Source organism: Pusillimonas sp. (genome assembly GCF_044464525.1).
In the GTDB taxonomy this organism is placed as follows: domain Bacteria; phylum Pseudomonadota; class Gammaproteobacteria; order Burkholderiales; family Burkholderiaceae_B; genus Pusillimonas.
Window position 1 is genome coordinate 1 of record NZ_JBIQLE010000017.1, and the last position, 56,614, is coordinate 56,614.

Sequence of the window (56,614 nt, forward strand, 5' to 3'; positions counted from 1 at the left end):
GACGACATCGTGACGATACTGGCCGTGCGTCATCAGCGCGAGTCGGACTACCATTGAGATGTGCTGAGTCAGGGCGGGTGCTCGGCCTGAACAACGATACGCACGCCCAGCGCCTTACATACTTTGGCGATCGTGTCGAAGCGTGGGCTGGCGTCGGCCCGTAGGGCCTTGTAAAGAGATTCGCGGCCAATGCCGGCGGCCTCCGCAATTTGCGTCATGCCCCGCGCACTTGGTTTTCCTCGTCGTATCTCAGGGTGCGGGCCAACTCTTTGGCCCGCTTGATGTCGCGGCTTTGTGTGGCCTTGCTGCCACCTCCCAGCATGACGATCAGCACATCACCCTGTTCGATGTAGTACATGCGCCAGCCAGGGCCGAAGAACTCGCGCATCTCACTGATACCTTTGTCTTGACTACACGCAGGTTTGCTTTCGGCTGCCACTGGGGGGCGATCACCAAGCAGATTTCCCCTCTTTCGGGCAAGCGACGATGCGCCCCGGCTCCCCGCCAGGCGGCCAGGGCGCGTGCGGAAGCAGCCCGTGCGCTGCCGGTGTTCGAACTGTCGTTCGACGTGAAACCCGGCGTGTCCATTGTCCGGCGCCATGTCAAGCTCAGCAAAGAAGCCGACGCAGCCATCACACACGAATTGATCGAATTGCTGGGCCGCGCCACCGTGCAACTGCACCAGAAGGTCGGCAACCAGCGCCGCGTGTTGCGCAGCGCGGTGACTCACTGGCTGGAGGACGCACGGGCGCGTCAGGCCAAGGCGCCCAAGCGCCTGTCCAAAGCTCTGGACGGCCCCTCTGTCAGCGATGATTTCATGTCTGAACGCGCCATGCCGCTGGCTACGTGGGGCCTATAACGCAAAACGCCACCCGGTTAGAGGTGGCGTAAATGCAATTCGTTGGTGGCCTGGGGCGGAATCGAACCACCGACACGCGGATTTTCAATCCGCTGCTCTACCGACTGAGCTACCAGGCCAACAAAGGCGAAATGATACACGAATTTTTGACCGGATGCTGGCGGTGCGGAAAATCAGACCTTGCTTCGCTGCCCACTTCGAACGTCTTATATGCACCCTAATTGATAATAGCCCGCCCACACCTGGCTTTGTAAAAACAGTTGGCTTTGACTCGGATAAGCGGATCAGCCGATGCGTGTTGGCATCCATTGCACGCGGTGCACGAGAGGACATCATTGTTTCGGCCCAGCGTTTTGCCGATTCGGCGCAGATCCAAAGCCGTCAAGGTCCGCCTCTTAAACCAAGGGTTTATCCCTACAGGCCCGTCCGGGTATAATCATGTTCAGTTGGGCTAGCTATGTGCCGCTCATTCCTGTCAGTTCCTGCTCTTGCTTATGTCCGTAGACGTCCTTACTTTCGGTTTGAATCACGTCTCCGCTCCGGTATCGGTGCGCGAGCGCGTGGCCATGCCTTTGGAAGTCATGCGGCCGGCGATTGAAGGGCTCAGGTCGGCATTCGGCTCTTCCGTGCGCGAGGCGGCTATTTTGTCCACCTGTAATCGCACCGAAATCTATTGTGCGGCCGAGCCGCACGTATCCGACAAAATCCCAGCCTGGCTCGCCGATTTCAACAAGGTCGAGTCGGGCAGTTTGCAGCCGCACCTATATCGCTACCATCAGAACGAAGCGGTACGGCATGCTTTCCGCGTGGCCAGCGGGCTTGATTCCATGGTGTTGGGCGAGCCGCAAATTCTCGGCCAAATGAAAGACGCCGTGCGCGCCGCATCCGAGGCGGGTGCTTTGGGCACCTTGTTGCACCAACTGTTTCAGCGTACCTTTTCGGTAGCAAAGGAAGTTCGCTCGCAAACAGCCATTGGCGCGCATTCGGTGTCAATGGCGGCGGCAGCGGTGCGTCTGGCCGAACGCGTGTTCGGCGACATGTCTCAAACCAATGTGCTGTTTGTCGGCGCAGGCGAAATGATCGAGCTTTGCGCCACGCATTTTGCAGCGCTGAAGCCGCGCAATATGGTGGTGGCCAACCGCACAGTCGAACGAGCGGATATTCTGGCGTCGCGCTTTTCAGCCAAGGCGATGAAGCTTACCGATCTTCCCGGCTGCCTGGCCGATTTCGACGTCATTGTTTCCTGTACGGCCAGCTCCTTGCCCATCCTCGGCCTGGGGATGGTGGAAAGGGCTACGCGTTCGCGACGACACAAGCCCATGGTCATGATCGACCTTGCCGTCCCGCGCGATATCGAAACCGAGGTCGGCCGCCTGGCTGACGTCTATCTCTATACGGTCGACGATCTGGGCCGCATGGTGCAAAGCGGCACCGACGCGCGTCGGGCGGCAGTGGTGCAGGCCGAGGCCATAATCGAAACGCGGGTGCAAAATTTCATGCACTGGCTGCAAAACCGCCAGATCGTGCCCGCCATCGTCGATATCCATCAGGCGGCCGATCAAGTTCGCCAAGCAGAACTCGACAAGGCCCGTCGTCTGCTGGCCAAGGGCGAATCACCCGAAGCGGTGCTCGAGCAACTGGCTCACGCCCTTACACAGAAATACATGCACGGCCCGCTGTCGGCGCTCAATCGCAGCGAAGATGCCGAACGCGAGCAGCTTCTCAATCTGCTGCCGCGCCTGTTGCCTCGCACTGAACGCCGTCGTTAGCGACGCTGCCTGGTTCCGTCTGCGCGCTTCTTCTTCAAAAAACTCTTCCGTTCCTTCTATATGAAAAGTTCCATGCGCAGCCGGTTGGAGCAGCTTGCTCACCGGCTGATCGAGATCGATGCCATGCTTGCCGAGCCCGAAATCGCAGGCAATATGGATAAATTCCGCAAGCTGTCGCGCGAGCGCGCCGAGCTGGACCCTGTCGTCCAGGCCTTCAACGATTTCGTGCGTACAGAAACCGACATGCAGGCCGCCCAAGAGATGATGGGCGACCCCGAAATGAAGGAGATGGCGGAAGAGGAATACGAGCTGGGCAAGAATCGCATTGAAGAGCTGGAGGCAGAGCTGCAGATATTGCTGCTGCCGCGCGACCCCGACGATGACCGCAATGTGTTTCTTGAAATCCGCGCAGGTACCGGAGGAGACGAAAGTGCGCTGTTCGCGGGTGATTTGCTGCGCATGTATAGCCGTTACGCCGAGAACCTGGGCTGGAAGGTCGAGTTGATGTCTGAAAGTCCGTCTGAAATCGGCGGCTATAAAGAGGTGATCGCCCGCATTGACGGAGACTCGGTGTATGGGCGGCTGAAGTTCGAATCGGGTGCGCATCGTGTGCAGCGGGTTCCTGAAACTGAAACGCAGGGCCGCATTCATACGTCGGCGTGCACGGTGGCTGTTCTGCCCCAAGCCGATGCTCAAAGCGACATCAATATCAATCCGGCCGATTTGCGCGTTGATACCTTTCGAGCCAGCGGCGCCGGCGGGCAGCACGTCAACAAGACCGATTCGGCGGTGCGCCTTACCCACTTGCCCACGGGCCTGGTGGTGGAGTGCCAAGACGACCGTTCCCAGCATCGCAATAGGGACAAGGCCATGCAGGTATTGGCCGCCCGGCTCAAGGACATGCAGCAGCAAGAGCAGCAAAGCAAAGAAGCCGCTCAGCGCAAGAGCCTGGTGGGTTCGGGCGACCGTTCAGAGCGCATCCGCACCTACAATTATCCCCAGGGGCGGGTAACTGATCACCGCATCAACCTTACCTTGTATAAGCTTCAAGGCATTATGGAAGGCGATCTCGAAGAGCTGACGGGGGCTCTGCGCACTGAACACCAGGCCGAGCAGCTCGCCGCGCTGGGCGAGGCGTAGTTTGTCGTCGGCTTGTGTGCGTAGCTTATTGCGCCAGAGCCCCTTGCCGCGTCTCGAAACGCAGATGCTGTTGCAATACGCACTGGATGTATCGCGCGTCTGGCTAATAGCCCACGATACCGATGCCCTCGAGGCGGCGCAGCTTGCCCGGTACGAGTCGCTGCTGGCCCGGCGCTTGGCCGGCGAGCCCATGGCGTATCTTATTGGCCATCGTGAGTTCATGGGTTACGACTTTAAAGTCGAGCCCGGCGTGTTGATCCCCAGGCCGGAAACCGAGTTGCTGGTGGAAGTCGCCGTCGCTGAACTTGCTCGACGAGGCGTTGAAAAGCCGCGAGTGCTTGATTTGGGTACAGGCAGTGGCGCCATTGCCGTGTCGGTGGCCCTGGCCCGACCAGACGCCGTGGTCGTTGCCACCGATCTTAGTGCCACAGCCTTGGATGTGGCGCGCCGCAACGCGAACGCGCTGGGGGCGCAAGTGACATTTTTGCAAGGAAGCTGGTTCGAGGCTTTGGCGGGGCAGCCGGCCTTTGATCTGATTGTGTCGAATCCGCCCTATATCCATAGCAGCGACCCCCATCTGAAGCACGGAGACCTGCGTTACGAGCCGGCCGCTGCGCTGACGGACGGCGGGGACGGCCTGGGCGCGCTGGCGCATATTGTCACGCACGCTCCACAATGGCTGACGCCTGGCGGAGGTTTATGGATGGAGCACGGCTACGACCAGGCCGCCGCTGTGCGCCGGTTGTTGCAGGCGGCCGGCTTCAAGTACGTGAATAGCCACATTGACCTTGCGGGAATAGAGCGAATTTCTGGCGGCAACCTATAATGAAGGTAATTATCAGGAGAGTTAGAACATCATGAGCGAAGTACAAGATTTCATTCGCGAGACGGTCACTGCCCATCCCGTTGTCCTCTTCATGAAAGGCACGGCGCAGTTTCCACAGTGCGGCTTCTCTGGTCGCGCGATCCAGATTCTGAAGTCCTCTGGCGTTACCAAGCTGGTTACGGTCAATGTGCTCGAAGACGAGGAAGTCCGCCAAGGCATCAAAGAGTACGCCAATTGGCCCACGATCCCTCAGCTTTACGTCAAGGGCGAATTCCTGGGCGGCTCCGACATCGTCGCCGAGATGCATGAAAGCGGCGAGCTGCTTGAAGCTCTGAAAGAGGCTGGCGCACTGGGCGATGAATAAGCGCCCAGGGGCGTTTTCATGAGCGCGCCAAAGCGTCGCCTTGTCGTAGGCATTACCGGCGCCACAGGCGCCATCTATGCCACGCGTCTGCTGCAGGCGGTGCGCGACGTGGGCGGTGTGGAAACGCATTTGGTGGTGTCGCCTCCAGGCGTGCTCAATATCAAGTACGAGCTTGGCTTGTCGCGTCAGCATGTCTATGACCTGGCCGATCATGTTTACAGTTTTCGCGATGTGGGCTCAGCGCTTGCAAGCGGCGGCTTCGCCACCACGGGCATGGTGGTTGTGCCATGCTCGATGCGCACCCTGTCTGCGGTGGCGCATGGCTTGTCCGACAACCTTATCACCCGCGCGGCTGACGTAACGTTAAAAGAGCGTCGCCGCTTGGTGATGCTGGTGCGTGAAACGCCTTTCAACCTGGCTCATTTGCGCAATATGACAGCCGTGACCGAAATGGGCGGCATTGTCTTTCCGCCACTACCGGCTTTTTATCATCATCCGGCTACTATCGAAGAGATGGTCGACCATACTATCGTGCGCGTGCTTGACCTGTTCGATATCCATATTGATGGGCCCCGCTGGGAGGGCATGATTGAGTCTTCGAGCTGATCGCTCTGTCATGTTTATCGTGCGGTGATTCGATGTGGCAGGGTTGAGTTGGTCTGGTTTAGGCGGGGCTGATTTGGGTGCTTAAGCGCCGCTGGAGGCTGGTGCAGCCAGTACCGGGCGGTCGGGCGGTTTGTGGCAGCGCCCTCCAACGCCCGGTACTGGCTGCACCAGCCTCCAGCGGCTTGCGCTTGGGAATTATTGACGAGTGAGTATATTGTGTGGCGCCGCAGCGGCTGCGCCACAAGCGCCTGTGCCGCCGCTTCTATTTAGCCTTCGTCTTCACCAGTTGTGCGCAGGTCGGTCATGAAGATGATGGGGCGCTTTCCGGCGGTCGGGCTTACGGCTTGGCTGGAATCGTGAGCGCTTCCATTCTCGACTTCGTCCGTATATTCGAAGCCTGCGACAGGCGCGTTGAAATCCTCTGAATCGAAGGCCATGTCGCCCTCTTCGTCGGCGATGCCTGTTGTTTTCAAACCGGTGAAGTCGAATAGTTGGTTGTCCATCAGATGCGAGGGCACTACGCGGCTTAGGGCGCCGAACACATTCCACGAGCGGCCGGGCATTTTTCTGTCCCACTCGGCGATCATGCGATTCATTTCCTGGCGCTTGAGGTTTTCTTGCGAGCCGCACAGATTGCACGGGATGATCGGGAACTCTTTGAGCTTGGCGTACGCGATCAGGTCTTTCTCGGGCACATAGGCCAGGGGGCGGATGACGATGTGCTTGCCATCGTCTGACATAAGCTTGGGTGGCATGGCCTTCATGCGGCCGCCGTAAAACAGATTCAGGAAGAAGGTGGCCAGGATGTCGTCGCGGTGATGGCCCAGCGCCACTTTGGTGGCGCCCAGTTCCGATGCCACGCGATACAGGATGGCCCGGCGCATGCGGGAACATAGCGAACACATCGTCTTGCCTTCTGGTATGACGCGTGTCACCACTGAATAAGTATCCTGGGTCTCGATGTGGAAAGGCACTCCGAGCGCTTTCAGGTATTCGGGAAGCACATGGTCAGGAAAACCCGGCTGCTTCTGGTCGAGGTTGACGGCGACGATGTCGAACTTGAATGGGGCGCGTGCCTGGTGCGTAAGCAAAATGTCCAGAAGCCCGTACGAATCCTTGCCGCCCGACAGGCACACCATGACCTTGTCGCCTTCCTCGATCATGTTGAAATCGGCGATGGCGCGACCGGTTTCGCGCATCAGGCGCTTGACCAGCTTATTGTCGTCAGTGCGTTGGCGGCGGTCACGAGCCGGCGGTCGAGTCATATTGGAATCGGTGTCGCCGGCTTCCGCAACGCGGCCGCTGGAGGAATCGGGGACAAGGGTATTGTGGGTATTGGCGTCTTGCATGGCGGAGCCAGACGGTGCGATGGAGGGGGGCATGGCTTGGGGCCTGTAAACACGAAAAGGGCAGTTGCCCGGGTGGGCAAACACCAGGCCGGCGCGGCGCCGGCGGCTTGATGAAAAATAAGCGGCGTTGGCTACCGGCGGCGATCCAGCTCGATGCCCACTGCGGCGCAGTCGGAAAAAGCGCTGGGCTTGCTGATGCGGATTTTAACCCGTTGCACTTCGGCGAACTCGCGGAAGAGCCTTTCGACCACGCGTTCGATCAGGGTTTCAAGCAGATTGACGTGGGCCTGGGTACATTCGTGCACGATGGCCTCGCGCAGCAGGCGGTAGTCCAGAACTGTCTGGATGTTTTGATCGTTTACCTGCTGGCCCACATCGACATCGAGTTCGGCGTCGATGTGCAGGGGCTGGGTGGCGCGAAGTTCGTGCTCGAGAATGCCGATGCGGGCGTCCAGCGCCAACTGGGAAAAGAATATGCGTCTAGTGGGCATGATGGGGCCTTGGAGCTATGCGTAAGAGAAGGGCGTTGTCGGATGATATATCATTGGCCTCACTATTCCAGCAGCCCTGTTGCTCAAGGCGGCGGGCGGCTGGCAAGCACAAGCTTTGCAGGTAGCAAGAACGACTCATGCACGACGAAAAAATGTACGACGCCCTAATTATCGGGGCAGGCGCGGCTGGGGCATCGTGTGCGCTGTGGCTTGCGCGCCTGGGTTTTGCGCCGCTGCTGCTCGAGGCGGGTGCGCAAGTGGGGGGGTTGTGTCTGGTCCATCCGTTTCCGGACGATTGGAACGCGTCGCTGCCTGGGCATACTGGCCCGGAGGTGGCCGAAAACTTTGCGGCCAGTCTGCAACGGGCGCAAGTACCTTTGCGGCTTTCAACGGCAGTGGAGTCAGTCGAAGCGGTTGAGGGCGGCGGCTTTGTCGCCTCAACGCACGAGGGCGCAGCGTTGCGAGGGCGGCATGTGGTGCTCGCCACCGGCACGCGCGCTCGCACCCTTGCTGATGCCGAGGCGGAATCCGCCACCGACCGGGGGCGGCCGTTTCCGGGCGTGCTGGTGGGGCCGGGCGACCATATCGTGGCCGAAAGTTTCCAGGGACGCCGGGTGGCGGTGCTGGGCGGCGGCGACAATGGTTTCGAGAACGCCTTGTACGCCATCGATCATGGCGCGGCGGAAGTCCATATCTACGCCCGCACGGTGCGCGCCCAGCATCAGTTCGTGCGCCGCATGCCCGCCGGCCATGTCGTCCTGGGCGATTACCTGGCCGACCCCCGCGCCCGTACAGTGAACGGGCGCCCTTACGATCTGATGCTGGTGTTTTATGGCTGGGAGCCTTGCGTGGGCTTTGCCGATGGCCTGGGGCTGGCTCGTTCCGAGCGCGGCTACATCCATACCGACATGACTACCGCCCAGACCAGCTGCGCGGGTGTTTATGCCGCGGGCGAGGTGGCGCAGCGATTTCATCCCTGCGTGGTAACCGCCATGGCCGACGGGGTAACGGCGGCGAAGGCGATTCAGGCTCGCATCGAAGCTGGGCGGTGGTGACAAACGCACGCAGAGCGCCGATATTGACTAGGTTGTGGGCTATTGGCAAGACTGGCAACGGAGAACTGACAATGAGAAACAGAGGACATGACGAGGCGATGGCCGAGCTGTACCGCACCCTTTCACCGAAGGGCAGCCCGGCTTTAAGCAGCTTGATTGCCATCCTCAGAGCGATGGGACTGCGACTGGCGGTGCAACCGATAGATTCGGCGCGCGTGCGCGCGGCCTAAGAATCCCCTGTCAGCACGCATTCACCCATGTCCGGCTCGCCAAGCTGCACCTCGAACGTTCGCAGCTCATCCCGACGAAAAACGTGTACTTCCACCGTTTGCCCCGGCTGATAAGCCGACAGCAAACGTTCAAGCCCGTCGTCGCGAGACACCCGCAGGCCGTTGACGGCCACCAGCGTGTCGCCTGCCGAAAGACCGCCCCGATGCCCGGCTCCGCCTTCGTACACCGTGGCAATCTGCACTTCGTCATGGCTGATGCGTGTACGTATAGCTAAAGAAGGCGTGGTGGACGAGGCTTTCCAGCTCATCGCAATGCCCTGGCCGGCCAGCAAGGTTTCCAGCGGCACGTCTTCGCGGCCGTGGGCGTGGCGTTCGATAAAGCCCGAGGCGTCGACACCGGTGGCTTCCAGGATCAGGCCGGCCATGGCGTCTTCGGGAATGCCCTTGACCGTACCTTGATAGAAGCGCCGGCCATAGCGCTTCCACATCAGCCGCATCACATCATCGAGCGACTTGACGCCCTGCGTCTCGCGGCGGATCAGCATGTCGAGCCCGGCCGCCACCAGAGAGCCGTTGGCGTAGTAGCTGACCAGCGCGTTCGGCGAGTTTTCGTCCTGCTTGTAGAAGCGGGTCCATGCATCAAAAGAGCTTTCAGCCACCGATTGCTTATGCCGCCCGGGCCCGCGTCTTACGGCCGAGATGGTCTTGGCCAGTCGCGACAGGTAGGCTTTTTGATCTATGACGCCCGACCGCAGCAGCATCAGGTCGTCGTAGTAAGAGGTGAAGCCTTCGAAGACCCACAGCAGGCTCGTATGGTTCTCGCGCGAAAGATCGTAGGGGGCGAAGACGGCCGGCTTGATGCGTTTGACGTTCCAGGTGTGGAAGTATTCGTGGCTGACCAGGCCCAGAAAGCTTTGGTAGGCGTCGCCGGGTTCGGCGCCGCCCACGGTGGGCAGGTCGTGGCGCGAAGCCATCAGCGCGGTGGAGGCGCGGTGCTCCAGCCCGCCGTAGCCATCGCCAACCACCATGGTCATGAACACATATCGATCGGCTGAATCCAGAAAAGGCGCTTGCAATGTTTCCGGCTCGAACAATGCAATTTGAGCTTCGCAGATTTTCTTCACGTCGGCCACAATGCGCTTGAGGTCAAGGTTGGGAAGCACGCCGGTGAAGACCATTTCGTGCTGTGCGCCATGTGCCGTGAAGCGGGCCACTTGGGGTGTACCCATTTCGACCGGATGGTCGATCAGTGCGTCGTAATCGGGCGCGGAATACAGGCCGAATCCATGTGGCCGCGCAGCCGCCGCGCGCCCTGTTGCTACGGGCAAGCTCGTAAACACCTTCCAGTTGCGCGCATGGGCAGGCGGGTGCAGATGAAGAAGGCAGGGCGTTTTCTCGTGGCCGGTGGGCGACAGGAAGACGCTGGTGCCGTTGAAGAAGGCGTGGGTTTCGTCAAAATGTGCACCACGCACGGAAAGATCCCAGGCATAGACCGTGTATTCCACATGCAAGACGCCGCGGCAAGGTTCGCATTGCCAACTGTGGTTGCCGGTCTTTCGAAGGGCAACGGGCTTGCCGCCGCTGCGTGCGCTGATGGTTTCCACCTGGCGCGAGAAATCGCGTATGAGATAGCTGCCGGGAATCCACGCGGGCAACGTCAATTCCTGGCCGTGCGGGTGCGGACGCGGTATGCGCAGTTCGATGCGAAAACGATGCCCTGCGGGATCGAAGGGCGTTAGGCTGTAAAGTATGGGTTCTGTTTTCATACCCCCTATATTACTGTGCAAGAGGAAATGGGCATGACCGAATCTTTGGTAAAAATCGAGACCCGCGGCCGGGTGGGATTGCTTACTTTGAACCGTCCCAAAGTGTTGAACGCGCTGAACAACCAGGTGGTTGATGAGCTGGCCGAAGCCTTGCGCGCCTTTGACGGCGACGACGGCATTGGCGCCATCGTGCTTACGGGCAGCGAAAAGGCATTTGCCGCGGGCGCCGACATCGCCGCGATGAAAGATTGGTCGTACGCCGACGTCTACAAGCAGGATTATCTCGGACACAACTGGGAATCGCTGCGCCGCATTCGCAAGCCCATCATCGCGGCGGTATCCGGCTATGCGCTGGGCGGCGGCTGCGAGCTTGCAATGCAATGCGATTTCATCATTGCCGCCGAGAACGCGCGTTTCGGACAGCCCGAAATCAACCTGGGAATTATTCCGGGCTTTGGCGGTACGCAACGCCTGCCTCGCGCCGTGGGTAAAGCCAAGGCCATGGATATGGTCTTGACGGCACGCATGATCAACGCCGAAGAAGCCGAGCGGGCGGGCCTGGTGTCACGCGTGGTGCCGGTCGACCGCCTCTTGGACGAAGCGCTTGAAGTGGCCGCCGTCATTGCATCCAAGTCGCTGGTGTCGGTCATGATGGCCAAAGAGTCCATCAATCGCGCATACGAAATGCCCTTGAACGAAGGCATGTTGGCCGAGCGGCGCAACTTTCATGCTTTGTTCTCGACGCAAGATCAAAAGGAAGGCATGGCTGCGTTTATCGAAAAGCGCGAGCCGAACTTCAAACATCAATGAGTCGAACCGCGCTGCCGGGCTGGGTGTTGTTAAAAGCCCACGTCTGGGCGCCTTCAGCGCACTCTTGCCGCCGCCTTGCTCGCGTGGGTCGGGCCGGTGGCAAGGGGTGCTGCCGATCAGTTATTCTGTTGCCTGACAATTTGCTTACTACTAAAAAATAAAGTTATACTCTACGAGTTTGACGCAACACGCTGAGCGATGTTTTTTTGCCCCGCTATCCAAGCTCTGGTTCTTTAGTTCGCGGGGGGCGAAACATTACGCAAGGTCAGGGCAACATGCGCAGTACTGATGGAAAAATTGGTGAATCCAGTGTCGGCCAGGCCGGCCCAGACGCCGCCATCGTACTTAGCGATGCCGACCGCGAGCTCTTGCGGTTCAAGGCGGGGCGGGGTTTGCTTCGTGCCTTGGCTGCGCAGGCCATTTTGGGTCTGGCTGCGGGCCTGGTTTCGTGGCTCGTTGCAGGAGCGGCGGCGGGGGCTTCGGCGCTAATCGGCGCCGGCGCCTACTTCATCCCTAATGCGCTTTTCGCGATGCGACTGCTCATGGGGTTGTTGGGTTCCAAGCAAGCCAGTCCGTTCACCTTTTTCCTGGGTGAGCTCATCAAGCTGGGGTCCGCGGTGCTGCTGCTTGCACTGGCCGCGTATCTGGCCGGCAGTTGGCTGGTTTGGCCGGCCTTGTTGTTTGGGCTGGTATGTGTATTGAAGGGCTATGTGCTGTTGTTGGTGTTTCGCCGGCTGCCATAGCAAGATCGGCGTAAAATTTTCGGGCGTGGCGTTTTTAGCGAATGGCGCGTTCTTGTCACAAGTTAACAGGGTAGGTTCCAATGGCTGCTGCTAGCAATGTTTCGTCGCCTCAGTCTGAGTACATTCAGCATCACTTGGTTCACTTGAACAATCTGGGCGAAAAGCAGTCTGTCATCGCCGATTTCGGCGTCGTCAACTACGACTCCCTCTTCTGGTCCATTTTCATGGGCGCCATCGTGGTCTTTGTGCTGTGGCGCGCCGCCAGGAACGCCACGGCGGGTGTTCCCGGCCGCTTCCAGATGGGCGTGGAAATGCTTGTGGGCATGGTTGCCGACGAAGCCAAGTCCATCATTCCCAGCGAGGCCACCCGCCGTTTCGTGGCTCCGTTGGCGCTTACCGTATTTTTGTGGGTTGTTCTTATGAACACCCTTGACCTGGTGCCGGTCGATCTTCTTGGTTGGGTCTTCATCCAGTTGGGTCTGGCCAACGAACATCACGATATTCTCTACTATCATCGCATTCTTCCGACGGCCGACCTGAACGTGCCCATGGGCATGTCGCTGGGCGTGCTGCTGCTTACCATCTGGTACGGCATCAAGATCAAAGGCGGCGGCGGCTTCGTCAAGGGCCTGTTTACCGCGCCTTTCCACGCCAAGGGCGTCGTCGGCTTGCTACTGGTTCCCTTCAATTTGCTGTTGAACCTGATGGAGTACGCCGCTAAAACGGTGTCGCTGGGAATGCGGTTGTTCGGCAACATGTTTGCCGGCGAGCTGCTATTCATGCTTATCGCCCTTTTGGGTGGTGCATGGGCCGGATTTAATGGTGCAAGCATAGGCTTGGGTATTGGCCATATTCTGGCAGGGTCGGTGTGGGCGATCTTCCACATCCTCATCGTCTTGCTGCAGGCCTATATCTTCATGATGTTGTCCCTGGTTTACGTAGGGTTGGCTCACGAAGACCATTGATCGAATTCCGGTCCGGGGTAGTGTTCGTCTCGGCCGGGGCGCAAGGTGTTCTTGCAAAGAAGTTTCCTCTTTTTTGACTTTTTGATTACCAGGTTTTTAACCAAGGAGTTGTTATGACCAACGTTGCTTTCGTTGCTCTGGCTTGCGGTCTTATTGTTGGACTGGGTGCTTTTGGCGCCAGTATCGGTATTGCTTTGATGGGTGGCAAGTATCTCGAAGCCTCGGCACGTCAGCCCGAGCTGATGAACGCTCTGCAAACCAAGATGTTCCTGCTTGCCGGCCTGATCGACGCGGCGTTCCTGATCGGCGTTGGTATTGCCATGCTGTTCGCCTTCGCCAACCCGTTCGTCGGGTAAGCACCAAGCCCGCGCGCGGGTAAGCAGCTGTTGGCGGCGTTTCGAAAGCGAAGCGTTGCCGGCGGCTTGGACATGGTGTCAGGCAGCCGGGCTGTGTGGCACAAGTGGTATTAAAGGGAAACGACCGTGAACTTAAACGCGACTCTCTTTTTTCAGATGATCGTGTTTTTCGTACTGGCTTGGTTTACGATGAAATTCGTATGGCCGCCTCTTACGAAAGCAATGGACGATCGCCGTCAGAAGATCGCCGACGGCCTAGCGGCCGCCGACAAGGGCAAGGCAGACCTGGCCCAGGCACAAGCGCGCATCAACGTGATCGAAGCTTCGGCCAAAACTGAGAATCATGCTCGCATGCTCGAAGCCGAGAAGCAAGCAGCAGGCATCATTGATGAAGCCCGCCGCGAGGCCGAGGCCGAAAAAGCCCGCATTCTCGCGCAAGCCAAGCAGGACGCAGCCCAAGAGGTTCAGCGCGCCCGCGACGGCCTGCGGTCTGAAGTGGCGGTTCTGGCGGTCAAGGGTGCAGAGCAGATTCTCCAGCGCGAGGTCGACGCCCAGGCACACTCCGAGCTGCTTAACCAGCTCAAGACGCAATTGTAATCATCAGGGCAGGCAATGGCTGAACTATCGACTATCGCAAGACCCTATGCCGAAGCGCTATTCCAGGCGGCCCAGCAAGAAGGTGGCAACCTGGAATCCTGGTCAGAGCTGCTCAACGAGTTCGCCGCGCTGGCAACGCTCGAAGATGTACGGGAAGCGCTGGGGGATCCACGCCTGAATGACGCCAAGCGCGTCGAGTTGTTTACGGGCCTGGTTAAATCTCCGGTTTCGGAAAATGCCCGCAACTTCATCGAGTTGCTGGTAGAGAACGGCCGCATGCTGGTCCTGCCCGAAATCGCCGAGCAGTTCGATCTGCTTAAGAACAAGCTTGAAGGCACCGCACTTGCACAGATCACCAGCGCCTATGCGCTAACTGACGCTCAGGTGCAAGACCTCATCGCTGCTCTTGAAAAGAAATTTGGCCTCAAACTCAAGCCGGCTGTCACGGTCGACGCTGATCTTATCGGCGGCGTGCGTGTGGTGGTCGGCGACCAAGTACTCGATACTTCTGTGCGGGCCCAGTTGGTCCGCATGCGCGATACGCTGGCCGCCTAGAGCGAGCCGGTCAACAGGATTCCAGGAGTCTGAACATGCAACTTAACCCGTCAGAGATCAGCGAGCTGCTCAAAAGCCGCATCGAAGGCTTGGGCGCGTCCACCGACGTACGTACGCAAGGCACGGTCGTTTCCGTGACCGACGGCATTACCCGCATTCACGGTTTGTCCGACGTGATGCAGGGCGAAATGCTTGAGTTCCCCAACAATGTATATGGCCTTGCGCTCAACCTCGAGCGTGATTCCGTCGGCGCTGTTATTTTGGGCGACTACACCGGCGTTTCCGAAGGCGACACGGTTAGAACCACCGGCCGCATTCTTGAAGTGCCCGTGGGCCCCGAACTGCGCGGCCGCGTGGTCGACGCCTTGGGTGCGCCCATCGACGGCAAGGGCCCCATCAACGCCAAAGAGACCGACATCATTGAAAAGGTCGCTCCAGGCGTTATCGCTCGTCAGTCGGTCGACCAGCCCCTGCAAACGGGCACCAAGGCCATCGACTCCATGGTGCCGATCGGCCGTGGCCAGCGCGAGCTGATCATCGGCGACCGCCAAACCGGTAAAACCGCCGTCGCCGTCGACACCATCATCAGCCAGAAAGGCAAGAACGTCACTTGCGTTTATGTCGCCATCGGCCAGAAGGCATCCACGATCAGTAACGTGGTGCGCAAGCTCGAAGAGCACGGCGCCCTCGAATACACCATCGTGGTTGCTGCTGCCGCGTCTGATTCGGCCGCCATGCAATATCTGTCGGCCTACTCCGGCTGCACCATGGGCGAGTACTTCCGCGATCGCGGCGAAGACGCCCTTATCGTGTACGACGACTTGACCAAGCAAGCCTGGGCCTATCGCCAGGTCTCGCTGCTGTTGCGCCGTCCTCCCGGCCGTGAAGCCTACCCCGGCGACGTGTTCTATCTGCACTCCCGTCTGCTCGAGCGCGCAGCCCGCGTCAACGCCGACTACGTCGAGAAATTCACCAACGGTGCGGTAAAGGGCCAAACCGGTTCCCTTACGGCCCTGCCCATCATCGAAACCCAGGCCGGCGACGTTTCCGCCTTTGTTCCGACCAACGTCATCTCGATTACCGACGGTCAGATCTTCCTCGAATCCGACCTGTTCAACGCGGGTGTGCGCCCAGCCATCAACGCCGGTATCTCGGTGTCGCGTGTTGGTGGTTCGGCCCAGACCAAGGTCATCAAGAAGCTGTCGGGCGGTATTCGTACCGACCTGGCCCAGTATCGTGAACTGGCGGCATTCGCTCAATTCGCCTCCGACCTTGACGACGCCACCCGTCGCCAGCTCGAGCGCGGCAAGCGTGTGGTCGAACTTCTCAAGCAGCCCCAGTACCAGCCGCTTCAGGTCTGGGAACTGGCCGTTTCGTTGTTCACCGTCACGAAGGGCTATCTCGACGACCTCGAAGTCGAACAGATCCTGCCGTTCGAGAAGGCGCTTAAAGATGCCTTGAAGTCCAAGCATGAAGCTTTGGTGCAGCGTATCGAGGACAAAAAAGAACTGTCCAAGGAAGACGAGGCCGAGCTTGCGGCAGCCATTGAGGATTTCAAAAAGCACGGTGCTTTTTAAGTGTGATTGGCGAGGGCCGCTGCGGCGGCCCATACGTAACGCGGGAAAGCCTCAAAAGGCGCCCGCGGCAACGCCCTGACAGGAAGTACGATGGCCGGAATCAAGGAAATTCGAACCAAGATCAAAAGCGTGCAAAACACGCGGAAGATCACCAAAGCCATGGAGATGGTGGCGGCTTCTAAAATGCGCAAAGCGCAGGAAAGAATGCGTGCCGGCCGTCCCTATGCAACCAAGGTGCGCGAAATTGCCGCCCACCTCATGCAGGCGCATCCCGACTACCATCATGCGTACATGATTGAGCGCAAGGATGTCAAAGCGGTCGGCGTCGTGCTGGTAACTACCGACAAGGGTCTGTGTGGCGGTCTTAACACCAACATTACCCGTCTTGCGCTCACTCGTCTCAAAGAGTTCGAGCAAAAGGGCATCAAGGTGCAAGCCACTGCGCTGGGCAACAAGGGGCTGAGCTTTCTCACCCGTATTGGCGCCGACCTGGTTTCGCAAGAAGTACAGCTTGGCGACGCGCCCAACCTCGATCGCCTCATCGGCGCCATCAAGGTTCAGCTCGACGATTTTGCCGACGGCAAAATCGACGCTGTCTACGTGGCGACCAACCGCTTCGTCAACACCATGAAGCAAGACCCAAGCTTTATTCGTCTGCTTCCGCTGCCCAGCGGTCTGAACGATCCGTTCCAGTCTGAAGAAGCTGCTGCGCAAGATGAACAAGAACGGGTCAAGTCGCAGTACGGCTGGGATTACATCTACGAGCCCGATGCGAAATCCGTCATCGATGACCTGTTGCTCCGGTACGTCGAAGGGCTGGTGTATCAGGCCGTGGCGGAAAACATGGCGTCCGAGCAATCTGCTCGCATGGTCGCCATGAAAGCTGCGTCGGACAACGCCAAAAAGATCATCGAAGAGCTGGAGCTGGTCTATAACAAGACCCGCCAGGCTGCCATTACGAAAGAAATTTCAGAAATCGTCGGGGGCGCTGCCGCTGTCTAGGCATAGACAGAAAGGCATCCCGTCAAAGATATTTAGCAAGGACTAAACATGAGCAACGGTACCATCGTTCAGTGCATCGGCGCCGTGGTGGATATTCAGTTCCCCCGCGACAACATTCCCAACATCTATGACGCGCTCAAGCTCGTCGACGACAGCTCGAAGTTCGCCGAAGCCGGCCTCACTTTCGAGGTGCAGCAGCAGCTTGGCGACGGCATCGTCCGCACGATTGCCATGGGCTCTTCCGATGGCCTGCGCCGCGGCATGGCTGTGGCCAACTCCGGAGCACCCATTTCGGTGCCGGTCGGTGTGGGCACCCTGGGTCGGATCATGGACGTGCTTGGCCGTCCCATCGACGAGCGTGGCCCCATCCAAAGCGATGAAGTGCGCGCAATTCACCAAGACGCCCCCAAATTCGATGAGCTCTCGCCTTCGGTCGAGCTGCTCGAAACCGGCATCAAGGTTATCGACTTGGTCTGCCCCTTCGCCAAAGGCGGCAAGGTTGGCCTGTTCGGCGGCGCCGGTGTGGGTAAAACAGTAAACATGCTTGAACTCATCAACAACATCGCCAAGGCCCACAGCGGTCTATCGGTGTTCGCTGGTGTGGGCGAGCGTACTCGTGAAGGTAACGACTTCTACCACGAGATGGCCGAAGCCGGCGTTATCCAGTTGGATAACCTGCCCGAGTCGAAAGTGGCCATGGTGTTCGGCCAGATGAACGAGCCGCCCGGCAACCGCCTGCGTGTGGCGCTTTCGGGCCTGACCATGGCCGAGAAGTTCCGCGACGAAGGCCGCGACATTCTGTTCTTCGTCGACAATATCTACCGCTACACCTTGGCCGGAACCGAAGTTTCGGCTCTGCTGGGCCGCATGCCTTCGGCGGTGGGTTACCAGCCCACCCTGGCCGAGGAAATGGGCAAGCTGCAAGAGCGCATTACCTCGACCAAGACAGGTTCGATCACGTCGATCCAGGCCGTTTACGTGCCTGCCGACGACTTGACCGACCCGTCGCCCGCCACCACCTTCCAGCACCTGGACTCCACCGTCGTGTTGTCGCGTGACATCGCCGCACTGGGTATCTACCCGGCCGTCGATCCGCTCGATTCGACCAGCCGTCAGCTTGACCCGCAGATTGTGGGTGAAGAGCACTATGCGGTTGCCCGCGGCGTGCAGCAGACACTGCAGCGCTACAAAGAGCTGCGCGACATTATCGCCATTCTTGGCATGGACGAACTCTCGCCCGAAGACAAGCAGGCCGTGGCCCGTGCCCGCAAGATTCAGCGTTTCCTGTCCCAGCCTTTCCACGTGGCCGAAGTGTTTACTGGTTCGCCTGGCAAGTACGTGCCGCTGTCCGAGACACTGCGCGGTTTCAAGATGATCGTCGACGGCGAGTGCGATGCGCTGCCCGAGCAGGCTTTCTACATGGTCGGCTCCATTGATGAAGCCATCGAGAAAGCGAAGTCACTCTAATAGGAATCTGTTATGGCCAACCTGCATGTTGACGTCGTCAGCGCGGAAGAATCGATTTTTGCCGGTGAAGCGAAATTCGTCGTGCTGCCTGGCGAGTCGGGCGAGCTGGGCATCATGCCCGGCCACACGCCGCTGATTTCACGCATACGGCCGGGTACCGTCAAGATTGTCCTGGCTGATAGCGGCGAAGAGGTCAGCGTATTTGTCGCCGGCGGTATTCTTGAAGTGCAGCCGGGCGGCGTAACGGTATTGTCCGACACTGCCATTCGCGCTGAAGATCTTGACGAAGCCAAGGCCCTGCAAGCGCGCGAGCGCGCCGAAGAGGCCTTGCGCAACGCCAAGGACAAAGAAGACATCGCCGTGGTCGAGGCAGAGCTTGCCATGCTGGCGGCCCAGGTCGCTGCTGCGCGCAGGCTTACCAAGATGCGTCGCTAGCAAGTGTTGGGGCGCCGTTGGCGGCGCCCGACACGGCAAGCCTCTTCGGTGCGAGCCGGGAGGCTTGTTTTGCTTCGGCGGCACATCAAGGCTGCGATATCCCGAATACGCACCCCATAATACTTCGTGCTTGTCCACCCTTGGCTAGGTAGTTTCCGAGTCAATGCTTATGCCCATTGTGGCTCGAGTGGGCCCTGACTAAGCTGGGTCACACTTCTCAATGTGATGGGTATACACCAAACGGAGGACAACCATGAGGGAGAGACTCGATTGCGCCCTGATCGGCACTGCTTGCACTGAAAGCTGGATGCGCCCCTGGGCGGGGCGGCATTGGGCAGGCCGGCTGTATTTTCATTCGCCCATTCCAAGCATCGACGTCACCCGCCCTGGCGCGTCGGGTTATCTGGCCGACGGCTCGATGCTTTTGCGCCGCTTCGATGTTTGCCTCGTCCCGGTCAGCCAGGATAATCTTGCGTGGGCGCGCACCAGTCTGCTTGCCGCCAACGGACGCCTCACAACCCCTGTATTCGCGCTCATTGGCCAGCTCAAGGCTGCCGCCCTGAATGATCTCTACGAGCTTGGGTTAAGCGATTTCGTGCGCACCCCGCTTTGCCCCGAAGAGCTCCGGGTCCGAATAGAGCGTCTGCTCGACGAACGCCGGGCCCCTGCCTTGTCATGGGCGGCGCCCGCTGCTGCCGTACCATCAAAGGTGGGCGAGCGAGGCGGCGAGTACATTTGTCGTGATTCCGGCAAGCCTGTCGGCGAAGCCGAGCTGTGCTCGACTATACTTGAGCGTACCGGTATCGAACTCGACGCCTACGCGGCGGCTACCGCATCGCGCAGTGCGACCTCCCGCGAATCCTTTCGGGCCGCCAAAGGCAAGATCATCGAACGGTTCGAAACCGCCTACATCAAGGCTGCATTGGGCCGGCATTCGGGCAACATCGCCATGGCCGCCCGCGCCGCTCAAAAGCACCGGCGTGCGTTTTGGGCCTTGATGCGCAAGTACGACATCGACGCCGCTCCGTATCGGTCCGAGTCGCCCCCCAAATCTACTTCCGGCGGGTAAAATAACCCGCGTGTTTTTTCGAGGATAGCCGTGTCGTCCCCCATACTTAAGAACGATGTTTTCCTGAAAGCGCTGATGCGCGAGCCCGTGCCCTACACACCAATCTGGCTAATGCGCCAGGCGGGGCGTTATCTGCCCGAATATAACCAGACAAGGGCGCGCGCCGGTTCGTTCATGGGCCTGGCGCAAAACCCGGAATACGCTTGCGAGGTCACCCTGCAGCCCCTCGAGCGTTTCGATCTTGACGCGGCCATCCTTTTTTCCGACATTCTTACCGTTCCGCACGCCATGGGCCTGGGGCTCGACTTCGTCGCCGGCGAGGGGCCGCAGTTCGCGCGTCCTGTACGCACTGAAGACGACGTGGCCAAACTGGCTGTGCCGGACATGTCGCAATTGCAGTACGTATTCGATGCTGTCAAGGTTATCCGCAAAGAACTAGACGGCAAAGTCCCACTTATCGGGTTCGCCGGCAGCCCCTGGACAATCGGATGCTATATGGTCGAGGGGCAGGGTTCCAGCGATTATCGCCTGATCAAAAGCATGCTTTACGCACGCCCCGATTTGGTTCACCGCATGCTCAATATCAACGCGCAGGCTACCAGTCAGTACCTGAACGCTCAAATACAGGCAGGCGCCCAGGCCGTCATGATCTTCGATAGCTGGGGTGGCGTGCTGGCCGACAGCCTGTTCCAAGAATTCTCTTTGGCCTACACTCGCCAAGTCGTACAAGGCCTTACGCGCGAGCGCGAAGGAAGGCGCGTTCCGGTCATCGTATTCACCAAAGGTGGCGGCATGTGGCTTGAAGACATCGCTGGTTGCGGATGCGATGCCATGGGCCTCGACTGGACAGTCAACCTTTCGCAAGCTCGTCGCAGGGTCGAAGACAAGATTGCTCTGCAGGGCAACATCGACCCCATGGCGCTCTTTGGGGGCGAGGCCGCGATACGTACCGAGGCGCGCCGCGTCATCGACGACTTCGGCCCCGTGGGCGAGGGTGGTCATGTATTCAATCTTGGTCACGGCATATCGCGATTCACGCCGCCCGAGGCGGTTGCAACGCTTGTGGATGAAGTCCACAGCTATAGCCGCGGGAAGCGTTAGCTTATTGCGCTGAACAATTCTGAAAGGCTCGTAATCCGGGGCCTTTCAGCAGGTTGTGCACAAGTTACATCGCTCTGCAGCAATTTTCTAGACTGTTAAGTTACAGTCTCATAGTTCTTTGTAAGTAGCTGATTTATAAGCATTATTTGTTTTTATGCGTAGCTGCTGCTGGCACATCGCGCTAAACCTCATTGACTTTTCCCCGGTTGTTACCATGCTTCTCCCCAAAGTTATCCACAAGCGGGACGAGCCAATTGCGCAAGTCGCGGTCTTGTCAGCATTTGCAGACTGTTCATAAGAAACTACTTTAAGTGTCAATGACTCCATCGCCATCCATCAGGCAGGTTCAGGACGAGCATTCGCAACAAGTCGAAAGCGCTGTCTTCTGGCTGCGGGTGGCGGTCGATGTTCCATTGCCGGGTTTGTTCGATTATCGGGCGGATCAGGCCGTGGCCGTGGGCACCCGGGTCATTGTTCCGTTTGGCAGGCGCAAGATGGTCGGCATCGTTGTAGAAACGGTCGACCAACCGGCCATAGAGCAGCGCTTGATCAAGCCGGTGGAGCAGGTGCTGGACGATTTGCCGCCCATGCCTGCCCAGTGGATGCGGATGGCCCGCTTCGCGGCGCAATATTACCAGCGGCCGCTGGGCGAGGTGATGCTTCCGTGCCTGCCGGCGGGCTTGCGTAAAGTCAGCGCCTATCAAGGCAAGCGCTCTGCCGGCGGGCCGGTGCAGCGCAGCGATGCCAAGCGCCGCAGTGCCGCATCGCCAGAGGCAAGCCCCTTGCCGGGCCCCGAACTTAATGCCGAACAGCAGGCGGCGGCCGCCGCAATTTGCGCTATACAAGGGTTCAAGGCAGTGCTGCTGCATGGAATCACCGGCAGCGGGAAAACCGAAGTTTATTTGCGCGCGGCTCAACATGTTTTATCGCAGGGCCGGCAGGTGTTGTTCCTGGTGCCCGAAATCAATCTCACCCCCCAGTTGGAGAGATCGTTGCGGTCCCGCCTGGCCGCCATTGCCGCGCCCGACATCCTGGCTGTGCTGCATAGCGGGCTGGCGGATGGCGAGCGTTTGCGGGCGTGGCTACGCGCCCAACGAGGCGAGGCGCGCATCCTGCTGGGCACTCGTTTGTCGATCTTTACGCCTTTACCCGATCTGGGCCTGATCATCGTCGACGAAGAGCACGACGCTTCATATAAACAGCAAGAAGGCCTGCGTTATTCCGCTCGAGACCTCGCCGTATGGAGAGCGCACGACCTGGGCATCCCTGTGGTGTTGGGTTCGGCCACCCCGTCTCTTGAAAGCTGGCATCATGCGCAAAGCGGCCGGTATCTGAAGCTGTCGCTTTCTCATCGGGCCCGAGACGCTGATCTGCCTGCCGTTCGTTTGGTCGATACTCGCCGGCTGGCCTTGCAGCAAGGTTTGTCGCCGCATCTGATCACCGCCATGCAAGAGCGATTGCAGTCGGGCCAGCAATGCCTCGTGTTCCTGAATCGACGTGGCTATGCGCCGGTGCTGTCGTGCGCCTCCTGCGGCTGGGTCAGCCAATGCACCCGCTGCACCGCTTATACCGTGCTGCACCGGGGCCGGGGCGGGCGCAATCTTCTGCATTGCCATCATTGCGGGTATCGGGGCCAGGTGCCTCGCGCATGTCCCGACTGCGGCGACCAAGACCTGCAGCCCATGGGCAGAGGCACGCAAAGGGTCGAAGAGCACATGGCCGAACTGTTTCCCGATGCTCGCATTGCACGCATCGACGCCGACAGCACTCGGCTCAAGGGCAGCGCCGAAGCCCTGTTTGCCAAGGTACATGCGGGCGAGGTCGATATTTTGGTGGGCACCCAAATGGTGGCCAAGGGCCACGACTTCTCCAATCTGGGCTTGGTCGGCGTCATCAATTCAGATGCCATGCTGTTCGCTCAAGATTTCCGTGCGCCCGAGCGCCTGTTTGCTCAGTTGATGCAGGTGGCGGGACGGGCAGGGCGGCACGTCAGGGGCGGCCAGGTCATCATCCAGACTGACTATCCCGAGCAGCCCGTGTACCAGGCTTTAATGCGCCACGACTACACCGGCTTTGCCGAGTACGCCTTGGCCGAGCGCGAGGCGGTGGGTTTGCCGCCTTACGCCCATCAGGCTCTGCTCACGGCCGAGGCGCGCGAATTGCGCTTGGCCATTGATTTTCTTGCCATCGCGCGCGAACTTCCTCAGCAGTCTCCCGATCACTATCCTGCCTCGGGCTCTGTCACCCTATACGACCCGGTGCCGCTGCGCGTGGTGCGCGTCGCCAATGTAGAGCGAGCCCAATTGCTGATTGAAAGCGGCAGCCGGCCGGCCTTGCAGGCCTTTCTTTCCTCCTGGATGCAGGCCCTTCCGCAAGCGGCCGCCGACACGCGAGTGCGCTGGCAGCTTGAAGTCGATCCGTTGGAAATCTGATGACCCACCCCTCGCCGATGCCGGTCGGCCATACTCTGGCCCATGATTTGAATTCGCCCCAGAAGGTGGCGGCCCTGTACCTCGATGGCCCTTGCCTGGTGCTGGCCGGCGCAGGAAGCGGCAAGACACGCGTTATCACGCAAAAGATAGCCTACCTGCTGCGAGAGTGCGGCTATATGGCCCGCCATGTGGTGGCGCTTACCTTTACGAACAAGGCCGCCCGCGAAATGAGCGAGCGGGTCAAGACTCTGGTTGATTCCCGACTGACCAAGGGGCTTACCGTCAGCACATTCCACTCGCTGGGCGTGCGATTTCTGCGTGAAGAAGCGCGCCACGCCGGGCTGAAGCCGGAGTTTTCCATCATGGACTCCACCGACGCCCTGGGCATCATCCAAGAGCTTCTAGCCACCACCGACAAGGCCAGGTTGCGCGCCGCCCAGCAGACGATATCGCTATGGAAGAACGCGTTGATGGACCCTGACGCAGCCGAACGCGCGGCTTCTACACCTAACGAAGCCGAGGCGGCGCGCATCTACCGCAGCTACGAGGCGACACTGGCGGCTTACCAATCGGTCGACTTCGATGACCTTGTCCGGCTGCCGACCATGCTGATGCAAAAGAATGAAGCGGTGCGAGAACGGTGGCAGGCGCGAGTGCAGTACCTGCTGGTGGACGAGTACCAGGATACAAATGAATGCCAATATCGGCTGGTGCAGCTTCTGACGGGGCGGCGCGCGATGTTCACAGCGGTGGGTGACGATGATCAGGCTATTTACGCCTGGCGGGGCGCTACGGTGGAGAACCTGGCGAAGCTCACCACAGATTACCCCGAACTCAAGGTTATCAAGCTCGAGCAGAACTATCGTTCTGTACAGCGTATTTTGTCGGCGGCCAATCGGGTCATCGGGCATAACCCCAACCTGTTCGACAAGAAACTGTGGTCCGATCTTGGGGTGGGCGAACCTATACAAGTCACCGCCATGGAAACCGACCTTATCGAGGCCGAATCCGTGGCGATGCGCATATCGGCCGAACGCTTCGAACGTCGGGTCCAGTGGCGCGACTTTGCCATCCTGTATCGAAGCAACCAGCAGGCCAGGGTGGCGGAGCAGGCCTTGCGCAACCTGCGCATTCCGTACACTGTGTCAGGTGGGCAAAGCTTCTTCGACAAGGCAGAAATACGCGACGTACTGGCCTACCTGCGTTTAATCGCCAACGATGACGACGACCCCGCTTTTATTCGCGCGGTCACAACGCCCCGGCGCGGCATCGGTCAAGCCACCCTCAAGGCGCTGGGCGAGTTCGCGTCCGAAAGCGGCATGTCGCTGTTCGCCGCCGTCTTCGAGATCGGCCATACGCAGCGCCTGGCTGCGCGGCAACTGGAGCCACTGCAAGCGTTCGCAAAATTCATTCAGCGCACTCAACAGCGCGCGGGCCGGCAGCAGGCCGGCCAGGCGTCGCATGCCGCCGAGCCCGCCGGCCCCCTGCTGGACGAGATGCTGGCCGCCATCGAATACGAGCGCTACTTGTACGACACCCTGGAAGAACGCGCCGCGCAGACGCGCTGGCAGAACGTGCTTGAACTGGTTGATTGGCTCAAGCGCAAGGCCACAGAAGATGAGCTCGACCTTTTCGAGCTGATCCAGCACATAGCGCTGGTCACCATGCTTGAGCGCGGCGACGAAGAAGACCCGGATGCGGTCAAGCTCTCAACACTGCATGCATCCAAGGGGCTCGAGTACCCGCATGTTTATCTTATCGGCGTCGAAGAGGGGTTGCTCCCTCATATGGGGCGCGACGAAGAGGACGGCGATCCAGCCAAGGCTGCCGAGTCTCTTGAAACACGCATACAGGAAGAGCGGCGGCTTATGTACGTGGGCATTACCCGCGCGCAGCGCTCTTTGCACCTGACGTGGTGCAAAAAACGCCGTCGCGCGCGCGACGACGTCGTTTGCGAGCCCTCGCGCTTCATCGACGAAATGGGGCTCTCGGCGGTAAAGCTGCGTGAAGACCCCGAACTGCAGGCACTGAGCCCGAAGCAGCGCCTGGGCATGTTGAAAGATCTGCTTAGCAAGAAAGACGACTAAGTTCGCGAAGGAAGTCTTGGCAGCGCAGCTCAAGGCTGGCTCCCGGGCGGGAAACAGGCCCCACGCTGCGCACCCGGGCTTCAGGCTTCCACTTGCTCTTGGGCATATTGTTCGATGGGAATGCACGAGCAGAACAGGTTGCGGTCACCGTAGCTGTTGTCCACCCGGCCCACAGGGGGCCAATATTTATTCTGCCTCAGGCTGGGCAAGGGGTAGGCAGCTTGCGAGCGCGTGTAGCCATGGTTCCATTCGTCGGCCGTAACCATGGCCGCGGTATGGGGCGCGTTGCGCAGCGGGTTGTCTTCGGCGGCGAACTCGCCGGATTCGACCTTGCCGATTTCGTGACGAATGGACACCATTGCATCGATGAAACGGTCCAGCTCGCACAGCGTCTCGCTTTCGGTTGGCTCTATCATCAAGGTGCCGGGCACGGGGAAGCTCATGGTCGGGGCGTGGAAACCATAGTCCATCAGCCGCTTGGCCACATCTTCGTTGGTGATGCCGGTAGCCTTCTGCAAAGGGCGCAGGTCCAGGATGCACTCGTGCGCCACAAGCCCGTTTCGGCCGCTATACAGTACGGGGTAATGATCGCGCAAGCGCGTAGCCAGATAATTCGCTGCAACAATGGCGTTGCGCGAGGCATCAGTCAACCCTTGTGCGCCCATCATGGCGATGTACATCCACGAAATGGGCAAGATGCCGGCCGAGCCGAAAGGAGCGGCGCTGACTGCGCCGATGCCTTCGGAAGAACGTTGATAGCCGCCGGCCTGGTGATTCGGCAAGAAGGGCGCCAGGTGTGCTCCGACCGCAACCGGCCCCACGCCGGGGCCGCCGCCCCCGTGGGGTATGCAAAAGGTTTTGTGAAGGTTCAAATGCGACACGTCACCGCCGAAAAGGCCGGGCGCCGCCAGGCCCACCATCGCGTTCATGTTGGCTCCGTCGACATAGACCTGGCCGCCGTGCTGGTGCACGATATCGCACACGTCGCGCACGGTTTCTTCAAAGACTCCGTGCGTGGAAGGGTAGGTGATCATAATGGCCGCCAACGTGGCGCTGTGCTGCCGGGCCTTGGCGCGCAGATCGTCCAGATCGATATTGCCCTGGTTGTCGCAAGCCACTACGACCACCCTCATGTCCACCATCTGGGCCGAGGCGGGGTTTGTTCCGTGTGCAGACGAAGGGATAAGACATACATTGCGTTCGGCCTGGCCACGCGAGGCATGGTATGCACGAATGATCTGAAGGCCCGCATACTCGCCCTGTGAGCCCGCGTTCGGTTGCAGGTTTACCGCCGCGTAGCCCGTCACTGCGCACAGCATGGCTTCAAGCTCGTCGATCATCTGGCGATAGCCCTCGGTCTGGTCTTCCGGAGCCAGCGGATGGATGTCGGCGAATTCGGGCCAGGTAATCGGGATGATCTCGCTGGTCGCATTCAGCTTCATGGTGCACGAACCCAGCGGAATCATGCCGCGGTCCAACGCCAGGTCTTTGTCTGCCAGACGCCTCAGGTAGCGAAGCATCTCGTGTTCGGAGTGATGCGAGTTGAATACCGGATGGGTTAGATAGGGGCTTTGACGAGCCAGCTCGGCGGGATAACCCGGCGTTTGTTCTACATTCAGCGCGTCGTAGCGGGGGGCTTGCCTGTCTTGGGCGAACACATTCAAAAGAGCTTCGACGTCGGCGGCTGTTGTGGTTTCGTCCAGCGATATGCCAACGTGTGCGTCGTCGACCAGCCGCAGGTTCATGCCGCGGGCTATGGCCGAGTCGACTATGGCTTGTGTTGCGGGGCCGGTACGCAGGGTCAAGGTATCGAAATAGCTTTGGTTGCTTCTTTGCCAGCCGAGCATGGCCAGGCCGGCCGCCAGGGTTGCGGTCAGGTCGTGGACGCGTTGGGCGATGCGCTTGATTCCGGCGGGGCCGTGATAAACGGCGTACATGGCAGCCATGATGGCTAACAATGCTTGCGCCGTGCATATGTTTGAGGTGGCTTTTTCTCGTCGTATGTGCTGTTCGCGCGTTTGCAAGGCCAGGCGATAAGCCGGGTCGCCCTGAGTATCGATGGTGACTCCTACCAGACGGCCCGGCAGCGAGCGCTTGAACTGGTCATGCACCGCCATGTAGCCGGCATGGGGTCCGCCAAAGCCCAGGGGAACGCCGAAGCGCTGTGCGTTGCCCACGACTACGTCGGCGCCCCATTCACCTGGCGGGGCAAGCAAAGCCAGCGCCAGCAAGTCGGCCGCCACTGCCACCAGGCCACCTTGTTCGTGTACGGCCGTTGCCAGGGCGCGGTAGTCGCGCACGTTGCCATCCACGCCGGGATATTGCAGCAACACACCGAAGGCGCCGGCTTTCGCAGCCTGGTCGGCGGGGCCCACCTGCACAGTGATATCAAGCGCCTGAGCCCGGGTGCGCACAACCTCCAGCGTTTGTGGCAATACATCGTCGGCGACGAAAAAGACGTTGCGGACCGAGCTGTTGCGGTTGACGCGAAGCAACAGTGTCATGGCCTCGGCCGCCGCTGTTGCTTCGTCCAGCATCGACGCATTGGCGATTTCCATGCCGGTCAGGTCTGTCAACATTTGCTGGAAGTTAAGCAGCGCCTCGAGGCGTCCTTGCGAGATTTCGGGTTGATAGGGCGTGTAGGCCGTGTACCAAGCCGGGTTCTCAAACAGGTTGCGCAAAATGACGGCCGGAGTGAAGGTGCCGTAATAACCTTGGCCGATGAAATTGCGGAAGACCTTGTTTTGCGTCGCGCGCGCCCGCAACTTGGCCAGCGCATCATTCTCGGAAAGCGGTTCGGTGAATTCACCCAGGGGCAGGGTGGCAGTCTGTCGTATTGCGGGCGGTACGACGTCGTCGATCAGGGTGTCCAGGCTGTCGTAGCCCAGAGCGTCGAGCATGTGTCGCCGCTCGTTCGCGTCGGGGCCGATATGGCGCTCGCTGAAGAGTTTGCTCATCTTGTATTCCACAGGTTCAAACTTTTATCCGGCCGTTACGCACGAAGGGCGGTTGCACTACCCGGGCGCGCACTGTCTTGCCGCGTATGAGCACATGCACTTCGGCGTCTGTCTCCACATCTAGGGGCAGCCGTGCCAGGCCGATGCTTTGATTCATAGTGGGGCTGAAACTGCCGCTGGTGATCACTCCTTCGCCGGCAGGGGTTTCGACTTGCTGTCCGGATCGTAAGACCCCCGCGCGGTCCAGCGCGATCAGTCCGGCCGACTTCCACCTCTGCCCTTGTTCGCGCAGTGCCGCCTTGCCCACGAAATTGCGCGAGGCGTCCAGGTCGACGGTCCAGCCCAGCCCACAGTCGAGCGGCGAAGTGCGTTCATCCATATCCTGGCCGTAGAGGTTCATGCCGGCCTCCAGGCGCAGTGTGTCGCGCGCTCCGAGGCCCGCGGGACGGACGCCGACGCTCAGCAGTTCGTTCCAAAGATCAATTACCCGATCGGCCGGCAAGATCAGTTCGTGACCATCTTCGCCGGTGTAGCCGGTTCGCGCGATCATGACTTCGCCGAATCGTGGGTCAGCGTGATATATCGCATGGAAAGGCTTGAGGTCGCCCGCCGCCGCCTCGGCGCGCGGCATTGCCTGCCAGCAGCGTGCACGTGCCTGGGGGCCTTGCACTGCGATGATTGCTAGGGCAGCGGCCCCGGCCGGCTCGTCGCCGAAGCGCCGAGGCGTCAGCGCAACGTCGGCGCTTTGCAGCTGTACCTGTTGGGCGAGCCATGCCAGGTCGTGCAGCGCGGTGGCTGCATTGACGATGAGTCGATAGCGGGTGTTGCTTTCGAAATACACGATGAGATCGTCAAGAATGCCGCCCTGGGGGTTCAGCATGCAGCTGTACAGGGCCTTGCCGGCAAGCTGCAGCTTGTCGACGTTATTGGCCAGAACGGTGCGCAGGAAAGGGCGGGCATCGTTGCCTTGCACATCTATGACGCACATGTGCGAAACATCGAACATGCCGGCGGCTTGCCGCACCGCATTATGCTCGTCGATCTGTGATCCGTAATGGATGGGCATTTCCCATCCGCCAAAATCAACCATGCGTGCGCCCAGCTCTATATGACGGGAGGCCAGCGGGGTTTGTCTGAGAGGTGGGGTGCTTGTCATATCCTGGACTTTAAAACGGTAAAAGCGAAGCATTTGCTTCGTTGTTCCCGCTCTGTCCTTGATACCTGAGAGATTCGAGCCGAGCGGCCCAGCCCCTTCGGTGAGCTTCTCGGTGGAAGCTGCTCTCCAGAGTAGCGCGCCCCTTCCACTGCGGGCAGCGAGTCAGCCGGTCCTTGAGCCTGAGAGTTTTGGGAGTGCACCTTCGGCGGCGTTTTTGTGGACGCGCTCTCCCAGCTGACTGCCGCAAACTTTAGTGGTTGAGTGAAATGGTGTCAAGCGGACAATGCCGCGTCCCGCTTCTTTGCGCCGGAAATACGGACGAGACGGACCAGAACGATCAAATCGAGTGTGCACCATACAAAAAGCCGGCTCGCGCATTGTGTGCGTGAGCCGGCTTTTAAAACTCGTATGTAACGGCTGGGATGGCGCCGTCGCGCGAGTGGGTGCTACGAGGAGGAAGAATCAGGCCGCGGTGACCTTGTGACCGTCTTTGCGTGCTGCGTCCATGTCGTTGGACACGTCGGCGGCGTAGGAAACAAGCTTGGCCTGCGCTTTCTTGACTAGAGTGCCGATCCAGTGGAGCAGCGTGGGCTGGTTGTAATAGCTGTTGATTTCGCCGTGGATCAGCGCGCGCTCGAGGGAATCAGTCATTGCGATGTTGTATTTGGTCATGGCAGGCCTCCGTATTGTAAGTTTGGCTCTTGTGGAGCAGATGACCCATTATAGGGTATACCCTAGTCTTATGCAAGACTTATTTAAGGGTATACCCTCAATTTGCCAGTTTGTTGGTTTTGTTCGACATCGATAGCTCTTCTTCTGGTCCGGGAAGCGGTCCAATCCGTTCTATGATTAGGGTTTTGTTTGCAATCGGGCAGTACGGAGTCGGATGACATGAAAAAGATCGAAACCATAGGAATCGTCGGTGCGGGCGCCATGGGGCGCGGCATAGCGCAAATTGCGGCTCAGGCCGGCCTAAGGGTGTTGCTGTACGACCTGAACGCGCAGGCGATTGCGGCTGCACGTGACAGCCTCGACAATATCTGGCAGAAACTGTCCGGCAAGGGCAAGATCACACCCGAAGCGGCGCAAGCCTCGTTGCAGCGTGTCGAGGCTTGCACCGACCTTGCCGCGATGTCGGCCGCACAACTTGTGGTCGAGGCGATTGTCGAGCGGCTCGAAGTCAAGCGCGATCTTTTCCAGCAGCTTGAAGGTATAGTTGCCGACGACTGCATTTTGGCCTCGAACACTTCGTCGTTGTCCATCACGGCCATCGCGGCGGGATGCCGCAAGCCGAACCGGGTGGCCGGCTATCATTTCTTCAATCCTGTTCCGCTTATGAAGGTGGTCGAGATTATCGACGGATTGCGTACCGACGCTTCCGTTGGCGATGCCCTGATGGAATTGGCAAGAACCATGGGCCATACCCCCGTGCGCGCCAAGGATATGCCGGGCTTTATCGTCAACCACGCCGGGCGTGGCATGAACATCGAGGGCCTGCGCCTGGCGCAAGAGGCCGTGGCTCCGTTCTACCAAGTCGACGCGATCATGCGCGAGCAGGCCGGCTTCCGGATGGGGCCGTTCGAGTTGCTCGACCTTACCGCGCTCGACGTATCCCATCCCGTGATGGAATCCATCTATCAGCAGTTTTACGACGAGCCACGCTTCCGGCCTTCCCCTATCACCGCCGTGCGTTTTGCGGGCGGCCTGCTGGGTCGCAAAACAGGCGAGGGCTTTTACCGCTATGTCGAAGGCGCCAAGCAGGTTCCGGAATCACCGCCGGTTCCTTCGTTGCCCCAGGGCTTGAAGGTCTGGGTGGCGCCGTATCATTCAGTTGGTCACAAGCGTGCCGCGGCGTTGCTCAAAGAGCTGGGCGTGGGCGTCATCTCTTCAGATGCGCCGCCTGCCGACGCATTGATCGTGGTCACCCCTTTTGGCGAGGACACGTCCAGCGTGGTGGCCGAATATCTGCTCGACGGCGAGCGCACAGTGGCCCTGGATACCTTTTTTGGACTCGAGCAGGGCAAGCGCCGTGTGGTGATGTGTTCGCCGGCCACTTCGGCCCAATGGCGCGATGCGGCTCACGCCTTGTTTGCGTCGGACGGCACCGCGGTGTCGGTCATCGACGATTCGGCGGGTTTCGTGGGTCAGCGGATGGTGGCCAGCATAGTCAACGTGGCCAGCGACATAGCCCAGCAAACCATTGCCACTCCCGGCGACATCGACCTGGCGGTGTCGTTGGGCCTGGGCTACCCAAGGGGCGGCCCATTAAGCATGGGCGATTCTTTGGGTGCGGCGCTGGTGCTGGACATTCTGCGCAATATGCACCGAGTTACCGGCGATACGCGCTATCGCGCCAGCCTGTGGTTGCAGCGGCGGGTACAACTGGGGCTGCCGCTTACCGCCGAGCCCGCCTGCACAGCCGGCTGAGGGCGCGAGAGGGGCGCTGACAGTACGGCGGCGCTTCTTTCAGCGAAGCACAACCTCGAGTCAATACCAGGCTGCTATGCCGATTTTCGGCCGAGGCATCCAGCCTCAAAAAAAAGCCGCTCGTACATGAACGAGCGGCTTTTTAGTGTTGCTGCTACAGGGTAGTGGTTCGATTCTGTAGTACTGCCTTCTTGGGCGTGGTTGAGCCTCTTGATGATCGAGGCTGGGCACTGACACTCTATTGGGACTCATGCACCATGTATTCAACCGCGGCGCGGATTTCGGCGTCGGAGGCTTGCGAGCCGCCTCGTGGAGGCATGGCGCCCTTGCCGTGGATGGCGATTTCGACCATGGTGTCCATGCCGGTGGCGATGAGGGGCTCCCAGGCGGCTTTGTCGCCGAGCTTGGGTGCGTTGGCTACGCCCGCGTCGTGACAGGCGAAGCAAACAGATTTGTATAGTTTTTCGCCGGCGGGATCGACCGCGGCGGTTTCGGTTGCCGCCGCAGCTTGTTCTTGCTGGGCGGGCTCGGCGGCAGCTTGCTCGGTTTCGGATTGGGCCGCATCGGCGGGTGCCGCAGCGGCCGGTTGGGCTTCGGTGGGTGTTGCCTGAGCGGGTGCTTCGGCGGAAGCCTGGGCAGCGTCGGCGTCGGCTTCTTCGCCCTCGGCAGGCTCGGCGGGTTCGTCGAACGAGGCGCCCGACTCGTTGGCCATATAGACCATGGCGCGCTCTACTTCGAGATCGCTTAGCGTCGGGTTGCCGCCCTTGGCGGGCATGGCGCCCTTGCCGTGGATGGCGATTTCCAGCAGATGCTCGTAGCCGTCTTGTATGAGCGGGGCCCAGGCGGCTTTATCGCCGAGCTTGGGCGCGCCGGCCACGCCGGCCGTATGGCATGCGCTACAGGTGGACTCGTAGACCTGCACGCCTGTTTTGAGAACCTTGGGCGCGTTGGCGTCGACCAGGGCGAAGCCGGCAACGGGCTCGAGCCGCGAGGCAATGGCTTCAGGAGTTTGAGCATCGGAACCGGCTGCGGGAACTGCGCCGCTGATGACCAGCCTGATCAGCAAAAAGATGATGATGACCGGAACGATGAAAGCAAGGATGACGGTGACAATGAGTTGCTTGGGCGTTTTGATGAGGCCTTCGTGCCCCTCGATGGTTGCTTCGACGTGGTCTTCTGTGTTGTTCATGATCGAGTCCTGCGTTTCCTAACAAAGGAACAAAGCCTTTATATAAGCCCTGTCTACAAAGCTTTTATGGTTCGAGGCCCCATCCGGACGATGCCTGCCAGATGGGTTGTCTGTGTGTTCGTGTCTAGCAATTTGCTTCTTGACGACGCTGCAACGCAAGGTCGTCGTTCACAAACCGTACGATTATACCGGGTGTGCCCGACGAGTGCAGGCCGCCTTTAAATCAGGCTACAATGGCGGTCTTTGCAGCGTCCGTAGTTCAATGGATAGAATGAGAGTCTCCGAAGCTCTTGATACAGGTTCGATTCCTGTCGGACGCGCCATTATCCTTATCTCAGGATAAACGCCGGAATATCCGTTCGGCGCAGAATCGTCGTTGTAGTGCTGCCCACCATCCACTGCCTGATTCTCGAGTGCCCGTAGGCGCCCATTACCAGCATATCCATTCCTTTTTGCTTGGCGAAGCCCAGCAGGGCATCAGCCGGTTCGCCGTCCAATCTTTCCGTGTCTATGTCGAAACCGGCGTGCCGCAGTGTTTCTGCTGCGTGGTCCAGGGCTTCGGCGTCGCCGCCCACCGTGGCAATGACACCTTGCAAACCACGTAACATCGGGCTATTGGCCACCATCTCTACCATGGCCCGCCCTGTTGCGCTGGCATCGAACGCGATGAGAAAGCTTCGCGGAGGCTGAAAAGAACCTGTTGCCACCAGGATGGGGCGCTTCAGTGTTCGTACGGCGCCCTCAAGATTGTGGTCCAGCAGGAAACGTTTGGGTTTGTGCTTGTAATCGTGTTGTCCCAGTACGAACAGGCGGGTGTCGTCCTCGAGTTCGAGCAAAGTTTCAACCAGTTCTCCGTGCCGCTGTCGGACGCCGACTTCCTTGACCCCGGAAGAAACGGCGCGTTGCTGCGCAGACTCGAGTATTCGCTGGCCGTGTTCGCGAGCCAGCGTATTCCGGCGCTGGTCGAGATCGGCTAGTTCGGCCAACAATGTTTCATGCGCTCCAAGGCCGATGCTGCCACTGGCGTCCAGACGTTCTTGCGGACTGGGAACCAATACGTGTAGAAACTCTAAAGCAGCATCCACGCGCATGGCCGCCCAAGCCGCGTAGTCGCACACCGCTTCGGTATAGTTTGCCCCGTCAACGCATGCAGTGATCTTGGTCATCTGGACTCCTTAGTTTTCAGTCAGGTCGATGCCGGCGTTTGGCTTGTCGTGGATACCGTAACGGTCGACGAGCGTGGCGCTGGCCTGATTCATGCCAACGACGTCCACCATCGTGCCTTCGCGACGATATTTAAATACCACCTTATCAAGCGCATTCACTGCGGTGATGTCCCAAAAATGCGAATTGCCGACATCGATGGTGACGCGATCGACGGCTTCCTTGAAGTCGAACGCGTTGGTGAACCGCTCGGAGGAAGCAAAGAACACTTGCCCGCGGATAAAGTATGTCCTGTGCAACGTGTCGTCGGCAAGCTCGGACGTAACCTGGAAGAGCCTGCTTACCTTCGCCGCAAAGAATAGAGCGCTTAGCAGCACGCCGACAAAAACGCCCTTGGCCAGGTCGTGGGTGGCCACCACGACAATCACCGTGGACACCATGACGATGCTGGAGCTTTTGGGGTGGGTTCGCAGGTTGCGGATGGACTCCCAGCTGAACGTGCCGATAGAGACCATGATCATGACGGCCACCAGCGCCGCCATGGGTATCTGCTTGACCCAGGGGCCCAGGAAAACCACCAGGATCAACAGCACCACCCCAGCCGTGAGCGCCGAGAGTCGTCCTCGCCCTCCTGATTTAACATTGATGACTGATTGCCCGATCATGGCGCAGCCGGCCATCCCTCCCATAAAACCCGAAGCGATGTTGGCGATGCCTTGACCGGCGCACTCGCGGTTTTTGTTGCTGGGCGTGTCTGTCAGGTCGTCTACGATGGTTGCCGTCATCATGGATTCAAGCAGGCCCACCACAGCCAACGTCAAAGAATAGGGCAGGATGATCTTGAGCGTTTCAAGGTTGAGGGGAACGTCGGGTATCAGGAAAATGGGAAGGCTGTCCGGCAGCTCGCCCATGTCTCCCACCGTGCGTATGTCCAGCCCCAGCGCCATGGCAACCGCCGTCAGAAGGACGATGCAGACAAGCGGAGAAGGAACCGCCTTGGTTACGTAGGGTAGAAGATAGATGATGGCGAGACCTGCCGCAGTCATGGCATACACAACCCACGTGACATTGATCAGCTCGGGTAATTGCGCCATGAAGATGAGGATGGCCAACGCATTGACAAAGCCCGTGACCACAGAGCGCGACACAAAACGCATCAGGGCGCCCAGCTTCAAGATACCCGCCAGAATCTGAAGCAGGCCGGTAAGCAGCGTTGCCGCAAGCAGGTATTGCAATCCATAGTCCTTGACCAGCGTCACCATGACCAGCGCCATCGCGCCGGTTGCGGCGGAGATCATGCCGGGACGCCCGCCCGCGAAAGCAATGACGACGGCGATACAGAAGGATGCGTATAAGCCCACTTTCGGGTCCACGCCTGCAATGATGGAAAACGCGATGGCCTCGGGTATCAAGGCCAACGCAACGACCAAGCCGGCAAGCAGGTCGCCTCGAACGTTGGAGAACCAATCCTGGTGTAGTGTTTTAGTAAGCATATGAAAGGCAACGTCACGCGCCGCCGATGTCACAGCGGGTAAGTGTGATAGGAACAAAGAAGTATGGAGGCCGACGGCTTCTGGCAATAATTCTGCCAGGGCAGGCAAGGGATGAGCCGCCGACCTATGGCGGACAATTGCGTCGATTCACATTCGAGTGGATCAGGCGATAGGGAGGATGCATTGGCAGGTGGGACCGTTGTAATCGCAATCAGGCGGCAGTAATTAGCACCGTCGGAATCAACGAGGCATTATATCCGAATGACTTTTCTACTCTCGAAACCAAGTGGACGATTGCTTTTTCGATACCACTGGGGCGGCAGAATCCGTGTAACGTAAAATCCGGCTATATCCGCCGAAGCCGCGAGGGCCCGGCGATGCCGAATAACCACTATGAGAATCGTGCGCCGCCATGGTATTGCTGACTCTTTTTATCATTGCCATCACCGCCGAAGCCATGACGGCCGCGTTGGCAGCCGGCCGGCGTGACATGGACTGGGTGGGGGTGTGCATCATTGCTTGCGTCACCGCCTTGGGCGGCGGTTCGGTCCGCGATGTGTTGCTGGGTCACTATCCGCTTACATGGGTGGCTAATCCCGAGTTTTTATGGATTACCGCAGGTGCGGCCATTATCACCGCCCTGATCGCCCCGGTAATGCGTCGGCTGCATAATCTTTTCCTGTTGCTTGATGCCCTGGGGCTCGTGGTGTTTACGGTGATCGGCTGCCGCATTGCGCAGGAAATGGACTTGCCCATTACCATCGTATTGGTCAGCGGCATGATCACCGGCTGTGCAGGCGGCGTGCTGCGTGACATTCTGTGCAACGATATTCCGCTTTTGCTGCGCAAAGAGCTCTATGCCAGTGTGTCGGTCCTGACTGGGGGCGTCTTCATGACCGCTCAGGCCCTGGACTTGCACATGAATATCTCGATGCTGATTGCCATGATGCTGGGGCTGACGATGCGTATATTGGCACTGCGATACAACTGGCAGATGCCCAAATTTGTATATAGAGACGAATGGCGTTAACGAGCGGGTAGCTGCAGGCGCTGCGAACTAGCTCTCCACGGAGCCCGGTGGCGGGTTGGCTCTGGCAGGACGCCAAAGCGCTTCCCTCGTGTACTCCACGAAATGGACGCTGCCGCAGACCCGTTTTTAAGAGTCGATTGTGCTAGCTGCGTCAGGCTCGGGTGTCGTCTTGTCGGCTGGATTCGGGCTTCGAGTTACGGACGTCGTCAAGCGCGATGACATTCAGCCGGCTGATGGGGGTGGGCAGCCCTTGTCTCCTGATCGTGTCGTCGATGGCGGCCAGCATCGCATCGCGACGGTCCATGTCTTCGGCAAAGCTGGACACCCAGTATTTGACTCTGTAGGCGATGCCCTCGCTTTCGTAGCTGACAGCGCGGACACTGGGTTTTTGGCCTTCGGGTGCAGCGGGGTCCGAGACTGCCATGGCGGCGTCCATAAGAATTTTCTTGGCCTCGGCCACGGGGATGTCATGGCTCAGGATGATGCGCAGGTTGGCCCGGTAGTGCTTGCGTGGAGCACTGTAGTTGGTCAGCATCTGTCGCGAGATGTGGCTGTTGGGCAGGATCATGTAAGTGCTGTCGGGCGTTAGGATGCGAGTGGTGCGCCAGCCTATTTCTATCACCCGGCCGCTTGTCTCGGCATCGAACTTGACCCAGTCGCCGATGCGGTACGGCGCTTCCAGGCCAAGGGCGATGCCTGCCAATACGTCTGCCAGTACGTTGCGTATGGCAAAGCCCAACACCGCGATGATCAAGCCGGAACTGGCAAGAATGCCGCCGGTGGGGCGGCCCACCAGCAGTCCCACGGCGATGATGGTGGCGATGGTAAACAGCGCCGCGGTAAGCAACTCGCTTAGCAGCCTGGGTGTCTTGCGTTTTCCCTTGACCTTGCGCGCCACCGTCAGCTTGACGATGCGCGCCAGCAGCCAGGCCAGGGAATAGATGATGGCCGCCATGCTGAAGCGGCGGATAGCCTGCAGGTCGGCCTCTGAGACGGTGTCCCGCAGCGGGAAGGCGGCAAAGAATCGCAGCAGCAAAAATGCCAGGCACAGCAACGCCGGCCATAGCAGCCATAGTGTTCTGGTTTGCCAGGTTTCGTTTGCCGGGTTCTTGCTCAAGCGGATTGTCCTATGGGTGCTGACAGGCGGGTTATTGTTTCGGGTGAAACGGCCACCAGTATATTAAACGCTGGCGACTACGCACCGGGCCTTTTTGTTCGGGCAGTGCGCGTGTTGCGCCGTAGCCGGCGCCAACCTATCACTATGCCGGCGATACACACGACAATGCCGCCCAAACTAAGCAGGATCAAGACCACATCGCGTGCAGCTCCTGCCTGAAGCAGCCCGGGCGTGTCCCAACTATGCAGAAAATAAAACAGCCACCGGCCCACGCGTGCCTGTGATGAAACACTGGATGCAACCAGCCCGGTGTTCAGGTCAATGTAGACCCGGGTACGGTCGGGGTCGAGGAAATCAACACGCAAGGCGGGCAGGCCGCGAACCAAGGCCCCGTTCATGGCTTCGGGATGACGCTGATAGTAATAGGGGCCGTGTTCCGTGACGAGCTCTTCACGCGCTGTGGGCGCATTGAAAAGCCGCCTCGCAGCCGGTATCACCTGCTCAGGCTGCCAGGTCTGATCCACGGCGAGGCTGCCGTTCTGTTCCCTGACGATGCGGGTTCGGGCACGCCGGTCGTGGGCCAGTACGTAGGCCCGCCCGCCAAGACTATGCCAGGCCAGTTCGGCGGGGCGGAAGCCCTCGGCATTGAGGGCGGTGATTATCATTGCCGGATCACCCAGCGGGCCCGCCGGAATCTGGCGGTCTCCCGCATACGCGCTTTGGTTGGGCCTTTGCTTGGGCGAGAACACGCCTTCCGGGTTCATCGACATAAGACCGCTGAAGATCCAGGTGCATACGAAGCCGCCGAATAGCAGGCCGGCTACATGGTGCCACTTCATCCAGGGTTCGCGGTATGGTGAGCGCGACCCGGATTTATAGCGGCCTCCGAAGCGCCAGCGCCAAAGACCAACGCAAACCCCGCTGATCGCCGACACTGTCCCGACGAAGGACAGGACGATGACAACCCACGTCCAGACCGGATCTACCGATGAACTTCGAAACATGTACAGCCAGTGCAGCCATGCTCCGACGTAGTTCCAGCGCTGCTGCGATACAGAAGCATCCAGCACGACCTGGCCGGTGCGCGACGAAACATAGAGGGTGGCGGCCTTGGCGCCGTGGACATCGACCTTATGCAAGGGTCTATGAGCGTCCAGGCCGCCCGAGTGGGTCCATCTATCTTCGTCGATCAAGCCATGGTACGTAATGTCCAACGCATGCAACGGCCGCTCGGAAGACGGGTCGTTTTTCAAGCTCGCCCGGGCTTCGGGCGTTGAATCACTGTTTGGCGTATGTTGAGTCGCGGCGAAACGCGCGGCGGCGCGCATTGCCTCTTCGGCCGACACCGGCGCGGACTTGTCCTGGCCCGTGCCGCCATCGTACACGCGCAGTTCTCCGCCTGCCTTGACGACATAGGCGGGTGCGCCCGCGATAGAGGTCAGTACGACGGCATCCGGCATGCCGGCAGGATCGCCAACGGCATCATGCAGCCAGACGCAGCAGCCGCGCGCATCCAGCTCAGGCAGCGCGGCCAGCCGCTCCCAGGGCGTCAGCTTGGGGTAGCCGACGTACAGCATGACGATGCCGCTGACGAACCAGATCAGCATCAGCAGGCAGCCCGCGATGCCTGTCCATCGGTGGGTCAGGTAGACCAGCCGCTTTGATCTGGAAGCTAAGCTCATGGCGGTTGGACTAGAAACGGTGGTTCAGCGTCAGCTCGAAGCGCCGGCCCGGCCCGTACAGCCATTGTGTGGCCGTATAGTAGGCGGTCGTGAAATAAGGCCGGTCGAAGACGTTGTAGCCGCGCGCGGTCAGGGTGGTTTGCTTGCTTGCCTGCCAGCGCAGTGCGAGATCGGTGCTGGTGTACGAGGGCAGCTCCAGGGTGTTTGCGTTGTCGGCGTAGCGCTTGCCCACGTACTGGATGCCTCCCATGGCGGTCCAGCCGGGCTGGAAGTTCCAGCTAAGCCAGACGTTGGCCAGTTTCTGGGCGACATTGGGCGGCACTCTTCCCTTGCGGGATACGACGGAAGAGCCCAGGGGCTCGTCGAAGTCGTCGAAGCGGGCGCGCAGTATGGCGCCGTTGGCCTGCACGGACCAGTTCCGCGCGAATTCCAGCTTCAGTGATGCCTCGAGCCCGCGCGACGATTGCCCGCCCACCTGCACGCGCTGGCTGGGGTCGCTGGGATCGCGGCTGAGCAGATTGGTTTTCTTGATCTGATAGGCGGCCAGCGTCCATTCGCCCGCGTCCTGCCAAAAGCTTTGCTTCAGCCCGATCTCGATCTGCTTTCCCTTGGCCATTTCAAACTGGGCGTTGGCGGGGCTGAGCATCAGCAGGCCGCTGACGGGGTCGGCCGCCTGCGAATACTGAGCGTACAGCGCAAGGCCGGGATCAATGTCGTACACCATGCCCAGCCGGTAGCCGATGTTGGAGTAGCTTCGGTCAAGGGTCCGGGCGCCCTGGACCAAGTCGTCGCGATGCACATCGGCGTGGTCGTAGCGCAGGCCCGCAATCACCGCCCACCTGGAGGTGAGTTTGAGCCGGTTTTCCATGAACAGGGCATATTGCAGCGCCTCGTTGCGATAGCGGGGTATCGTCGGCTCGCCGCTGTGAAAGTAGCCCGGCTCGGGGTCGTAGGGATCAATCCGATCCGCGCTGCCAAAATAATTGTTGTTGTTGTGCTGGAACCGGCTTCGATTCACGTCGAAACCGATGGAGAAGGTGTTGGGCAGATCGCCCAGCTGTCCTTCAAATGCGGCGTTGGCGGTAAAGCCGGTCTGTCTCTGGTCGTGATGGATTTCGGTATTGTCCGAGCGGTCGATCATGCCCGATGCCGGGTCGTGGACATAGCGTTCGGCATTGTGCCAGTGCCGCTTGCTGCGGATGTGGTACAGCTTGGCCCGTATCGTGGCCGAGTCGCTGGGCGTCCATAGCGCGTCAAGCTCGGTCCATTGGTCGCGGTAACGGATCACACCATCGTCGACGTTGTAGTTCTTTTCGCGCAGGGCGTCCACCTGTCGCCCGTCGATCAGCGGGGTTCCAAAATAGGCCATGGGCTTCTGGTAGCCGTAGGCGTGGCTGAGCTTCAGGCTCAGGTCGCGGGTGGCTTCCCATTGCAGCGCGCCCGAAAAAGTAGCGTCGCGCGATTTGGCGCGGTCCACCCAGTTGTCAGAGCGGTTGCCGCTCAGGTCGAGGCGATACGACACGGTGTCGCTGATGCTGCCGCTGCTGTCCAGGCCCAGGCGAGCCGTGCTGTCTGTGCCCATCGTAGCCTGGAGCTCGTTTTCGACTGGGCCATGGCGGGGTTGGCGCGGCACGACGTTGACGACGCCGCCGATGGCGCCGTCTCCGTAGATCACCGATGCCGGCCCGCGCAGCACTTCGATGCGGTCCACCGACCACGTATCGAACGGAAACGTGACGCCCACGCCGCCGTACTGGCGCAGCCCGTCGTACAAGCGCATTACCGAGGTGCTGTCGGTAAAGCCGCGGGTTGAAAAGGACGAGCCGCCGTTGCCGGGATGGCCCATGGCGCTGATGCCCCCGGCACGTGTGACGGCTTCCGCAATGCCATGGTCGCCGCGCGTTTCAAGCTGGTTGCGATCAATGACGTCGATGCTGGCGGGTGTCTCGCGCGGAGTCAGGTTCAGGTTGGAGCCCGCCTGTGCGGGCCGGTCCAGCGTCGACGCCTGCTCGGAGGATACGGTGATGGGAGCCAGGGTGGCTGCCTGGCCCTGCGTCGGCTGGCTTTGTGCAAGCGCCGCCAGTGGGCACAGCGCGGTTGCGGCAAGCAGCGGCAGGTGACACAGCGCGGCGCCCTGGGTATGAATATGCATGATCGAGCGGCGGAGCGTCGATATGGACGGGAGTTTCATGAGTGCTTCCTGATGAGCCGGTATCGTTTCCGACGCTCGAGATGCCCTATGGCTCAGGCCGATCAGTGACAGGCTGGACGAAGCCTTGTAACGGACGGCCCGCGGCATGCTGTTGCCGAGCTGAAGCGGAGACGAAGACGAGTTTTCGATATTCCACCGTCGTTCGCCTCAAGGGCGAGCGCGAGTGCGCCGCATGTTTGAATGGGACGCTGACGCGCCCTCAAACCGGGCTGGGCGACGGTGCGGGTGGCTGTGGAATCAGGAAGTGGCGGGGGGCGCCCGGGCGAGCGCCGGACTCCAGGTTGTTTCGTTTTGCGGAGGAGTGTTCGGGGCCGCGGCGATGCGCAGCACGAAGTCGGTTCGCGTCGCGGGCGTGACAGCAACGTCTTCAGGAGAGGTGGAGGGATGGAAGCACAGCAGGCAGTGGCCTTCCTGAGCGTCGACTATTTGGCTTGATGTTGAATCCGGGTCGCCGTCGACCTGGATGGCGACGAGTTCGGGGCCGTCAACACTGCAAAGTTGAGCCCATACTATGCGCGATGCATCCGGCCCGCCCAGGCCCATCGCCAAAGAGGGGGCCAGCGTCGAGAACACAAAGGCCAGTAGTACCAGCCAACTGGTGGGTTGCCGTGCTTTTGAACGAGCCATGGTCGGAAGGCTATGGAAAATTAATCGCCGGGCTTGCCAGCGATTTTTTTGAATCTTAGCATGCCCTGTTGCCTGAAAGCGGCACGCTAACCGCGAAGGCCGTTCCAAAGAATGATACCTATGGCGATGGGGCTGATTACGCCGATTAAAATTCGGCGCCACGTGGCGACGGCCCCTTTTTTCGGCCGGCCGTGCCATTGGGTTTGGAGAGCTCGCCATATCACCCAGCCGGCAAACAGCGCGGTGAACAGCCCGCCCATGGGCAGCATGACGTTGGTGGCCACGTAATCGAGCCAGTCGAATGCGTTGCGATCACCCCATTGCAGCGCTGGCATCCCACCCATGCTCAGCGATGCCAGCGAGCCAAGAAGAAACAGGCCGACGCCCGCGGCCGCGCAGGCAGCGCGTCGGCTCAGCCCGGCATGTTCCATGAGAAAAGCCACCACGACCTCGAGCATGGAGATGGAGGACGTCAGCGCTGCGATGAACAGAAGCGCGAAAAAAATCATGCCAAAGAAATTTCCCCAAGGCAGATAGGAAAATACGATGGGCATGGTTACGAAGGTAAGGCCAGGGCCGGCGCCCTGGTCGAGTCCCAGCGCATATGCCGGCGGCAACACCAGAAGCCCCCCCAGGATGCAGCTAAGCAGGGTAAGCAAGGTTACGGTCAAGGCCGCGCGGCTGATATTGGTGGAGGCCGGCAGATAGGAACCATAGGTGGGCATGATTCCCAGCGCCAGCGACAGGGTGAAGAATGACAGGCCCAGGGCGTCAAGCACCGACTGCATGTTCAGGCCGGCAAAATCGGGCACCAGAAAGGCCGATACGCCCGCCCAGGCTCCCGGCACCATGAGCCCCCGAACGATCAGAAGGCACATCATGAAGAAGAGGCAGGGCATCAGCACCTTGGAAATGTCTTCGATGCCTCCGCGTACGCCTCCCGCAACGCCGCTGATGGTTGCCGCCATGAATAGCGCGTGATAGAAGAGCGGTTCCCAGGGATGCCCCGCCAGAGCGGCGAAATTGGCCTGGAGGATGTCCGGATCGCGCGTCAGCGCGGTGGTCATGGTCTTCCAGACGTAGGCGATGGTCCAGCCGCCCACCACGCTGTAATACGACAGGATGGTTGCGCTGGCAATGACGCCCAGCAGGCCGACCAGGCTCCAGGCGTTTCCGCCTAAGTGCCGGTAGGCGCCGAAGGCGCCCGCGTTGCCGGCCCGGCCTATGCTCATCTCAACCCGCAGCAGCGACAGGCCTATGGTTAATGTCAGGACGATGAACAGCAGCAGAAAGGCGCCGCTTCCCTGATGGGCGGTGACATAGGGAAATTTCCAGATGGCCCCCAGCCCAACCGCCGAGCCCGTGGCGGCGAGAATGAAACCCAGGTTTGATCCCCAACGGGCACGTTCCATGTCCTTCCCTCAGAGGTTGCCTATGCCGTTGATGCCGGGCCTTATGCCGCCGCAGCGGGGCGATACAGGCCCGCATGATAACGGGCGATGTAGTCGTCGAAACTTTCGGTGTCGTCCTGCTCGAGCTGCGCTTGGGCTTGCAGGGACTCTGTCGCGGCACGCATGAACGCTTGTTCGGTGGTGGAATCGAGTGGTGCGGCAAGCAAGGCGTCGCGGTGCGCACGGCTTTGGCGCACGGTGAACTCATGCAAGCCCGCGCCCGATTGGCGCAGGTCGCGAAGCAGGGTTGCCGAAGGGGTAAGCTCGGGATCGCGAATTTTGTCCAACTGGGCCAGCACCGCTTGTCGGTGATCATCGCCGGTGCCGGTTGCATCGAGCAATGCCGCGTATTCGAGCATGCGCTCGAGCAGATCGGAGCCCCAGTCTCGCAGGCTGATCTGGTTGCCGCGATGCGCAAGCGTCAGGCCCGGCTTGCGGCCTTCTTTGGCGACGAGGGCGAAGTTGTCGTGGCTGTCGCGACAGAAACCGTTCTGAGGAAAGAAGGGGCTGTCTTCGACTGCGCAGAACAGCAGGAAGGTATCCATGAAGCGGCTCGTTTCGGCGCTGATGCCCAACGGAGCGTATGGGTCGATGTCCAGGCAGCGTACTTCAACGTACTCGACGCCTCGTGCCGCCAGCGCAGTGGACGGACGCTCGCAGCGCTCGACGCTGCGTTTGGGACGGATGCTTGAATAGAATTCGTTCTCGATTTGCAGGACATTGGTGTTGAGCTGTATCCATTGCCCGTTCCGATGGGTTCCGATGGCCTGATAGGCAGGCCACGGAGTGGTCACGGCATCGTAGATGCGCTGCAAGAAGGTTTCAATGTCGTTGTAGCAAAGCTGCAGGTCGGATTGGGCCTTGTCCTGGTTGTTGTACCCCAGGTCGCTCATGCGCAGACTGGTGGCATAAGGCAAAAACAATGTGCCGGAATCCAGTGCATGCAGGTCGTGCCGCGCATCGCCCAGGAAGCTGCGCGACACGGCGGGCGAAGCCCCCAATAGGTACATCAGCAGCCATGAATAGCGAGTGAAATTGCGGATGAGCGCCAGATAGCCCTTGGAGCGGCGTTCGGCCGGGGTAGTGCCTTCGGTACCCAGTACCTCCCAGAGCTCTTCGGGCAGCGAAAGGTTGTAATGAACCCCCGCGATGCACTGCATGGTCTTGCCGTAACGTTCAGCCAGGCCGCGCCGATACACGTGTTTAAGCATGCCGCTGTTGGAGGTTCCGTACCAGGCGATTGGAATATCTGGCTCGGCGGGCAGGTGGCTGGGCATGGACTGATTCCAGAGCAGCTCGTTTTTCAGCCGCCGGGCGACGAACTTATGTACGTCTTCAAGTTCGGCCATCAAGCCGGGAACTGAGTCGTGGGTGCCGGTAATGAGCTCAAGCAGCGCTTCGGAATAATCGGTGGTGATGTGCGGATTGGTTAACGCGCTGCCCAGCACGCGCGGATGAGGCGAGAGGGCCAGAGCGCCGTCCGCGTCCACGCGCAGGCCTTCTTTTTCGATGCCGCGCAGTATGCCGGCGAGCATCGGAACATGAGACCGCAGTAGGCCGTGGCGTGGAGCGTTGTCAGTCATGGAAAGAGTCTATCTCTTGATACGAATGTTGGGATGATTTTACCCGAGCACTTACAATGCGCGGAGGGGCTTATTGTCGGCCATTTTCGTGGACTAGGCGAAAATACGCCGGCGCATTGGTGAAACGAGCTCCGGCAAGACATATGGGATCGAAATGGGGATGAAGCGGATCTGCGCGGGATTGCTCTTCACGGTGTGTATCGCGGGATGTTCGCCTGAATACAACTGGCGCGAAGTGGCCGTCGGCGACGATGTCGGCCTGGTATTGTTTCCCGACAAGCCCCGGGTCGAGACGCGAACACTGGAGTTTTCCGGTCAACAAGTGCGGTTCACCCTTACGACGGCCGAGGTGGGCGGCAGCATTTTTGCAGTGGGCCACGCACCGTGGCCACAGGCGATGCAAGCCGACGAACAGTTGCGGCGCGAACTGGGCCATGCGGTGATTTCGTCGCTTTACCGTAATCTGGGTGGCGAGGCCCCCGCCGAACTGCCTGCTTTCGGAGAGTCGTTTGACGTCGAGGGCTCATCAATGCAGCTTCAGGCCCGCGTCTGGTTATCGAGGCAGGCTCTGGTCGAGGGGATGGTCATGGGGCCGACCGAAGATTTTCCTAGCGCGGCTGCGGGCGAGTTTCTTGATTCGGTAGCCAAGGGACGCTGAGGGGGCGAGGCGCCGGGCAGAAAACCATGCTGGTATGCCGCTGCAATGGCGGCCTGGCGACCGCGCGCGCGAAGCTTCCGACAGGCGTTCTGGATATGAAAGTTGATGGTGCGTTCGGTTATGCCCAGGATGGCGCCGATCTCCCAACTGGTTTTACCCATTGAGGCCCAATGCAAGCATTCGTGCTCGCGACCTGTCAACGGCTTCATTCTGTTTTCTCCTGGTTACGGCTTGGTTGGCCGTTTGTTATTGATGTCTTGCAGTCCGAATGTATCAAGTTTATTCAAGAGGGTAAATCGACTGGGGACAAAAGCGCGCCTGCCTTGGTGCTAGAATACGATCATGTTAGTGGCGCCGATTTGCTTGATCCGCTTGCGGGCGCCTGATAAATCCAGCTAAAGAGGTCCATATGGCCCCATTGAACACATCCCTCGCAACCTCCCACGCCACATCAACCGCCTCGGCACAACCTGTGCCGGTTCCGGCCGGTTCCGTGGGCCTGGTGTCTCCCCAATTCATTACTTTCGACGAGCCGCTCAAACTGAGCAGCGGCCAGGTTCTGCCATGCTACGAACTTGCCGTTGAAACCTATGGTTCGCTCAACGCCGAGCGCAGCAATGCGGTCTTGATCTGCCACGCGCTCAACGCCTCGCATCATGTGGCGGGCATGTCGGCGGAAAACCCCAAGGACGTCGGCTGGTGGGACAATATGGTGGGGCCGGGCAAGGCCGTGGATACCGACCGTTTCTTCGTCATTGGCGTCAACAATATCGGTTCGTGCTTCGGCTCGACCGGGCCGGCCAGCATCAATCCCGAGACCGGCAGGCCTTGGGGGGCGTCGTTTCCCATGCTTACGGTCAAGGATTGGGTGCTTGCCCAGGCCCGCCTGGCGGATCATTTCGGCATCGATAAGTTTGCCGCCGTGATGGGAGGGTCGCTGGGCGGCATGCAAGCGCTCGGGTGGGCCATTACGTGTCCTGAGCGTGTCGAGCATTGCATTGTCATTGCCAGCACGCCGCGCCTGTCCGCACAGAATATCGGCTTCAACGAGGTTGCCCGCCGCGCCATTATCTCGGACCCCGATTTTCATGGCGGCAACTACTATGATCATGGCACGGTGCCCCGCAAGGGCTTGGCGGTGGCGCGAATGATCGGCCATATCACCTATCTTTCCGACGATGATATGGCGGCCAAATTCGGCCGCACTCAACGCTCTCCGGCCGAGAACGGCGAATATCATTACGGTTACGGCGTTGAATTCGAGGTTGAGTCCTATCTGCGTTATCAGGGCGACAAGTTTTCCACTTATTTTGACGCGAACACGTATCTGCTGATAACGCGAGCGCTGGATTATTTCGATCCGTCCCGCACAAGCGGCGGCGACCTGGCCAAAGCGCTAAGCGTGGCCAAGGCCGAGTTCCTTCTTGTGTCTTTCAGTACCGATTGGCGCTTTCCGCCGTCGCGCTCGCGCGAGATGGTGCAGGCGCTGCTTAAGAACAAGACGCCGGTCACCTATGCCGAGATCGACGCGCCGCACGGTCATGACGCCTTTTTGCTGGAAGATGCGCGTTACCACGCGGTCGTGCAGGGGTACTACGATCGCATCGCTTCCCAGCTCGGCCTGCCTGAACGTCAATCGGTCAATGGGGTGCTGGCATGAGCCAAGATGTCTTGACACGGCAGGCGTTGGGGCCCGGCGAGCCAGCTGACAAACATGGTTTGCGGCCCGACCTGGCGCGCATCGCCGACTGGATCGCGCAAGGCAGCCGGGTGCTCGACCTGGGCTGCGGCGACGGGACCTTGCTGGCGCATCTGCGCGACCATAAAAGTGTAGACGGAGCGGGCGTCGAGTTTAATGACGCCCGGGTGATCAAAGCGGTGCGTCGCGGCGTGCGGGTCATACAGCAAAACCTCGAGGAAGGCCTGGCCCTGTTCGACGACCAGCAATTCGATTCGGTGGTCTTGTCGCAAACTCTTCAGTCGATGCACCATACCGAGCACATCCTGAAGGAAATGGCGCGTGTGGCGCATTACGGCATCGTATCGTTTCCCAATTTCGGCTATTGGCCGCACGGGTTTTCCATTTTGCGCGGACGCATGCCCGTCACGGGCGAGATGCCCTATCAATGGTACGACACGCCGAACATCCATCTATGCACGCTCAAGGATTTCGAGTCCCTGGCTCAAAAGCTTGATCTGCGCATCACGCACCTGGCCACGTTCAACCATGCAAAAGAGGTAAAGTTCTTGGCGGGCTGGCGAAGTACGCTGGCCGTTTATCGTTTCGAATCGCCCATGGCGTCGAGGCAGGGACAACCTTAAAACAATTCCGGGGGCGGCCATCGCTTCATTGACCAACGTTTATGCCAGCCCGCGCGTTGCGCCATTGCTGGTGCTCGGCTTTGCCAGCGGCTTGCCGCTGGCACTTACCAGCGGAACCTTGCAAGCCTGGGCCACCGTGTCCGGGGTTTCGCTGCAGAATATCGGTTTTCTCACTTTGGTCGGCACGGCGTACACCCTGAAATTCCTTTGGGCTCCGCTGGTTGATCGGTACGCGCCGCCCTTTTTGGGGCGCCGACGAAGCTGGATGTTCATCTGCCAGGTTGTGCTGGCTATCACTATTGCGTGCATGGGGCTGCTGTCGCCGGCGCAGAATCTGGGATGGCTGGCGATGCTGGCCGTCTTGGTCGCCTTCTTGTCGGCCACCCAGGATATTGCGTTCGATGCCTACAGCACCGATGTGTTGCGAGACAAAGAGCGCGCCGCGGGTGCTGCACTGAAAGTGCTCGGGTATAGGCTGGCAATGATTGTCTCAGGCGGCTTGGCGCTGGTGCTGGCCGGCACGTGGTTGGGCTGGGAACACACCTACATGCTGATGGGCGCTTTCATGCTGATCTGCGCCGTGGCTACCTTGCTGGCCCCGGAACCCGAAGTGGTGGCACAAGCGCCGCGCACCCTGGGCGAGGCCGTGGTACAGCCGCTGGCCGAGTTCTTCAACCGCCGCGGCGCGGTCATGATTTTGCTGCTAATCGTGTTGTACAAGTTGGGCGACGCCTTTGCCGGCGCCCTGTCTACCACGTTTTTGCTGCGTGGCGCGGGTTTCAGCGTAGACGAAGTCGGCATGGTCAACAAGATATTCGGTCTGGCCGCCACCATCGTGGGCGCCCTGGCGGGCGGGGCCTTGATGTCTCGCATGGGTTTGTACCGGTCGCTGATGTGGTTCGGCCTGTTGCAGGCGGTGTCCAACTTTGGCTATTGGGTACTTGCGGTGACGCCGCCTCATTTGTATTCCATGGCCCTGGTGGTGGGTGTCGAGAACATTTGCGGCGGCCTGGGCACCGCCGCTTTCGTGGCGCTGCTTATGGCGTTGTGCAACCAGCGCTTCTCGGCCACTCAGTTTGCATTGCTGTCCGCCTTGTCGGCGGTGGGCCGCACTTATCTGGCGGGCCCCCTTACTCCGCCTCTGGTCGAGAACCTGGGATGGCCGATGTTCTTTGTGCTGACCGTGCTTATCGCCTTGCCGGGGTTGCTGCTGCTGTGGTGGAAGCGGCGTGAAATCCGTGATCTGGATAGCACTCCCGAGCCTGGCGCCGCCTAAGCCGCGTCGCAAGTTGGTTAAGCTTCAGGACTCAGGCGCTGGGGCGCCCCTTGGGGGCCGGGGGGCTACCGCGTCGTTGCTGCGCTCTGCAGGCTATGATGCGGGTTGTTTTTTCATTATCCAGGGGTTGTGATGTTGCGTGTTATTTCCGCCAATCTGAATGGAATCCGGTCTGCGACCAGCAAGGGTTTTTTACCTTGGGCAGAGGCGCAAAATGCCGATTTCATCTGTTTGCAAGAGCTCAAGGCGCAAGAGGCCAATATGACCCCGGAAATGCTGGCGCTACCCGGCGCCACGGGGTATTTCCATTATGCCGAGAAAAAAGGCTATAGCGGTGTGGGCATCTATGCGCGCCACGAACCCAATGATGTGATCGTGGGGCTCGGCGTGCCCGAGATCGACGCCGAAGGCCGGTATCTGGAGCTGGTCTACGACAAGCTGGCGCTGATTTCCGTCTATCTGCCTTCAGGCTCCAGCGGCGAACATCGTCAAACCGCGAAGTTCGCCTTCATGGAGCATTTCTTTGGCCATCTGCACGACCTGTCGCGACGCGGCTGCCAGGTGATATTGTGCGGCGACTGGAATATCGCTCACCAGGAAATCGACCTCAAGAACTGGAAGGGCAATCTCAAGAACAGCGGCTTTCTGCCCGAAGAGCGGGCTTGGCTGACGCGGGTCTTTGATGAACTTGCCTGGGTCGACGTATATCGCCGCTTGTATCCGGACGCCACCGGCGAAGCCTACACGTGGTGGAGCAATCGCGGCCAAGCCAGGGCCAACAATGTGGGCTGGCGCATTGATTACCAGATCGCCACGCGCGACATTGCCAACACGGCCACGCAGGCATCCATCTATAAAGAGCAGTGGTTCAGCGACCACGCGCCGCTTACCATCGATTACGACTGGAAGCTGTAGGTGCTGCGAGCCGCGGTCGGGCATGGCTTGCTAGCGCACGGGCAGAAAGTTGAAGAAAAGCAGCCCTTGCATGTAGTTGATGCCGACGCGGCGGATGTTTTCATCCAGCAGGTTGGCCACCAGGTCGAGCCGGCCGACCAACTGGCCGAACTCTCTTTCAAAACTCAGGTTGGTGACGCTGCCGGACATTTCATTGGCCAGCAGTAACGGTGCGCCATGGGCGTCGGTGCGGCTGGCCAGCAGCCAAGCGGCGATTTCGACGTTGCGGGCTGCGTTGTAGACATGTCGGGCGTCCAGCACGTCAGAGACGTAGAACCGGGTCTTGCCGCCGTGCGACTGGATGATCATGTCGGACAGTCCGAGCACAAAAGCAGCCACCCGATCGCCCTGGTATTGAGGATCAAGCGCAACAGACAATATCTGGATGTCGCGAAGGCCTTGCAGGCCTTGGGGCGCGCGGCCGCTATGAATGGCCTTGCTTCCTTCGAGCACCGCCGCGTCCAAGTCGGGGGCGCCGGATTTTCGCCATTCGCGCGGGTTGCGCCGATATAGTTTTTCGAGCAGGCGGGACAGGCTGTCCAGATTGTCGCGCATGGCGATGGTGACCGTGCGGTTGAAGTCGGTCTGGGCCAACTGATCGAACGACATGTCTTCGGTGGTGGGGCCGTTGCCTGAAACGACGGCGGAGGGCGCCACGCATCCGGACACCGCCATGCTCAAGATCAGGATCGACAGCGCAATCCGGCTATGACTCATATTCTTAGTTCTATGGATTCATCGGGCGAGCGTCGAGCGGGACGTCGCTTGCTTCAGTCGCCAAGACTTTATCAGATAAGAGTCAGGAGGCAGTGGCTTGCAATACCACCGCTGCGATCCGTTCCGCATCGTCATAAGCCGGATTGATCAATTCTTCACCGAACACATCGGGATCCATTTCGCGATAGCTCCATCGCCACGATGTGGGCAGGCCGGCCAGTACCTGCTGCGCGTCGTCCAGGAAAGTGTCGCGGCCATCGACAATTGTAGAGCCTGTATAGAGCAGCATCGTGCCCCCGGTTCTGAGGCGCGGCAAAGCCGCCCTAAGCATGGCCACCGCCAGGTCTTGTCCGTGGCTGCCCCCGCCATGACGGTATGAGCGCTTTAATGAGTCGTTCAGGTAAGGCGGATTCGCCACGACTAGGTCGAAATCGCCGTCGACTCCGGACAGCATATTGCTTTGGCAGGTTCTTACGTTGCGTGTGCCCGCAATCGCTGCATTGACCCCGGCCAGGCGCAGGGCTTGTATATTGATGTCTCCGGCCCAGATTTCGGCCTCGGGCCAGGCCAAGGCGACCCGCAAAGCGCCGGCGCCGGTGCCGCAGCCCATGTCCATGGCACGCTGCAGCGGCATTTCGCGTTTTTCAAGGTATTGTCCGATCGATTGCGCAAAACGATAGGTGTCGGGCCCGAAGAAAACGGCATCCGGATCCGTGGTGGGGTGGGCGGTATGCCAGCAAAGCAGTCCATTCAACGACGAAAGACGCAGCCGGCTGCGCCAGCCGTCGCCTGATGGCTCGAGCATGTCGGCGTCTCGCATCAGTTCGAACACCTGTGGCGGCAACAAACCGGTTTTAAACGGGCGGCTCCAGCCCAATACCCCGCGCAAGTCTTCGGCCCAGATGTTGCCGGGCCTGGCGTTGACACGCTCGTGCGTGGCTGGAGTGGGTGTGATGAAGTGGTAGCCCAGCTCGCGTACGGCGAACGCCAGGCGCACGAGTGCGTGTTCGGATTTGGAAAGTGCGGCGTGGGGATCAAGGGCCATGGCGCCGGTATTGTCTGTTAAACGAGTGCTCAACATAGCATGCCATCTGCGGCGGACACAATTGCGAGGGCGGGCATGGCGATTGCTTGGTGGCGACATGGCCCCGAGGGGCGTCAGGAGCCGTAGATCATGTCAGCTTTACCCATTCAATATGCCCAGACCGAGGCGCTCGCCGGGCGAACGGCGCGCGATTTATACCACGCCTTGTATGCGAGCGAGCCCGCAGATGCCGTCTGTGAAGCCTCGCGGGTTTATTTACAAGGTTGCCTCGAGCAAGGCGGGAGCTTGCCTTGCGACCTGCCGGCAGACAGTACCGGGCTGGAAGAATGGATGGCCATGCGCCACGAAGACGTGGGCCGTCAATACCTGGATTATCTTGCCCAGCGCAAGGCGGGGGCGCCCAGGCGGTACTTTGCGAATCGCTCCCACGTTCTGTATTTTCTACAGGGTGTTTCACCCACCAAGTTTGTCGATGGCGCATGGCTGCATGGTCTTTTGCCTCAATGGTGGGATGACCGCTATAGGGCCTTGATACGCATCTATCTCGAAGAGTTGGGCGAAGGCCGGGCTGCGGACAACCATGTGGCCATGTATCGCCGGCTGTTGGCTGTAAACGGATGTGAGCACATCATGCCGCTGTCGGACGGCCATTATGTGCAAGGGGCGATACAACTAAGCCTGGCGCGCAACGCGGCTCATTTCATGCCGGAGGTCGTGGGGTTCAATCTGGGGTACGAGCAACTGCCCTTGCATTTGCTGATCACGACACACGAGCTGAAGGAACTGGGCGTCGATTCTTATTACTTTCAAGTCCACGCCACGGTCGACAATGCTGCGACGGGCCATGCGCGTAAGGCGCTGGAGTCGGTAAGGGGGTTGTGTCCCACGGGCATGGATGAGCGTCGTTATTACGAACGCGTCAAGCGCGGCTACCTGTTGAACGACCTGGGAGAGAGCACTGTCTCGGTTATTGAATCATTCGATCTCGATGAAGAAATGACCCGGGTTCTGGCCGAAAAAGGTGTTCATGGCCGACACATGCATTCTGACTATTGCAAGGTGGGCGGGCGTACCGTTAACGAATGGCTATCCAGCGCACAGGCCATTCCGCTGTTCCTTCACGAACTCGAGCGTTACGGTTGGATCAGGCGAAACACCGACCCGGCCCAGAGCCGATTCTGGCGCCTGCTTGATGAGGGCGCCGACATGTTCGGGGTGTTCAGTGCGTACGAGCGGCAGGTTATCTACGACTGGATCGCCGGCACATGGCAGCCCGGCCGCGAGAACCGCAGGACCGCCGCTGAAGCGGTCTGCGGAGACAGGAACTTGTCGCGACGCCTGGTCGGCCTGGGAGCCGGCTCTTGCGATGCGTCGCTTTCCACCCAGCTGGAAGGTGATTTCGGCATGGAAATGCGCGATTTCGAAAGCGAGGTGATGCAAGCGCACAGCAAGCGGGAACTGATGCCCAGGCTTGCCGCAATGATGGATCCCTCCCTGCATCACACTCCGGTGGGCCTGGCGGCCACGCGCATGTTCGGCCGCTTGCTGGACACGGCCTAGGGGCGGCGGGGGCGAAAAGTGCAGGACGGTTGACGACACGATCCGACCGGTGGGATTTGACGCGCTCGAGCCAGTTGGAAGGGTGGGTTTCAAGACTACGGCTTTATGTTCGATAATATGGTTTTTCCAGCATTTATCGTTGAGTCATGGTTGAAACCTCTTCCCGCACCGAGTTCGTTCGTTTTTCACTAGAGCAGGGCGTATTGCGCTTTGGCCAGTTCAAGGTCAAGTCAGGGCGGGTCAGTCCTTATTTTTTCAATGCCGGCTTGTTCAATTCGGGGTCGTCAGTGGGCCGGTTAGCCGGTTTCTACGCCGAGGCATTGATCAAATCGGGGGTGCAGTTCGACATGCTGTTCGGCCCCGCCTACAAGGGCATCCCTCTTGCCACCGCCACGGCGGTGGCATTGGCAAGCCACCCGGCCACTGCCGAGCGCCACATACCATTTGCCTTCAATCGCAAAGAGGCCAAAGACCATGGCGAGGGCGGCGTACTTGTCGGTGCGCCGCTGCAAGGAAGGGTCGTGATCATCGATGACGTGATCACCGCCGGAACCTCGGTGCGCGAGTCGGTCCAGATCATCCGGCAGGCGGGGGCGCAGCCCGCCGCCGTGCTGATTGCGCTTGACCGTATGGAGCGCGCAGGCGCAGACGACGCCCTGTCCAGCCATTCCGCCGTGCAAGATGTCGCCAACACCTACGGCATACCGGTGGTAAGCATCGCTTCATTGGGCGACATCATGGCGTTGATGGACGGCGATTCGCAGTTTGGCGAACATCGCGACGCCGTGGCCTTGTACCGCGACAAGTACGGCGTCAGCCAAGACGCTTGAACGATCAGCCGAGCTTTTCCTTCAGCAGCTGGTTCACCTGCTGAGGGTTGGCTTTGCCCTTGGCCGCCTTCATGATCTGGCCAACCAGCGAGTTGAAGGCCTTGTCCCTGCCGGCGCGATACTGCTCGACGATGGCCGGATTTGCAGCCAGTACCTCGTCTATCATGGCGCCGATGGCGCCCGAGTCGCTAATCTGTTTTAGTCCGCGCGCCTCGATGATCGCGTCGGGATCGCCGCCGTGTTCTCCGTCCCACATCGCCCCGAAGACGTCGCGGGCGATTTTATTTGAGACGGTGCCGTCGACGATGCGGCCGATCAGGGCGGCGAGCGCCGTCGGCGCGACCCGGCTTTGAGCGATGTCGATCTCGTCGCGGTTGAGGGCGGCGGAAAGCTCGCCAAGTATCCAGTTGGCGGCCAGCTTGGCCTGCCCTTGTGGGACATGTTGGGCTGTTTGTTCGAAATAATCGGCGTAGGCGCGGTCCATGGTCAGTTGGGCGGCATCGTAGCTGGTCAGGCCAAGATCGTCCTCGAACCGCCGGCGCTTTGCTGCAGGCAATTCCGGCAGGTGGGACTTGACGCGCTCAATCCAGTCTGCCGTGACCACCAGCGGGGGCAGGTCTGGGTCGGGAAAGTAGCGGTAATCGTCGGAATCTTCTTTGCTGCGCATGCTGCGTGTTTCGTCGCGATCGGCATCATAAAGACGGGTTTCCTGGCGTACCGTGCCGCCATCTTCGATGAGTTCGATCTGGCGCCGGGCCTCGTACTGGATCGCGCGCTCGAGAAAGCGGAAAGAGTTGAGGTTCTTTATTTCACACCGGGTGCCAAGCTCGGTTTGTCCCTTGGGGCGTACAGATACGTTGGCATCGCAGCGGAACGAGCCCTCTTGCATATTGCCGTCGCAAATGCCCAGCCAGACAACCAGCGAGTGCAGGGTGCGCGCGTACGCAACGGCCTCGGCCGCCGAACGCATCTCGGGCTCGGACACGATTTCGAGCAAGGGCGTGCCCGCGCGGTTCAAGTCGATGCCGGTGGAGGATTCACCGTGCGGACCGGTGAAATTCTCGTGCAGCGACTTGCCGGCGTCTTCTTCAAGGTGGGCACGGGTAAGGTTGACCGTGTGCTCTTGCTCGCCGACAAAGAAACGCAGCGATCCGCCCTGAACCACGGGAAGCTCGAATTGGCTGATCTGGTAGTTCTTTGGCAGGTCGGGATAAAAGTAATTTTTGCGCGCAAATACAGACCGGGGAGCGATCTGGGCGCCAATGGCCAGGCCAAAGCGAATGGCATGCTCGACCGCGCCGCGATTGAGCACCGGCAGGCTGCCGGGCAAGGCCATGTCGACCTCATTGGCTTGCGTGTTGGGCGCAGCGCCGAAGCGGGTGCTGCTGTTCGAGAAAATTTTTGACTCAGTGGCCAGTTGGGTGTGTGTCTCGAGCCCAATGACGATTTCCCATTCCATTATTGCTGTTCCGGTGTACGTTGATGCCAGTCGGTTGTTTGCTGGAAACGGTCG

The 56,614-nt window shown here is 60.0% G+C and carries 51 protein-coding genes, 2 tRNA genes, 2 pseudogenes and 3 riboswitches (1 of these 58 cut by a window edge); of the genes and pseudogenes, 32 read left to right on the forward strand and 23 right to left on the reverse strand.

The window, feature by feature from the left end; all coding sequences use genetic code 11:
* Positions 1-68 precede the first annotated feature (68 nt).
* Both ACIY1O_RS10770 and ACIY1O_RS10775 read right to left on the reverse strand, forming a co-directional pair.
* A complete protein-coding gene (locus ACIY1O_RS10770; RefSeq protein ID WP_397475091.1) occupies positions 69-218 on the reverse strand; it encodes an addiction module antidote protein in 150 nt (49 codons plus the stop codon).
* Positions 215-439, reverse strand: a complete 225-nt coding sequence (locus ACIY1O_RS10775; protein WP_487047372.1) for a type II toxin-antitoxin system RelE/ParE family toxin — start codon at positions 437-439, stop codon at positions 215-217. Before ACIY1O_RS10775 ends, ACIY1O_RS10770 begins: the two co-directional genes overlap by 4 nt.
* Here ACIY1O_RS10775 and ACIY1O_RS10780 point away from each other — a divergent pair.
* Positions 407-859, forward strand: coding sequence for a hypothetical protein (locus ACIY1O_RS10780; RefSeq protein ID WP_397475161.1), 453 nt, complete (start codon positions 407-409; stop codon positions 857-859). The two genes, ACIY1O_RS10775 and ACIY1O_RS10780, sit on opposite strands and share 33 nt — an antisense overlap.
* A gap of 43 nt (positions 860-902) precedes the next feature.
* Here ACIY1O_RS10780 and ACIY1O_RS10785 read toward each other — a convergent pair.
* Positions 903-978 (reverse strand) — tRNA-Phe (locus ACIY1O_RS10785).
* Between the two features lie 375 nt (positions 979-1,353).
* Between ACIY1O_RS10785 and hemA the strand changes: the two genes are divergently transcribed.
* The 5 genes from hemA to ACIY1O_RS10810 are packed head-to-tail and all read left to right on the forward strand — an operon-like array spanning position 1,354 to position 5,564.
* A complete protein-coding gene (gene hemA, locus ACIY1O_RS10790) occupies positions 1,354-2,628 on the forward strand; it encodes a glutamyl-tRNA reductase (protein WP_397475092.1) in 1,275 nt (424 codons plus the stop codon).
* 60 nt (positions 2,629-2,688) lie between these two features.
* On the forward strand, positions 2,689-3,768 hold the full coding sequence (gene prfA, locus ACIY1O_RS10795; protein WP_397475093.1) for a peptide chain release factor 1: 1,080 nt from the start codon (positions 2,689-2,691) through the stop codon (positions 3,766-3,768).
* 1 nt (position 3,769) lies between these two features.
* A complete protein-coding gene (prmC, locus tag ACIY1O_RS10800; RefSeq protein WP_397475094.1) occupies positions 3,770-4,594 on the forward strand; it encodes a peptide chain release factor N(5)-glutamine methyltransferase in 825 nt (274 codons plus the stop codon).
* A 31-nt stretch (positions 4,595-4,625) separates the two neighbouring features.
* Positions 4,626-4,958, forward strand: a complete 333-nt coding sequence (gene grxD, locus ACIY1O_RS10805; RefSeq protein WP_397475095.1) for a Grx4 family monothiol glutaredoxin — start codon at positions 4,626-4,628, stop codon at positions 4,956-4,958.
* Between the two features lie 18 nt (positions 4,959-4,976).
* The gene (locus tag ACIY1O_RS10810; RefSeq protein ID WP_397475096.1) at positions 4,977-5,564 is read left to right on the forward strand and encodes a UbiX family flavin prenyltransferase; all 588 of its coding nucleotides are present in this window, start codon (positions 4,977-4,979) and stop codon (positions 5,562-5,564) included.
* A 266-nt stretch (positions 5,565-5,830) separates the two neighbouring features.
* Here the strand turns inward: ACIY1O_RS10810 and ttcA are convergent, their stop codons facing one another.
* Together ttcA and folB are read right to left on the reverse strand one after the other, a co-directional pair.
* The gene (gene ttcA / locus ACIY1O_RS10815; protein ID WP_397475158.1) at positions 5,831-6,829 is read right to left on the reverse strand and encodes a tRNA 2-thiocytidine(32) synthetase TtcA; all 999 of its coding nucleotides are present in this window, start codon (positions 6,827-6,829) and stop codon (positions 5,831-5,833) included.
* A 215-nt stretch (positions 6,830-7,044) separates the two neighbouring features.
* Positions 7,045-7,404 carry a dihydroneopterin aldolase gene (gene folB / locus ACIY1O_RS10820; RefSeq protein ID WP_397475097.1) on the reverse strand — a complete coding sequence of 120 codons (360 nt, stop codon included), beginning with the start codon at positions 7,402-7,404 and terminating at the stop codon, positions 7,045-7,047.
* Between the two features lie 137 nt (positions 7,405-7,541).
* Between folB and ACIY1O_RS10825 the strand changes: the two genes are divergently transcribed.
* Positions 7,542-8,459: an NAD(P)/FAD-dependent oxidoreductase gene (locus tag ACIY1O_RS10825; RefSeq protein WP_397475098.1), complete on the forward strand. Its 918-nt coding sequence runs from the start codon at positions 7,542-7,544 to the stop codon at positions 8,457-8,459.
* 104 nt (positions 8,460-8,563) lie between these two features.
* Positions 8,564-8,689: pseudogene (locus ACIY1O_RS10830) on the forward strand (helix-turn-helix domain-containing transcriptional regulator); the annotation flags it as partial.
* Here the strand turns inward: ACIY1O_RS10830 and ACIY1O_RS10835 are convergent.
* Positions 8,686-10,455 (reverse strand): M61 family metallopeptidase, encoded by a 1,770-nt coding sequence (locus tag ACIY1O_RS10835; protein ID WP_397475099.1) that lies wholly within the window; start codon positions 10,453-10,455, stop codon positions 8,686-8,688. The pseudogene ACIY1O_RS10830 and the gene ACIY1O_RS10835 sit on opposite strands and share 4 nt — an antisense overlap.
* Before the next feature lie 33 nt (positions 10,456-10,488).
* Between ACIY1O_RS10835 and ACIY1O_RS10840 the strand changes: the two genes are divergently transcribed.
* The 14 genes from ACIY1O_RS10840 to ACIY1O_RS10905 all read left to right on the forward strand — a co-directional run bounded on the left by ACIY1O_RS10840 (position 10,489) and on the right by ACIY1O_RS10905 (position 25,651).
* The gene (locus ACIY1O_RS10840) at positions 10,489-11,265 is read left to right on the forward strand and encodes an enoyl-CoA hydratase (protein ID WP_397475100.1); all 777 of its coding nucleotides are present in this window, start codon (positions 10,489-10,491) and stop codon (positions 11,263-11,265) included.
* Between the two features lie 275 nt (positions 11,266-11,540).
* Positions 11,541-12,008, forward strand: coding sequence for an ATP synthase subunit I (locus ACIY1O_RS10845; protein WP_397475101.1), 468 nt, complete (start codon positions 11,541-11,543; stop codon positions 12,006-12,008).
* 80 nt (positions 12,009-12,088) lie between these two features.
* A complete protein-coding gene (gene atpB / locus ACIY1O_RS10850; protein WP_397475102.1) occupies positions 12,089-12,973 on the forward strand; it encodes a F0F1 ATP synthase subunit A in 885 nt (294 codons plus the stop codon).
* 113 nt (positions 12,974-13,086) lie between these two features.
* Positions 13,087-13,329 (forward strand): F0F1 ATP synthase subunit C, encoded by a 243-nt coding sequence (atpE, locus tag ACIY1O_RS10855; protein ID WP_093969799.1) that lies wholly within the window; start codon positions 13,087-13,089, stop codon positions 13,327-13,329.
* 126 nt (positions 13,330-13,455) lie between these two features.
* Positions 13,456-13,926 (forward strand): F0F1 ATP synthase subunit B, encoded by a 471-nt coding sequence (locus ACIY1O_RS10860; protein WP_397475103.1) that lies wholly within the window; start codon positions 13,456-13,458, stop codon positions 13,924-13,926.
* Between the two features lie 15 nt (positions 13,927-13,941).
* Positions 13,942-14,481: a F0F1 ATP synthase subunit delta gene (locus ACIY1O_RS10865; RefSeq protein WP_397475104.1), complete on the forward strand. Its 540-nt coding sequence runs from the start codon at positions 13,942-13,944 to the stop codon at positions 14,479-14,481.
* A gap of 35 nt (positions 14,482-14,516) precedes the next feature.
* A complete protein-coding gene (atpA, locus tag ACIY1O_RS10870; protein ID WP_397475105.1) occupies positions 14,517-16,058 on the forward strand; it encodes a F0F1 ATP synthase subunit alpha in 1,542 nt (513 codons plus the stop codon).
* Positions 16,059-16,148: 90 nt separating this feature from the next.
* Positions 16,149-17,060 (forward strand): F0F1 ATP synthase subunit gamma, encoded by a 912-nt coding sequence (gene atpG, locus ACIY1O_RS10875; protein WP_397475106.1) that lies wholly within the window; start codon positions 16,149-16,151, stop codon positions 17,058-17,060.
* A 48-nt stretch (positions 17,061-17,108) separates the two neighbouring features.
* Positions 17,109-18,527: a F0F1 ATP synthase subunit beta gene (gene atpD, locus ACIY1O_RS10880; RefSeq protein ID WP_397475107.1), complete on the forward strand. Its 1,419-nt coding sequence runs from the start codon at positions 17,109-17,111 to the stop codon at positions 18,525-18,527.
* Positions 18,528-18,539: 12 nt separating this feature from the next.
* The gene (locus ACIY1O_RS10885) at positions 18,540-18,962 is read left to right on the forward strand and encodes a F0F1 ATP synthase subunit epsilon (protein ID WP_397475108.1); all 423 of its coding nucleotides are present in this window, start codon (positions 18,540-18,542) and stop codon (positions 18,960-18,962) included.
* Between the two features lie 253 nt (positions 18,963-19,215).
* Complete coding sequence (locus ACIY1O_RS10890) at positions 19,216-20,031, forward strand: hypothetical protein (protein WP_397475109.1); 816 nt, start codon at positions 19,216-19,218, stop codon at positions 20,029-20,031.
* A gap of 30 nt (positions 20,032-20,061) precedes the next feature.
* Positions 20,062-21,132: a uroporphyrinogen decarboxylase gene (gene hemE, locus ACIY1O_RS10895; protein WP_397475110.1), complete on the forward strand. Its 1,071-nt coding sequence runs from the start codon at positions 20,062-20,064 to the stop codon at positions 21,130-21,132.
* Positions 21,133-21,449: 317 nt separating this feature from the next.
* The gene (locus tag ACIY1O_RS10900) at positions 21,450-23,564 is read left to right on the forward strand and encodes a primosomal protein N' (protein WP_397475111.1); all 2,115 of its coding nucleotides are present in this window, start codon (positions 21,450-21,452) and stop codon (positions 23,562-23,564) included.
* 17 nt (positions 23,565-23,581) lie between these two features.
* On the forward strand, positions 23,582-25,651 hold the full coding sequence (locus ACIY1O_RS10905) for a UvrD-helicase domain-containing protein (protein ID WP_397475159.1): 2,070 nt from the start codon (positions 23,582-23,584) through the stop codon (positions 25,649-25,651).
* 80 nt (positions 25,652-25,731) lie between these two features.
* Here the strand turns inward: ACIY1O_RS10905 and gcvP are convergent, their stop codons facing one another.
* The 3 genes from gcvP to ACIY1O_RS10920 all read right to left on the reverse strand — a co-directional run bounded on the left by gcvP (position 25,732) and on the right by ACIY1O_RS10920 (position 30,436).
* Positions 25,732-28,608, reverse strand: a complete 2,877-nt coding sequence (gene gcvP / locus ACIY1O_RS10910; RefSeq protein ID WP_397475112.1) for an aminomethyl-transferring glycine dehydrogenase — start codon at positions 28,606-28,608, stop codon at positions 25,732-25,734.
* Positions 28,609-28,624: 16 nt separating this feature from the next.
* The gene (gene gcvT / locus ACIY1O_RS10915; protein WP_397475113.1) at positions 28,625-29,764 is read right to left on the reverse strand and encodes a glycine cleavage system aminomethyltransferase GcvT; all 1,140 of its coding nucleotides are present in this window, start codon (positions 29,762-29,764) and stop codon (positions 28,625-28,627) included.
* 42 nt (positions 29,765-29,806) lie between these two features.
* Positions 29,807-29,904: riboswitch (glycine riboswitch) on the reverse strand.
* A gap of 17 nt (positions 29,905-29,921) precedes the next feature.
* A riboswitch (glycine riboswitch) is annotated at positions 29,922-30,007 on the reverse strand.
* Between the two features lie 219 nt (positions 30,008-30,226).
* Positions 30,227-30,436 carry a hypothetical protein gene (locus ACIY1O_RS10920; protein ID WP_397475114.1) on the reverse strand — a complete coding sequence of 70 codons (210 nt, stop codon included), beginning with the start codon at positions 30,434-30,436 and terminating at the stop codon, positions 30,227-30,229.
* A 219-nt stretch (positions 30,437-30,655) separates the two neighbouring features.
* Between ACIY1O_RS10920 and ACIY1O_RS10925 the strand changes: the two genes are divergently transcribed.
* Positions 30,656-32,191 carry a 3-hydroxyacyl-CoA dehydrogenase gene (locus ACIY1O_RS10925; protein ID WP_397475115.1) on the forward strand — a complete coding sequence of 512 codons (1,536 nt, stop codon included), beginning with the start codon at positions 30,656-30,658 and terminating at the stop codon, positions 32,189-32,191.
* 238 nt (positions 32,192-32,429) lie between these two features.
* Here ACIY1O_RS10925 and ACIY1O_RS10930 read toward each other — a convergent pair whose 3' ends face one another.
* Positions 32,430-33,380 (reverse strand): c-type cytochrome, encoded by a 951-nt coding sequence (locus ACIY1O_RS10930; protein ID WP_397475116.1) that lies wholly within the window; start codon positions 33,378-33,380, stop codon positions 32,430-32,432.
* Positions 33,381-33,628: 248 nt separating this feature from the next.
* Between ACIY1O_RS10930 and ACIY1O_RS10935 the strand changes: the two genes are divergently transcribed.
* Positions 33,629-33,703: transfer RNA gene (locus ACIY1O_RS10935), tRNA-Arg, on the forward strand.
* A 6-nt stretch (positions 33,704-33,709) separates the two neighbouring features.
* Here the strand turns inward: ACIY1O_RS10935 and ACIY1O_RS10940 are convergent.
* On the reverse strand, positions 33,710-34,546 hold the full coding sequence (locus ACIY1O_RS10940) for a universal stress protein (RefSeq protein ID WP_397475117.1): 837 nt from the start codon (positions 34,544-34,546) through the stop codon (positions 33,710-33,712).
* 9 nt (positions 34,547-34,555) lie between these two features.
* A complete protein-coding gene (locus ACIY1O_RS10945) occupies positions 34,556-36,037 on the reverse strand; it encodes a SulP family inorganic anion transporter (RefSeq protein ID WP_397475118.1) in 1,482 nt (493 codons plus the stop codon).
* Positions 36,038-36,494: 457 nt separating this feature from the next.
* Here ACIY1O_RS10945 and ACIY1O_RS10950 point away from each other — a divergent pair, with 457 nt between their 5' ends.
* Positions 36,495-37,067, forward strand: coding sequence for a trimeric intracellular cation channel family protein (locus ACIY1O_RS10950; RefSeq protein ID WP_397475160.1), 573 nt, complete (start codon positions 36,495-36,497; stop codon positions 37,065-37,067).
* A 151-nt stretch (positions 37,068-37,218) separates the two neighbouring features.
* On the opposite strand, the gene ACIY1O_RS10955 is transcribed toward ACIY1O_RS10950, so the two are convergent.
* The 6 genes from ACIY1O_RS10955 to gshA form a co-directional block, all read right to left on the reverse strand.
* Positions 37,219-38,184, reverse strand: coding sequence for a mechanosensitive ion channel family protein (locus tag ACIY1O_RS10955; protein WP_397475119.1), 966 nt, complete (start codon positions 38,182-38,184; stop codon positions 37,219-37,221).
* 77 nt (positions 38,185-38,261) lie between these two features.
* Positions 38,262-39,866 carry a PepSY domain-containing protein gene (locus ACIY1O_RS10960; protein WP_397475120.1) on the reverse strand — a complete coding sequence of 535 codons (1,605 nt, stop codon included), beginning with the start codon at positions 39,864-39,866 and terminating at the stop codon, positions 38,262-38,264.
* Positions 39,867-39,876: 10 nt separating this feature from the next.
* On the reverse strand, positions 39,877-42,057 hold the full coding sequence (locus tag ACIY1O_RS10965; RefSeq protein ID WP_397475121.1) for a TonB-dependent receptor: 2,181 nt from the start codon (positions 42,055-42,057) through the stop codon (positions 39,877-39,879).
* 258 nt (positions 42,058-42,315) lie between these two features.
* Positions 42,316-42,705: a DUF2946 domain-containing protein gene (locus tag ACIY1O_RS10970; protein ID WP_397475122.1), complete on the reverse strand. Its 390-nt coding sequence runs from the start codon at positions 42,703-42,705 to the stop codon at positions 42,316-42,318.
* 86 nt (positions 42,706-42,791) lie between these two features.
* A complete protein-coding gene (locus tag ACIY1O_RS10975) occupies positions 42,792-44,117 on the reverse strand; it encodes a sodium-dependent transporter (protein WP_397475123.1) in 1,326 nt (441 codons plus the stop codon).
* Positions 44,118-44,158: 41 nt separating this feature from the next.
* Complete coding sequence (gene gshA / locus ACIY1O_RS10980; RefSeq protein WP_397475124.1) at positions 44,159-45,739, reverse strand: glutamate--cysteine ligase; 1,581 nt, start codon at positions 45,737-45,739, stop codon at positions 44,159-44,161.
* Positions 45,740-45,899: 160 nt separating this feature from the next.
* Between gshA and ACIY1O_RS10985 the strand changes: the two genes are divergently transcribed.
* Complete coding sequence (locus tag ACIY1O_RS10985; RefSeq protein WP_397475125.1) at positions 45,900-46,397, forward strand: hypothetical protein; 498 nt, start codon at positions 45,900-45,902, stop codon at positions 46,395-46,397.
* 101 nt (positions 46,398-46,498) lie between these two features.
* On the opposite strand, the pseudogene ACIY1O_RS10990 reads toward ACIY1O_RS10985, so the two are convergent.
* A pseudogene (locus tag ACIY1O_RS10990) lies at positions 46,499-46,606 on the reverse strand (helix-turn-helix domain-containing protein); the annotation flags it as partial.
* A 132-nt stretch (positions 46,607-46,738) separates the two neighbouring features.
* Positions 46,739-46,817: riboswitch (SAM riboswitch) on the forward strand.
* On the opposite strand from ACIY1O_RS10990, the gene metX reads away from it, so the two are divergent.
* The 4 genes from metX (at position 46,807) to ACIY1O_RS11010 (ending at position 50,910) form a co-directional block, all read left to right on the forward strand.
* Positions 46,807-48,057: a homoserine O-succinyltransferase MetX gene (metX, locus tag ACIY1O_RS10995; protein ID WP_397475126.1), complete on the forward strand. Its 1,251-nt coding sequence runs from the start codon at positions 46,807-46,809 to the stop codon at positions 48,055-48,057. Its footprint overlaps the riboswitch before it by 11 nt.
* Complete coding sequence (gene metW, locus ACIY1O_RS11000; RefSeq protein ID WP_397475127.1) at positions 48,054-48,719, forward strand: methionine biosynthesis protein MetW; 666 nt, start codon at positions 48,054-48,056, stop codon at positions 48,717-48,719. The genes metX and metW overlap by 4 nt, the downstream gene beginning before the upstream one ends.
* 28 nt (positions 48,720-48,747) lie before the next feature.
* Positions 48,748-49,995 carry a muropeptide transporter gene (locus tag ACIY1O_RS11005; protein WP_397475128.1) on the forward strand — a complete coding sequence of 416 codons (1,248 nt, stop codon included), beginning with the start codon at positions 48,748-48,750 and terminating at the stop codon, positions 49,993-49,995.
* Between the two features lie 132 nt (positions 49,996-50,127).
* Complete coding sequence (locus tag ACIY1O_RS11010) at positions 50,128-50,910, forward strand: exodeoxyribonuclease III (protein WP_397475129.1); 783 nt, start codon at positions 50,128-50,130, stop codon at positions 50,908-50,910.
* Positions 50,911-50,940: 30 nt separating this feature from the next.
* Here ACIY1O_RS11010 and ACIY1O_RS11015 read toward each other — a convergent pair whose 3' ends face one another.
* Complete coding sequence (locus ACIY1O_RS11015; RefSeq protein WP_397475130.1) at positions 50,941-51,666, reverse strand: hypothetical protein; 726 nt, start codon at positions 51,664-51,666, stop codon at positions 50,941-50,943.
* Between the two features lie 82 nt (positions 51,667-51,748).
* A complete protein-coding gene (locus ACIY1O_RS11020; protein ID WP_397475131.1) occupies positions 51,749-52,747 on the reverse strand; it encodes a methyltransferase in 999 nt (332 codons plus the stop codon).
* A gap of 93 nt (positions 52,748-52,840) precedes the next feature.
* Between ACIY1O_RS11020 and ACIY1O_RS11025 the strand changes: the two genes are divergently transcribed.
* Together ACIY1O_RS11025 and pyrE are read left to right on the forward strand one after the other, a co-directional pair.
* On the forward strand, positions 52,841-54,271 hold the full coding sequence (locus ACIY1O_RS11025) for an iron-containing redox enzyme family protein (protein ID WP_397475132.1): 1,431 nt from the start codon (positions 52,841-52,843) through the stop codon (positions 54,269-54,271).
* 146 nt (positions 54,272-54,417) lie between these two features.
* Positions 54,418-55,101 carry an orotate phosphoribosyltransferase gene (pyrE, locus tag ACIY1O_RS11030; RefSeq protein WP_397475133.1) on the forward strand — a complete coding sequence of 228 codons (684 nt, stop codon included), beginning with the start codon at positions 54,418-54,420 and terminating at the stop codon, positions 55,099-55,101.
* Positions 55,102-55,105: 4 nt separating this feature from the next.
* Here pyrE and gatB read toward each other — a convergent pair whose 3' ends face one another.
* Entirely contained in the window at positions 55,106-56,560 is a 1,455-nt protein-coding gene (gene gatB / locus ACIY1O_RS11035; RefSeq protein ID WP_397475134.1) for an Asp-tRNA(Asn)/Glu-tRNA(Gln) amidotransferase subunit GatB, read from the reverse strand.
* Positions 56,560-56,614, reverse strand: partial view of an Asp-tRNA(Asn)/Glu-tRNA(Gln) amidotransferase subunit GatA gene (gatA, locus tag ACIY1O_RS11040; protein ID WP_397475135.1) — the end only. The gene runs 1,478 nt beyond the window's last position; 55 of the gene's 1,533 nt are visible here — the last part of the coding sequence; its start codon lies beyond the right edge, outside the window; the stop codon is at positions 56,560-56,562. The genes gatB and gatA overlap by 1 nt, the downstream gene beginning before the upstream one ends.

Bases quoted from the DNA above. Each gene is read 5' to 3' on its own strand.
- ACIY1O_RS10770 (WP_397475091.1), bottom strand. From the start codon at position 218: ATGACGCAAATTGCGGAGGCCGCCGGCATTGGCCGCGAATCTCTTTAC.
- hemA (WP_397475092.1), top strand. From the start codon at position 1,354: ATGTCCGTAGACGTCCTTACTTTCGGTTTGAATCACGTCTCCGCTCCG.
- prfA (WP_397475093.1), top strand. From the start codon at position 2,689: ATGAAAAGTTCCATGCGCAGCCGGTTGGAGCAGCTTGCTCACCGGCTG.
- grxD (WP_397475095.1), top strand. From the start codon at position 4,626: ATGAGCGAAGTACAAGATTTCATTCGCGAGACGGTCACTGCCCATCCC.
- ACIY1O_RS10810 (WP_397475096.1), top strand. From the start codon at position 4,977: ATGAGCGCGCCAAAGCGTCGCCTTGTCGTAGGCATTACCGGCGCCACA.
- ttcA (WP_397475158.1), bottom strand. From the start codon at position 6,829: ATGACTCGACCGCCGGCTCGTGACCGCCGCCAACGCACTGACGACAAT.
- folB (WP_397475097.1), bottom strand. From the start codon at position 7,404: ATGCCCACTAGACGCATATTCTTTTCCCAGTTGGCGCTGGACGCCCGC.
- ACIY1O_RS10825 (WP_397475098.1), top strand. From the start codon at position 7,542: ATGCACGACGAAAAAATGTACGACGCCCTAATTATCGGGGCAGGCGCG.
- ACIY1O_RS10835 (WP_397475099.1), bottom strand. From the start codon at position 10,455: ATGAAAACAGAACCCATACTTTACAGCCTAACGCCCTTCGATCCCGCA.
- ACIY1O_RS10840 (WP_397475100.1), top strand. From the start codon at position 10,489: ATGACCGAATCTTTGGTAAAAATCGAGACCCGCGGCCGGGTGGGATTG.
- ACIY1O_RS10845 (WP_397475101.1), top strand. From the start codon at position 11,541: ATGCGCAGTACTGATGGAAAAATTGGTGAATCCAGTGTCGGCCAGGCC.
- atpB (WP_397475102.1), top strand. From the start codon at position 12,089: ATGGCTGCTGCTAGCAATGTTTCGTCGCCTCAGTCTGAGTACATTCAG.
- atpE (WP_093969799.1), top strand. From the start codon at position 13,087: ATGACCAACGTTGCTTTCGTTGCTCTGGCTTGCGGTCTTATTGTTGGA.
- ACIY1O_RS10865 (WP_397475104.1), top strand. From the start codon at position 13,942: ATGGCTGAACTATCGACTATCGCAAGACCCTATGCCGAAGCGCTATTC.
- atpA (WP_397475105.1), top strand. From the start codon at position 14,517: ATGCAACTTAACCCGTCAGAGATCAGCGAGCTGCTCAAAAGCCGCATC.
- atpG (WP_397475106.1), top strand. From the start codon at position 16,149: ATGGCCGGAATCAAGGAAATTCGAACCAAGATCAAAAGCGTGCAAAAC.
- atpD (WP_397475107.1), top strand. From the start codon at position 17,109: ATGAGCAACGGTACCATCGTTCAGTGCATCGGCGCCGTGGTGGATATT.
- ACIY1O_RS10885 (WP_397475108.1), top strand. From the start codon at position 18,540: ATGGCCAACCTGCATGTTGACGTCGTCAGCGCGGAAGAATCGATTTTT.
- ACIY1O_RS10890 (WP_397475109.1), top strand. From the start codon at position 19,216: ATGAGGGAGAGACTCGATTGCGCCCTGATCGGCACTGCTTGCACTGAA.
- ACIY1O_RS10900 (WP_397475111.1), top strand. From the start codon at position 21,450: ATGACTCCATCGCCATCCATCAGGCAGGTTCAGGACGAGCATTCGCAA.
- ACIY1O_RS10905 (WP_397475159.1), top strand. From the start codon at position 23,582: ATGCCGGTCGGCCATACTCTGGCCCATGATTTGAATTCGCCCCAGAAG.
- gcvP (WP_397475112.1), bottom strand. From the start codon at position 28,608: ATGAGCAAACTCTTCAGCGAGCGCCATATCGGCCCCGACGCGAACGAG.
- gcvT (WP_397475113.1), bottom strand. From the start codon at position 29,764: ATGACAAGCACCCCACCTCTCAGACAAACCCCGCTGGCCTCCCGTCAT.
- ACIY1O_RS10920 (WP_397475114.1), bottom strand. From the start codon at position 30,436: ATGACCAAATACAACATCGCAATGACTGATTCCCTCGAGCGCGCGCTG.
- ACIY1O_RS10925 (WP_397475115.1), top strand. From the start codon at position 30,656: ATGAAAAAGATCGAAACCATAGGAATCGTCGGTGCGGGCGCCATGGGG.
- ACIY1O_RS10930 (WP_397475116.1), bottom strand. From the start codon at position 33,380: ATGAACAACACAGAAGACCACGTCGAAGCAACCATCGAGGGGCACGAA.
- ACIY1O_RS10940 (WP_397475117.1), bottom strand. From the start codon at position 34,546: ATGACCAAGATCACTGCATGCGTTGACGGGGCAAACTATACCGAAGCG.
- ACIY1O_RS10945 (WP_397475118.1), bottom strand. From the start codon at position 36,037: ATGCTTACTAAAACACTACACCAGGATTGGTTCTCCAACGTTCGAGGC.
- ACIY1O_RS10950 (WP_397475160.1), top strand. From the start codon at position 36,495: ATGACGGCCGCGTTGGCAGCCGGCCGGCGTGACATGGACTGGGTGGGG.
- ACIY1O_RS10960 (WP_397475120.1), bottom strand. From the start codon at position 39,866: ATGAGCTTAGCTTCCAGATCAAAGCGGCTGGTCTACCTGACCCACCGA.
- ACIY1O_RS10965 (WP_397475121.1), bottom strand. From the start codon at position 42,057: ATGAAACTCCCGTCCATATCGACGCTCCGCCGCTCGATCATGCATATT.
- ACIY1O_RS10970 (WP_397475122.1), bottom strand. From the start codon at position 42,705: ATGGCTCGTTCAAAAGCACGGCAACCCACCAGTTGGCTGGTACTACTG.
- ACIY1O_RS10975 (WP_397475123.1), bottom strand. From the start codon at position 44,117: ATGGAACGTGCCCGTTGGGGATCAAACCTGGGTTTCATTCTCGCCGCC.
- gshA (WP_397475124.1), bottom strand. From the start codon at position 45,739: ATGACTGACAACGCTCCACGCCACGGCCTACTGCGGTCTCATGTTCCG.
- ACIY1O_RS10985 (WP_397475125.1), top strand. From the start codon at position 45,900: ATGAAGCGGATCTGCGCGGGATTGCTCTTCACGGTGTGTATCGCGGGA.
- metX (WP_397475126.1), top strand. From the start codon at position 46,807: ATGGCCCCATTGAACACATCCCTCGCAACCTCCCACGCCACATCAACC.
- metW (WP_397475127.1), top strand. From the start codon at position 48,054: ATGAGCCAAGATGTCTTGACACGGCAGGCGTTGGGGCCCGGCGAGCCA.
- ACIY1O_RS11010 (WP_397475129.1), top strand. From the start codon at position 50,128: ATGTTGCGTGTTATTTCCGCCAATCTGAATGGAATCCGGTCTGCGACC.
- ACIY1O_RS11015 (WP_397475130.1), bottom strand. From the start codon at position 51,666: ATGAGTCATAGCCGGATTGCGCTGTCGATCCTGATCTTGAGCATGGCG.
- ACIY1O_RS11020 (WP_397475131.1), bottom strand. From the start codon at position 52,747: ATGTTGAGCACTCGTTTAACAGACAATACCGGCGCCATGGCCCTTGAT.
- ACIY1O_RS11025 (WP_397475132.1), top strand. From the start codon at position 52,841: ATGTCAGCTTTACCCATTCAATATGCCCAGACCGAGGCGCTCGCCGGG.
- pyrE (WP_397475133.1), top strand. From the start codon at position 54,418: ATGGTTGAAACCTCTTCCCGCACCGAGTTCGTTCGTTTTTCACTAGAG.
- gatB (WP_397475134.1), bottom strand. From the start codon at position 56,560: ATGGAATGGGAAATCGTCATTGGGCTCGAGACACACACCCAACTGGCC.